Source organism: Brevundimonas sp. UBA2503 (genome assembly GCF_002341485.1).
GTDB lineage: Bacteria > Pseudomonadota > Alphaproteobacteria > Caulobacterales > Caulobacteraceae > Brevundimonas > Brevundimonas halotolerans.
On the sequence record NZ_DDOD01000025.1, the window covers coordinates 201,117 to 256,513 of the forward strand.

Sequence of the window (55,397 nt, forward strand, 5' to 3'; positions counted from 1 at the left end):
ACCGTCTGAACCGTCTGAAGGGTCTGGATTGCGCCTCCGTCGTTCGGGGGAGTGGCTAACCGGACAGCTTACGCCACCCGGCGACCCGGTCGGGCAGAAGGGTGCGGGAACGGGCGCGGGCCTTGAAAGGATTGCGAAAACGGCGGGTAGGTGTGCGGGGGAAAGGCAGGGGGTTCATCACGGAGAACACAGAGAAAGGCACGGAGGGCACGGCGGGGGGCGGTGCGGGTCTGAGGTCACTGTGTTTCTCTGTGTGCTCTCTGTGATCTCTGTGATGAACCCGCTTCGCGGATGACGGGCGACACGACCGGCCTTTTGCGCGCGCCGACAGCCCCCATCTAGGACCAAAGGAGCCCCCCATGACCGCATCGCCCAAACCTCTGCAGATCGAGTTTGTCTCGGACGTCGTCTGTCCCTGGTGCGTGGTGGGGCTGGGCGGGCTGGAGACGGCGCTGGGGGTGCTGGCGGCCGAGGGGATCACGGCCGAGATCCGCTTTCAGCCGTTCGAGCTGAACCCCGACATGGCGCCCGAGGGGGAGAACATCACCGAGCACATCGGCCGCAAATACGGCGCCACGCCGGAGCAGTCAGCGAAGAACCGCACGATGATCCGCGACCGGGCGGCGGAGGCCTGGCCGGATGACGGCAAGGGCTTTGAGATGCGGATGGGGCCGGACAGCCGCATCTGGAACACCTTTGACGCCCACCGGCTGCTGCAATGGGCGGGCACGATCGGGCTGGCCGAACAGAGGGCGCTGAAAGAGGCCCTGTTCCGCGCCCACTTTACCGACACCCTTCCCCTGAGCGACGCCGAGGTGCTGGCCGATGCCGCAGAGGCGGCCGGGCTGGACCGGGCGGAGGCCCAGGCGGTGCTGGCCGACGGCCTCTATGCCGCCGAGGTCCGCGACGCCGAGGCCCTGTGGCGCGCGCGCGGCATCACCGGCGTGCCCGCCGTGGTGGTGGAGGGGAAGTGGTTGATCTCCGGCGGCCAGCCGGCGGCGGTGTTCGAAGAGGCGCTGCGGAAGATCGCGGGGGAGGGGACCTGAAGCGGTTCATCACAGCGACCACAGAGGAAGGCACAGAGAGCACAGCGGGGGCGGTGCGGGGGGCACACCTCTGCTTTCGTCCTCATCCCGGCCGCGCAGCGGAAACGGGGAAGGGAGGGGCGCAGTCCTCTCTTTCGTCATCCTCCGGCGAGCGTAGCGAGACCGGGGGACCCAGCGGCGCCGAAGGCGAAATGCGTCCGCCGCGCCAGTTTCGACGCCCGAGTCCGTGACAGGGTCCTGCTCGCGCAGGCCGCTGGGTCCCCCGGGTCTGCGCCGCGCAGGCGCGGCTTGCCGGAGGATGACGAAAGAGAAGGGGATCACCGGCGTGCCCGCCGTGGTGGTGGAGGGCAAATATCTGATCAGCGGCGGCCAGCCGGCGGCGGTGTTCGAAGAGGCGCTGCGGAAGATCGCGGGGGAGGGGACTCATCGAGCTTAGCCTTGACGGCACTCTGGTTTGGCGACATCCTCATCTTCCACTTACGCTTTTAGCACCGTTAGTGCTTGGTCCAGCGTTTCGCTGCGATCTCATTCGATTGGTGATTTCTATGTGCCGCGGAAGAGCGCATCTCCTGTTCGCCTCTGCCGTGGACGCTACGCTCTCACAGGAGACGCGCTCTTCCGCGCCTCACGGGTAAGTGATCGCTGGCAATCTCGCCGATATCTTCGAGATCTGGGACAGGAGCTCTCTTAAAGTGGGAGCTCCTGTCAAAGCTGTATTCGTCTGTGGCGGGACGACCGCGGATGACCGGCCTGATGATCTAACCAGACGCGACGCGTTCTTTGAGATTATCGATGATGCCGTATCCGACAGGAAGCGACAAGCTGGGCTCGATAAGCACCAATATAAAAAGGCAGAATCAATCGATGGGTTCCTTTTTAGGGAGCACTATCAAGACTGGCTCACTCTTGAGCTGGATATCGCTAGAATATCAGAAGTGACGATGCTGTTCTGCGAGAGCCCTGGCGCATTCGCTGAGCTAGGGGCTTTTGTGGTGGATCCAGAAATTGTCCAGTCTCTGCTCGTGGTTATCGACCACGATAAGTATAACAGCCCAAGTTTTATCAGGCACGGTATTATAACGTTTCTGGAGAAATCTTTCCCAAAAGGTTCTGTGTTTGTCCTCCAAACAGCGGAGATGGGGCTAAGTTCAGTTGCAATGAAAGGAAAGGACATTGATCGCGACCGATTTGCATCGGCTATCGGCCGAGCGCTCGATCTTCGCCTGAACCAACCTCTAAAACATAGAACCTTTGACCCCAAGCTCTCAGGACACTTGATCAAACTGATCACGGGTCTTTTGGAGGACTATGGAGCTCTTACCGTTGAGGAAATTTGGTACATATTACAGTCTATGTCTATAGATATAGAAGATACAGAAATCAATCGTTACATATTCTGTGCCGAGAATATGGGTTGGGCTATAAGAGATAGACGAGATTATGGCGAGTATATAACGTCTACGACGTCTGGATTTTCGGTGACCTTTAAAATGAACCCAGATGGAAGGGTCAAAGACCGGCGACGTTGGAGATCTGATATCAGAGAGTACTGGAAGACATTTGAGCCGGACAGATTTGCTTCCATAACTTCAAGTTGGAGTAAGTGACCGTGGAAAGTGACCTCGTTCTCGGCCTTTCACGCATATCCGGGCTCTCTCCCTATGACGTGCGCTCCATATCTCTCCGTGCGCCCAGAATGTATAAGACATTCAAAGTCTTCAAGGCTGATGGCGTTAGCGTCCGCGAAATAGCCCAGCCTGCCCGCGAGGTGAAACTTCTGCAGAGAGCTTTCAACGAACTCGTCCTCTCTACTCTTCCCATCCATAAATGTGCGACAGCGTATCGAACGGGAATGTCGCTTCGGGATAACGTGACCCCTCACGCTGAGAACGGCCCCATCTTGAAGATGGATTTCCGAAATTTCTTCCCATCCATAAAGGGTCCGGATTGGACGTCCTATTGTAGGAACTCTGGCGTTCTAGTTTCTGAAGATGACATCAACCTCAGTGAGCAGTTGCTATTTCGTAGAGTGGCGAAGGGACGCCCTTTGTCACTAGCGATTGGAGCTCCATCGTCTCCGGCGCTTTCGAATATTTTATTGCATCAGTTTGATGAGCTCATTTTCGAGAGGGTCGGCGAAATGTATGTTACCTATACCCGATATGCTGATGATCTAACCTTTTCAGCACCGCGTACTGGTTTCTTGCAGGGTGTCCAGTCGGTTGTAGCGAAAACCATTCGAGATATTCGGTATCCATCTCTGGCTATTCATGGAGATAAAACTCGCTTCGTTACTACCAAGTTTGGGCGTCACGTTACAGGCCTGACGATATCGCTAGATGGCCGCGTCACTGCCGGGCAATACCGCAAGAGACAGGTTCGAGCGGGGGTGAACCGGTTCGCGAAGGGCGAGTTGGATGTTGATGCGGCCATTCGTCTCGCTGGCTTGATTGCCTTCGTCGATGGCGTCGAGAAAGGCTTTATCGAGAAGTTGAAGCAGCGCTACGGCGACGATCTAATTTCGCGTCTGTGCTCTAGCGCTATCCAACGCAAAGGGTTCGGGCGGATAAATCCTTTACCCGACGATGACCTATAATCTCGGCACGCCTAGCAGCAGATCATCTCTCACACCTTCACCTCGATTTCCCCGCCCCCCGCCCGGAATTTCGCGCTCATTTCCTGCATGCCCTTTTCGGCGGCTTCGGCCTGGGCATCCCGCCGGATGTCCTGGCTGATCTTCATGCTGCAGAATTTGGGGCCGCACATGGAGCAGAAGTGGGCGGTCTTGTGGGCCTCTTTCGGCAGGGTCTCGTCGTGGTATTTGCGGGCGGTTTCGGGGTCGAGGCCGAGGTTGAACTGGTCTTCCCAGCGGAACTCGAACCTCGCGCGGGACAGGGCGTCGTCGTGCAGGCGGGCGGCGGGGTGGCCCTTGGCCAGGTCGGCGGCGTGGGCGGCGATCTTGTAGGTGATGACGCCGTCCTTGACGTCCTGACGGTCGGGCAGGCCGAGGTGCTCCTTGGGCGTGACGTAGCAGAGCATGGCCGTGCCGAACCAGCCGATCATGGCAGCCCCGATGGCGCTGGTGATGTGGTCATAGCCCGGCGCGATGTCGGTGGTCAGCGGCCCGAGCGTATAGAAGGGCGCCTCGTGGCAGTGCTTCAGCTGCTCATCCATGTTGGCCTTGATCTTGTGCATGGGCACATGGCCGGGGCCCTCGATCATGACCTGACAGCCATTTTCCCAAGCAATTTTAGTGAGCTCCCCCAACGTGCGCAGCTCGGCGAACTGGGCCTCGTCGTTGGCGTCGGCAATGGAGCCGGGGCGGAGGCCGTCGCCGAGGCTGAAGCTGACGTCATAGGCGCGCATGATCTCGCAGATCTCGGCGAAATTCTCGTACAGGAAGGACTCGCGGTGATGGCTGAGGCACCACTTGGCCATGATCGAGCCGCCGCGGGAGACGATGCCGGTGACGCGGTTGGCGGTCATCGGCACGAAGGGCAGGCGGACGCCGGCGTGGATGGTGAAATAGTCCACGCCCTGTTCGGCCTGTTCGATCAGGGTGTCGCGATAGACCTCCCACGTCAGGTCCTCGGCAATGCCGTTCACCTTCTCCAGCGCCTGATAGATGGGGACGGTGCCGATCGGGACGCTGGAGTTGCGGATGATCCAGTCGCGAATGTTGTGGATGTTGCGGCCGGTCGACAGGTCCATGACATTGTCGGCGCCCCAGCGGGTGGCCCAGACCAGTTTGTCGACCTCGTCATCGACCGAGGACAGGACGGCGCTGTTGCCGATGTTGGCGTTGATCTTCACCAGGAAGTTGCGGCCGATGATCATCGGCTCGACCTCGGGGTGGTTGATGTTGTGCGGGATGATGGCCCGGCCGCGGGCGATCTCGCTTCTGACGAATTCCGGGGTGACGTAGTCCGGAATGCTGGCACCGAAGCTCTCGCCGTCCCGGGGTGGCGAGTGGCGAGTGGCGAGTGGCGAGGAGGATACAGGCAGGGTGGAGCCGTCGGCGAGGGTGATGGTCTGGCCCTCTTCACTCGCCACTCGCCACTCGTCTCTCGCCACTTCTCTCCGCAGGTTCTCGCGGATGGCGACATATTCCATCTCGGGCGTGATGATGCCGGCGCGGGCGTATTCCAGCTGGGTCACCGGACGGCCGGGGACGCCCTTGAACACCTTGTGGTGCGAGGTGTCGAAACGGGGGGCCAGGTGGCGGCCCGACGCATGGCCGTTGTCTTCCGGCTTGACCTCGCGCGGGTTCGCGACGGGGGCGATGTCGCCGCGGTCCAGCTGCCAGCTGGATTTGACGAGGGGCAGGCCCTTCTTGATGTCGATGGTGACCGCCGGGTCGGTGTAGGGGCCTGAGGAGTCATAGATGGTCACCGGCGGCTCATTGGCGCTGGGGTGCACCGCGACCTCGCGGAAGGGGACGCGGATGTCGGGGTAGAGCTCTCCCGCCACATAGACCTTGCGGCTGCCCGCCCGCTCGCCGGTGGGGATCGTCCCCGTTTCCTTCATCACCGCCTCGCGCGCGTCCTTTAGAGCGAGGCTATCGCTCGCGACGCGGTCGCTCGCTGCTTGAGCCTCAGGAGCGCTGGAATTGTCGGCGGGGACGTGGATGTTCATGGCAGCCTCTCGGTATGAGGGCGCCGACGTCAGGCAGATTGCGGGCGTGAAGACCGCCCGTTCCCATCCCTTCGCCGGCATGACCCGGATCAGGTTCGACGGGTCAGGACGCGGTCCTATCTCAGCCGCCTTGCGCGGCCCCCCGGAGAACGCGGGCACGATAGGCCGGATGGGACGGCCGCGAAAGGGGTCAGGCGAACTCGGCCTCGAGGTCGGCGAGGCGGGCGGCCTGGTCCTCGGCGATCAGGGCGTCCAGCAGGGGGTCGAGGTCGCCCTCGAGGATCTGCGGCAGGCTGTGCAGCGTCAGGTTGATGCGGTGATCGCTGACCCGGCCCTGCGGGAAGTTGTAGGTGCGGATGCGCTCGGACCGGTCGCCCGAGCCGACCTGGGATTTGCGGCTGTCGGAGCGGGCCAGATCCTTGGCCTGACGCTGCTGGTCATAAAGGCGGACGCGCAGGTTCTTCATGGCCTTGTCGCGGTTCACGTGCTGGGACTTTTCCGAGCTGGTCACGACAATGCCGGTCGGCAGGTGGGTGATGCGCACGGCGGAATCGGTCTTGTTGACGTGCTGGCCGCCCGAGCCGGAGGCGCGGAAGGTGTCGATGCGGATGTCCTTGTCGTGGATCTCGATCTCGACATCCTCGACCTCGGGCAGGACGGCGACGGTGGCAGCCGAGGTGTGGATGCGACCGCCGGCCTCGGTGACCGGCACGCGCTGCACCCGGTGGACGCCGGATTCGAACTTCAGCCGACCGAACACGCCTTCGCCGGAGACGGTGGCGATGATCTCCTTGTAGCCGCCGGCCTCGCCTTCGGTGGCCGAGTCCAGCTCGACCTTCCAGCCGCGGTTGGCGGCATAGCGCGAGTACATGCGGAACAGGTCGCCGGCGAACAGGGCGGCCTCGTCGCCGCCGGTGCCGGCGCGGACTTCCAGCACGGCCGAGGCCTGTTCATCGGCATCGCGGGGGGCCAGCAGCAGGGCCACGCCCCGCTCCATCTCGGGCAGGCTGTCCTTGAGGGTCTGCAACTCGTCGGCGGCCATCTCGGCCATTTCGGGATCGGAGGTCATAGTCTCGAGGTCGGCCATTTCCTCCCGGGTTTTCGCCAGTGCCATGACGGCGTCGGCGATGGGCTTCATCTCGGCATGTTCCTTGGACAGACGCACGATCTCCTGACCGTCGGTGGCCGCACCCATGCGCGCCTCGACCTGCTGGAAGCGGTCAATCACCTGATCAAGACGGGCCTGGGGAAGTCGCAAGGGAAGCTCCTGTTGGACGAAGCCGGTGCTTTAGCGCGACGGGGCGGTGGATACCAAGGCCGGACGCGCTGCGGCAAATAATGAGACGCTCAGGGTTCCCATGAGACGCCCGGCAAGTGCGAAGCTATAATCGAAGCCGACCGTTGTGTGGACGGTGGTGATGCGGCCGGTCGCGGAGCTCTCTTGGACACCTTCCTGATGTTCCTGCTGGTCGGGCTGCTGGCCCAGTCGGTGGATGGCGCGCTGGGCATGGCCTATGGCGTCATCGCGAATACCGTCCTTCTGGCCTTCGGCGTGCCGCCCGCGACCGCCTCGGCCAGCGTCCATGTCGCCAAGATCTTTACCGGTGGCGCCTCGGCCGCCTCGCACATCGCGCACCGGAACATCCTGTGGCCCCTGTTCTGGCCCCTCGCCATCGGGGGAGTGGTCGGGGGAGTGGTCGGCGCCTATGTGCTGACCGGGGTCCCCGGCGAGAGGATCAAGCCGTACATCCTGGTCTATCTGCTGCTGATTGGAGCCTGGGTGCTCTGGCGGGCGGGGCACAACATCCGGAATCGCATCTTCCCGCCCCGGCTCAGCGGGCCGCTGGGCGTGGTCGGCGGCTTTCTCGACGCCATCGGCGGCGGTGGCTGGGGGCCGACGGTGACCTCGACTCTGGTCGGGGCGGGGACCGAGCCGCGCCGTGCCATCGGCACGGTCAATTCCGCCGAACTCCTGGTCACCAGCGCCATTTCGGCCGCCTTCCTCGTGGCCCTGTTGACCGGGAGGTGGGATGGCGGCGCGCTGGAGAACCACGCCTGGGCCATCGGCGGGCTGATCGTCGGCGGGCTGATCGCCGCCCCGTTCGCGGGCTGGATCACCAAACGGGTGCCGGCAAAGATCCTGACCTACGGGGTCGGCGGGCTGATCATCCTGCTTGCCGGCTATCAGGCCCTGCAGCTGGCCGGGATCGCGCCCTGAACGAAAACCGACGGGACCGGCTCAGGCCGGGTGGGTCTGGATAAAGCTGTCGCGGGCCTCAAGCCGGTCAGTGAGCGCGACCAGGCGGGGGTGACCCGCGCGCCAGTCGATGTCCGGGTGGCGAAAGCCGGTCCAGGTGGTGGCGACGCCGGTGGCGATGACGCCGAGATCGAGCGCGTCACCGTCGGGCAGGGCCTGTTCCAGCGCGTCGAACGAGCGGTGCATGTTGCGGGTCCAACGCTCGATCCATGACGGCGATTGCTCGCTTTCTGGGCGGCGGCGCTCCAGCACGCGCTTGACGCCCATTTCCAGCGCGCCGTGGGCCAGGGTCTGCAGCCGGCGGACCCGCCAGCGCTCGGGCCCCTCGGGCGGCAGCAGGCGGGGGCCGGTGGTGCCGTGCGCATCCAGCCACTCGCAGATGACCGGACTGTCGGTCAGCGGCAGGCCGTCGCCCGCGATCAGGGCCGGGACCTGAACTAGCGGGTTGGAGCTCATCAGGCCCGGATCGTCAGAATAGGGATCGGCCACCACCTCCTCGATGCGGTCGGCGAGGCCGCGCTCGCGCGCCACGACCCGGCACAGGCGGGCATAGGGGGAGGGGGTGGAGATGTAGAGTTTCATGGCGATGGGTACCGTCGGGCTGAGTGCAGGACGTTGATGAGGCGTATCTGGTGCGCCTCCACACGGTAGACCAGAATATAGTTCGGATGAATGAGGGCTTCGCGCGTACCCGGGACGCGGCCCTCGCGACCTGATCGCGGATGCGCAGAGACTTGCGCGAGGGTTTGGTCGAGGAGGGCCCTCAGCGTGTTTGCCCCCTGCGGACTATGGTCGCTGACGTAGTCTATAATCGCATGCCAGTTTCGCCGAGCCGCAGGCCGCCAGACGATGGGCAGCATCAGCCGGTCCGCTTGGCCTTGGCGTCCAGCATGGCCTGAATCTCGGCCATGACCTGATCGTGCGGAATGTCAGGCCCGGGCTCCGCCAGCGACTGCTCGACCTTCGCACGGACCCAGGCATCATGGGCCTCGGCCTCTTCGGTCGTGGCGAATTCGCTGACGATGGGATCGAGTTTGGCCATGCAGGGAGAATGCGCCCTTGCCGCCAAGGCTGCAACGGGCTGCTACTCTGCAGCGACTTCCGACGCCGACTCAACCTTCCGTGCGGCATCGAGCTCGGCGGCCTTGGCTTCGACGCGGGCGACGATTTCGTCGATCATGCCTTCGTTGGCCTGTTTATGGGCGATCTTGCCGTTCAGATAGACCATGCCCGCGCCCTTGCCGCCGCCGGTGAAGCCGACGTCGGTGTAGAGGGCCTCGCCCGGGCCGTTGACCACACAGCCGATGATCGACAGCGACATGGGGGTGGTGATGTGGGCCAGCTTTTCCTCGAGGATGCCGACCGTCTCTATGACGTTGAAGCCCTGACGGGCGCACGACGGGCAGGCGATGATGTTGACGCCCCGGTGGCGCAGGCCCAGCGACTTGAGGATGTCGAAACCGACCTTGATCTCCTCGACCGGATCGGCGGCGAGGGAGACGCGGATGGTGTCGCCGATGCCCGACCACAGCATGTTGCCGAGGCCGATCGAGGATTTGATCGTGCCCGAGCGCAGGGGCCCGGCCTCGGTCACGCCCAGATGCAGGGGACAGTCGATGGCGTCGGCCAGCTGCTGATAGGCGGCGACCGTCAGGAAGGGGTCGGAGGCCTTCACCGATATCTTGAACTCGTGAAAGTCGTGGTCCTGCAGGATGCGGGCGTGGTTGAGGGCGCTCTCGACCATCGCTTCGGGGCAGGGCTCGCCGTATTTCTCCAGCAGGTCCCGTTCCAGCGAGCCGGCGTTGACGCCGATCCGCATGGAACAGCCGTGATCGCGGGCGGCCTGAACGACCTCACGCACCCGGTCGGGCGAGCCGATATTGCCGGGATTGATGCGCAGGCAGGCGGCGCCCGCCTGGGCGGCCTCGATGCCGCGCTTGTAGTGAAAGTGGATGTCGGCGACCAGCGGCACCCGGGCCTCGCGCGCGATCTGGCGGAAGGCGGCGGTCGAGTCCTCATCGGGGCAGGAGACGCGGACGATGTCGGCCCCGGCCTCTTCCAGCTGGCGGATCTGCTCGATCGTGGCGGCCGCGTCCGAGGTCGGCGTATTGGTCATCGACTGGACGGTGATCGGCGCACCGCCGCCCACGGGGACATTGCCGACCATGATCTGGCGGCTGGGGCGGCGCTCGATATGGCGCCAGGGGCGGACGTGGGAGAGCTCGGACATGGCGAGGTTCAGATAGTCCTTATCGACGCCGATTGCCACGGCGCACGATGTCGCCGACGCGTCCGGGTGGTCAGCCGTCCGTGGTCATGGCCTGGGCCGCGCGGACGGCGGCTTCGGTGCGGCGGGTCAGGGCCTCGGTGGCCTGACGGGCGAGGGTCTCGGCCCGGCGATTGAGCTGGGACAGAGGGGTCAGCGCCTGCTCCAGACGGCCGCCGTGTTCGCCGTTCAGATAGACATCAAAGGCCGACGGATCAGCGACGTCGATGACGGCCTGGACGCCGACCGGCGCGCGCCAGGCTTCGCCGGCGGCCAGCTGACGGGCGAACAGGACGCGGCCGTCGGACATGCGGACGACCAGAATGGTCGGCTTGCGCGCCTGGAGGACAACCTGGGAGGCGGTGGCGGCGGCGCCATAGACGGCCCCGCGCGGGTTGAAGGCCTTTTGCACCGGCGCGGTCCCGGCATCGGCGGCGGCGGCCGCTTCGGTGTCGGCGGCGGTCAGGCCGGTCAGCTCGGTCTCAAGCCCGCGGGTGACATAGAGGGGGGGCACGGTCTGATCGGGCGGTGCGGGTTGGGGAAGGTCGAGGGCGACGGTGCCGGGCGCCGAGCCGACCGACCAGCTTTCGGGCACGGCGACCAGATCGGAGGGCTGGGTCGGCGACATCAGGCTGACGCGCTGGAAAACGTTCCAGCCGAGGACCGCAAGGCCGATGATGGCCAGCACACCGATGATGCGCGGCGAATAGCGCCGGACTTCCTCAAAGGCGATGCCAACCGGGGCCTGAAGAGGAACGGAGGGATCGGGCACGTCGCGCTTGAACCGCTCGACCGCCAGTTGTTCGTCGACGCCCAGCGCCCCGGCATAGGCACGGACATAGCCGATCGAGAAGACCCGCGAGGGCAGGATGGAGGTGTCGTTTTGCTCAAGCGCCCGCAGATAGCGGACGTGGACGCGGGTGATGGCCGACATGTCCTCGAGCGAGCGGTTGGAGGCCTTGCGGGCTGCACGAAGCCCGTCACCCAGAGTCGCGGCATCCGTGATGGGAGGCACAGGGTCCTTCCAGTCGGGATGTGCCCTAAACTCGTCGGGGATGCTCCCCGTATCCAGTGCCATGAGGCCCGACCCAACTATCGGCATCGGTGATGCCGCACTCAACCAAGACGCAGTGCCTAACAAACCCGGGTGACGGTTCTCGCCTCCCCCCGGAGGACTTTTGCGATCCTCTTGTGGATAACCCATCGCGGCCCCTCGATCAACGTCCCGTTAAGCATCCGGGCCGTTTCAGGACGGGACGCTCAGAGTACGACGTTCAACTTCCGGGCCAGGGACTCTATCTCGTTGCGGATCGAACCGGCGGACAGGCCGAGCAGGCTGGTCATGGCGCGCTGGGCCTGGCCCAGATCGGTCGACAGGCACATGCGCTTGACCGGCCCGACGCCGGCGGCGGGGGCGGACAGGCGGGTATAGCCGAGGGTCAGAAGGGCAAAGGCCTCGAGCGGACGGCCGGCCAGTTCTCCGCATACGGAGACGGGTGTTCCGGTCTCGGCGCATTTCCGCTGGATTTCGGCCAGCGCCCGGAGCGCCGGGGGCGACAGGGGGTCGTAGCGGTCCGAGACCAGCGGATTGGTGCGGTCTGCGGCGAACATATATTGCAGCAGGTCATTGGTGCCGACCGAGACGAAGTCGGTCAGGGGCAGAAGCGCATCCAGATGCCACAGCAGGGACGGGCATTCGATCATGGCCCCGACCCGCAGCAGGCTGGGCAGGCTGCGGCCGCGCCGACGGGCCCAGGCGCACTCGACATCGACCAGTTCGCGGGCGGCGCGGAATTCGTCGACCGTGGCGATCATCGGGAACATGACGCGCAGCTCGCGGCCCTCGGCAGCCGACAGCAGGGCGCGCAGCTGCAGCCGCAACAGGCCCGGCCGGTCCAGACCCAGACGGATGGCGCGACGGCCGAGGGCGGGGTTCTCCTCGCGCTCAGCCTCGAGATAGGGCAGCACCTTGTCGCCGCCGATGTCGAGGGTGCGGAAGGTGACGGGCCGGTCGCCGGCGGTGTCCAGCACCTTGCGATAGAGGTTGGTCTGGGCGTCCAGCCGGGGCAGTTCCTCGGACACCATGAACTGGAATTCGGTGCGGAACAGGCCGATGCCTTCGGCGCCGGTCTGGTCCAGATTGTCGAGATCGACGGCGAGTCCGGCATTGGTCAGCAGCTGGATGCGCTTGCCGTCGAGGGTGATGGCCGGGGTGTCGCGCAATCGGGCGAACTCGGCCTGACGCTTGCTGCGCAGGTCGAGGCGGGCCTGGACGGCCTCCAGCACATCGGGGCGGGGGCGCAGATAGGCCTCTCCGGTTTCGCCGTCGGCGATGACCAGATCGCCCTCGCTGAGGCGGTCGCGGATGCCGGCCATCCGTCCCACACACGGAATCTGCAGGGCGCGGGCGACGATGGCCGCGTGGCTGGCGGCCGAGCCCTCTTCCAGCAGCAGGCCCTTCAGCCGCTCGCGCGGATACTCCAGCAGGTCGGCGGGGCCAAGGTTGCGCGCGACCAGAATGGTGTCCTCGGGCAGGTCGCGCTCGCCCGGGCGGTCGCCGGCCAGCACGCGCAGCAGGCGGTTGGCCAGATCCTCGAGGTCGTGCAGTCGCTCGCGGATATAGGGGTCGCGGGCCTTGGCAAAGCGGGCGCGGTGCTCGTTGCGGACCCGGTCGACGGCGGCCTCGGCGGTCAGGCCCGAGCGGACGGCCTCTTCCAGCGAGCGGTTCCAGCCCCGGTCGACGGCGAACATGCGGTAGGTTTCCAGCACCTCGAACGAGGGGCCGGACAGGCCCTGACTGCCGTCCAGCATGGCGTCGATATTGGCCTTGAGCGCCTCCAGCCCGGCCTTCAGCCGCTCTTCCTCAAGCGGGGTGTCGTCGGCCAGCAGCTTTTCGGGCGGGAGCGGCGGCTCGTGCAAGACGACGTGGCCATAGGCGAGGCCGTCCGAGAATTTCTGACCCTTGAAGCGCTCAGGCCGGTGCGGCGCCACCTCGACGTCGCGCAGTTCGTCGAGGCCCATCAGCTCGCCGGATGCGACCGTTTCGGCCAGCACCATGGCGATGGTCTGGATGTCCTCGATCTCGTCCTCGTCATAGCGACGCGCGGACTGGTTCTGGACGACCAGAACGCCGATGGCGCGTCCGCCCCGCAGCAGGGGCGCGCCGAGGAAGGCGTGATAGGGGTCCTCGCCCGTTTCCGGCCGGTAGGAGAAGTTCGGGTGCGAGGGGGCGTGCGACAGGCTGATCGGCTCGGCCACGCGGGCCACCTCGCCCACCAGACCCTCGCCGGGGCTGAGGCGGGTGTTATGCACGGCCTCGCGGTTCAGGCCCTGGGTGGCGAACAGTTCCAGCTCGCCCGAGGCGCGCCGCAGATAGATGGAGCAGACCTCGGCCACCATGGTCTGGGCAATGATCCGCACGACCAGATCCAGCCGCTCCTGCGCGGGACCGCCCCCGGCCATAGCCTCACGGATCTGGCGCAGGAGGTTCCTGGGTCCTCGTGTCGTCAATCCGCTTGCAGTCGGCATGGCCCCTCCGTCAGACCCGATAGATAGGGGGCCCGGGCGATATTCCCATGCTTATACGGCTTCGAGGCCGTAGGCGGAATGCAGCGCGCGCACGGCCAGTTCGGCATAGGCGGCATCAATCAGGACGCTGATCTTGATTTCCGAGGTCGAGATGGCCTGGAATTTGATGCCCTTGTCGGCCAGGGCCCGGAACATGGTCTGGGCGACGCCGGCGTGACTGCGCATGCCGACCCCGACCACCGAGACCTTGGCCACATCCTCGTCGAGGCGGATTTCCTGAAAGCCGATGTCGGTCTGGGCCGCGCGCATCAGCTCGGCGGCGCGGGTGGCATCCCGGCGGCCCGTGGTGAAGGTCAGATTGACCGCGCCTTCGGTGCGCGACTGACTCTGGACGATCATGTCGACATTGACCCCGGCCTCGGCCAGGCGGGTGAAGACGTCGGCCGGGGCGTCGGTGCGGTCATCCAACCCCAGAAGGGTGATGCGGGCCTCGTCGCGGCTCATGGTGACGCCGGACACGATACGTTTTTCCACGATCTCTTCCTCGTCGCAGATCAGGGTGCCGCCCTTGTCGGGAAGCACGCCATGATCGTCGGGTTCAATGAAGCTGGACAGCACCCTAAGGGGCACTTTTTTCGCCATGGCCAGTTCGACCGAGCGGGTCTGGAGCACCTTGGCCCCCAGCGAGGCCATTTCCAGCATTTCCTCGTACGAAATCCGCTCCAGCCGACGGGCGCGGCTCTCGATGCGGGGGTCGGTCGTATAGACGCCGTCCACGTCGGTGTAGATGTCGCAGGGACAGTTGAGCGCCGCCGCCACCGCCACCGCCGAGGTGTCGGATCCGCCCCGGCCCAGCGTGGTGATGCGCCCGCCGGCCGTCACCCCCTGAAAGCCCGGCACCACGGCAATCTCGCCGCCGTCGACGGCCAGACCCAGGGCCTCGCCCGGAATGTCGATGATGCGGGCCTTGCCGTGCTGGTCGTCGGTCAGGATGGGGATCTGCCAGCCCATCCAGCTGCGGGCGCGCAGGCCCATATTGCGCAGCGTCAGGGCCAGCAGGCCGGCTGTCACCTGTTCGCCCGAGGCGACCACGGCGTCATATTCGTCATCGGTGGGGTCGATTCCCTGGGCGGGCCGGCCCGCGCCGTCGGTCCAGGCGACCAGCTCATTGGTCTTGCCGGCCATGGCCGAGACAACCACGGCCACACGCCGTCCGGCATTGTATTCGGCGGCCACGATCCGCGCCGCGCGCCGGATCCGGTCAAGGTCGCCCATGGAGGTCCCGCCGAACTTCAGCACAAGGCGCGTCATTCTGACCGGGATCCTCTCTTGAAACTGATGTCGGGGGCGTTCATGCCATGCCCATGGGCGCTTCTAACGACACGGCCGGGCCGCGCAAACCGAAAACCGATCCGGGCCAGGCCTCGGGTCCGACGTACAGCGTCGATCCGACGGATGTGGCGCGCTTTTCGGCGCTGGCCGAGACCTGGTGGGACCCCAAGGGGCCATTTGCGCCCCTGCACCGTTTCAATCCCGTGCGGCTGGGCTTTATCCGGCGCGAGGCGCTGGCGCGGTTCGGGCGCGACGGCACGGCACGGCGCCCGTTCGAGGGGCTGCGGCTGCTGGACATCGGTTGTGGCGGCGGCCTGCTGTCCGAGCCCATGGCGCGGCTGGGCTTTGAAGTGACGGCCGTCGATGCGTCAGAGAAGAATATCGGCACGGCGCGCCTGCATGCCGAGGCGCAGGGGCTGACGATCGACTTTCGCCACGGCACGGCCGAGGGCCTGATGGCGGCGGGTGAGCCGCCGTTCGACCTGATCCTGAACATGGAGGTGGTCGAGCACGTCGCCGATCCGGCCGCCTATCTGCACGATACGGCCGCCATGATCGCGCCGGGCGGGATGATGATTGTGGCGACGCTGAACAAGACGCTGAAGTCGCTGGCGCTTGGCAAGGTGGCGGCAGAATACATCCTGCGCTGGGTGCCGCCGGGCACCCATGACTGGAACCAGTTCATCAAGCCCGAGACGTTGAAGGACTGGCTGGAGGCGGCGCCCGGCGTGGCCGCGCGCGGACCGTTCGGTGTGACCTATGACCCACTGTCGGGCCGGTTCTCGGAGAGCGGCGACGTCGGCATCAACTATATGATGATCGCCCAGCGCGACTGAACCTTACAGAGATTTCATCAAGATTTCAGACTTGTAACGGGAAGGGGCGCGGTCCGGGGCGTAAGGGTGAGGCTCAAGCTTTACCGGAGATGATCCCCATGAAACGCACCCTTCTGACCGCTGCCCTGATCGCTGCGGGCCTCGCCACCTCGGCCTGTGTGACCATCATCGACGCGAGCCATGACGAGGGCTGGCGCGCCAAGGCCGCCACCCCGTTCGACGAGGCGCGCGACCAGTGCCGTCAGACCGCCGATGTAAACAGCCGGGCTTTCGAGACCTGCATGGCCGGGCACGGCTGGACCCGTGACTAGTCTGTCGGGCAGCGCGTATTGAGCGCGGCCGCCTCAAAGCGCCATTCGACGCTGCGAGGCGTGCCGGCGATCTCGCCGTCGATGCGCGCCTTGAGCCCGTCACTATCGCGCTCGTAGCGAATATGGGTGGGGAAGTCGTTGTCCGGATTCGAGAAGACGACGAAATCCTCGCCCTGTGCAGTCAGGGTGAACCGCACCTCGTCCTGACCTGAGGGTTTGACGACATAGACCGCCCCGCCGTCCGGCAGGGTGGTGATGAAGGCCAGTTCAAAGCCGACGCGCCCCTGCGGCGACACGGTGACGGCATGGCCGGCCATCAGGCCGACGCGGGGATCGCTCCAGGTCTCGGACGCCTCGCGCCCGTCCGAACAGTCGAGCCAGTAGCCGCTCATCCAGCCTAGGCCAGCGATCGGATCCTGCACGGGCGTAGCCGTGGAGAGAAATGCGGCGGCGAGGGCGGGCAGCAGGGACATGGCGAGGCTCCGGTTTCGATGTCCCGGTTCTAGACCGGTTCCGGCCCGCCGGGCTTGTAGGTTTGCGACGCGATGGCGCGCGCCAGCTCGACCTGTTCCCGTGCCCATTCGGTGGCGGTACAGCCCAGGAAGCGGCGAAAGTCGCGGGCCAGCTGCGGCTGGTCGAAATAGCCGGCGCCCAGACCGGCATCCAGCCAGCCCTCGGCGTCCTCGGCCATGGCATGATCAAAGACGCGCCGGAAGCGGATGACCGAGCGCAGGGTGCGCGGCGCGATGCCGACCCGGTCGAGAAAGCGGCGTTGCAGGGCGCGGCGGGCAGCGGCATCACGGGCCGGCAGGGGCTGGTCGGCATGAAGGGCCTCGACCTCGGCCCGAACCCGCGGGTCGAGGGTCCAGGCCCCGGTCCGGCGTTCACCCTCCAGCCAGTCCAGCATCACATGCGCCTGCGCCTCGGGATCGCCGGACGGAGGCGAGAGGCCCCCAAGCCGTGCGGTCATGTCCAGCCGCTGGTCGGTGGCGGTGCGGAGGGACTGGCCCAGCCAGTCGCGCGCGCCGTCGGGGTGAAAACGCAGGGCCACCATCTCGACGGGTCCGGTCGGGCGGATGGCGATGGGCCGGGTCATCTGCCCCGCGAACAGGGCGTGAGGCTGCAGGCGAAAGGTGCCGTCGGTGTCGGCCTCTTCATAGGGATCGCCGAGGTCGAGGATCAGTTCGGGACAGCCGTCGGGGGCGATCCGCTGGATCGTCCGGCTGGGCCGGGGACAGGCGTAGGTCCAGACCTTGCGCACCCAGGGGCGGAGCGCCTCGGGCGGGTCGACCTCGTGATAGCGCTCCCCCGTATCCACCCTCAGTGTGCCTTCGACGGGTCCGGCGGCGGAGCCGGAAGGAGCGCGCAGGGGATGCCGTCTTCCTTGAGCGCCCTGACCTCCTCGGCGGTGGCTTCGCCATAGATTTCACGCTGTTCGGAGATGCCTTCGTGGATGGCGCGCGCCTCGCGGGCGAAGGTGTCGCCGACATAGTCGAAATTGGCCTCGACATGGGCCCGGACCTTCTTCGCCATGTCGCTCATCAGGGTCTGGAGGGGCGCGTCGGGGACGGCGCGCTTCTTCGTCCCGGCGACGGCCGGAGCCATGATCTGTTTCGCCACCTCGCGTGAGCCGCAGAAGGGGCATTCCACTAGGCCCCGGGCGGCCTGATCGTCATAGTCGGACGAGCTGGAGAACCAGGCCTCGAACGGGTGGTCAGCCGCACAGGAAAGGGCGTAGCGGATCATGCGTCGCTCGCGGAGCGGAAGGGGCGGTCGTGGGTCAGGGCCGGGATGGCGCGGCGGGCGCGGTCCACGGCATCAAGGTCCAGCGAGGCGTGCAGGATGCCGGGCCGGTCGTGATCGAGGGCGGCGATCACCTTGCCCCAGGGGTCGACCACAGTAGACCGGCCCCAGGTGGCGCGACCGTCTTCGTGGGTTCCGCCCTGGGCCGCCGCCAGCACGAAGGCACCGGTCTCGATGGCGCGGGCGCGCAACAGGACCTGCCAGTGGGCCTCGCCGGTGGGCACGGTGAAGGCGGCGGGGACCGTGATCATACGGACATCGGGGCGGGCTTTGGCCAGGTCGCGATAGAGCTGGGGGAAGCGCACATCATAGCAGATGGAAAGCCCCAGACCGCCCCACGGGGTGTCGGCCACCACGGCACGCTCTCCCGGGCGAACGACCTTGCTCTCGCGCCAGCTCTCGCCCGTGTCGAGATCGACGTCAAAGACGTGCAGCTTGTCGTAGCGGGCGGTGATGCGGCCGTCGGGGTCGATCAGCAGGGCGCGGTTGGCGGCGCGACCGGCCGGATCGTCCTCGGCCTTCACCATGACCGAGCCGACCTGCAGCCAGATGCCGAGGTCACGGGCGAGGGCCGCGAGGCCCTGCACGGCAGGATCGTCCGCCTCGGGCAGAAGGGTGGCGCGGCCTTCGCTGCGCCGCTCGAGGCGGTTGGTCGCCTCGGGCGTCAGGACCAGTCTGGCGCCTTCGCCTGCCGCCTGACGGATCAGGGGCGCGACGTGATCCAGACCGGTCGCACTGGTGGCCGGCGTGCGGGTCTGGATCAGGGCGATGTCGAGCGGCTCGGCCATGGCGGGGTGTCAGGCCTCCAGCAGGGGGTCCAGTCCGCCGCGGGCGTCGAGGGCGTGCAGGTCGTCGGAGCCACCGATATGGCGGTCACCGATGAAGATCTGCGGGAAGGTGGCCCGGCCGCCCGACTTTGCGGTCATCTCGGCCTTGAGTTGGGGGTCGTTGGAGGCGACGACCTCCTGATAGTCCACGCCCTTCTTCTTGAGCAGCATCATGGCCGAGATGCAGTAGGGGCAGCCCGGTTTGGTATAGAGGACGACGTCGGACACTGGCGGTTACTCCGTTGGTTGCAGATGGGGGATGAGCCCCCGGACGGGCGGATTGTTCCCCTATCTAGGCATTGTGCGGGCGGTCTGCACCCGGGCAACGACGGCGAGGTCCACGGCGCGGGCCCCGGCGTCCAGCAGGGCGCGGGCGCAGGCCTCGGCCGTGGCGCCGGTGGTCAGCACATCATCGACCAGCAGGATGCGCCGGCCGCGCAGACGGCCCCGGCGCTCTTCGGGCACGGAGAAGACCCCCTTCACATTCAGCTTGCGGCCCCGGGCGCCAAGGCCCCCCTGAGAGGCCGTGGCGGCCCGGCGCACCAGACTGTCGGGCAGATAGTCGAGACGTTCGGCGCGGGCGAGGGGTCGGGCGATCTCGGCGGCCTGGTTGAAGCGGCGGGACAGCAGGCGCGAGGGGTGGAGCGGCACCGGCACCACGGCGTCGGCCTGCTCCAGCAGGGGGCGGGCCGAGCGCGACAGCCAGCGCGCGAACAGCGGGGCCAGAGGCTGATCGTCGGCGTGCTTGAACCGCAGGATCAGCGGGCGTGATCCGTCGTCATAGAGACAGGCCGCGCGGGCGCGCCCGAAGGCCAGCGGATGGGCGAGGCAGGGCGCGCAACGACCTTCGGCAAAATCGCCGGAGTCGACGGTGAAGGGCGCGCCGCAGCCGTCGCAAACCGGGTCCTCCAGAAAGGTGATGCGCGACCATTCCGCCGAGGTCAGGGCCGCCCCGATGCGGCCGGCGGGGCCCGGAGCTTCGGGCGGCGGCAGGATCAGATCGGCCAGTCCACGCCCGAAGGCGCGTGCGAAAGACTGGACACGCGCGCCCGGACCGGCTTTCCAGAAGTCGCCCTCAGCCCCCATATCGATCCGCATGACCCCCACGTCCGCTCCGCCTCGTCTGTTCGACCCTGCCCGCAGGAAGGCGCGGGTGCAACGGGCCGAGCGTGCCGGGACGCCGGTCGACTTTCTGCACCGGCGCGCGGCCGAGGGGCTGGCGGACAGTCTGGATGCCATTCCGCGCGACTTCTCCGTCGTCGTCGATCTGTCGCCGCGCGCCGGGATCTTCGCCGAGGTGCTGGCCGACCATGATGCGGCGGCGCGGCTGGGGCCGGTGACCACGCCGGTGCCGCTGGCCGACCGGGTCGTGCCGGGCGAGGGGGCGCTGGGGCTGGAGGACGGGTCGGTCGATCTGATCGTCTCGGTGCTGGGCCTGCACTGGGCCAATGACCTGCCGGGGGCGCTCAGCCAGATCCGGCGGGCGCTGAAGCCGGATGGTCTGTTTCTGGGGGCGATGTTCGGGGCGGGGACGCTGATCGAGCTGCGCGATGTGCTGACCCGGGCCGAGCTGGAGGAAACGGGAGGGGCGGCGCCGCGGGTCTCGCCCTTTGCCGACGCCCTTGATGCGGCCGGTCTGATGCAGCGGGCCGGGTTCGCCCTGCCCGTGGTCGACGGGGATACGGTGGCGGTGCGCTACCGCGACATGAGTGTTCTGGTCCGGGACCTGCGGGGGATGGGCGAGGCGGGTGCGCCAGAGGGGCCGAAGCCATCCCTGTCGCGCCGGACGGTGGCCCAGGCGGCGGGGCTCTATGAGGAGCGATATTCGGTGACGAGCGACGATGCGCGGCCGAGGGTGCAGGCGACGTTCGAGACCCTGTTCCTGACCGGCTGGGCGCCTTCGCCCGATCAGCCGAAGCCGTTGAAGCCGGGGTCGGTGGCGCCCGGGTTTCGGGTGGCGCCGCGAAACGGCTAGCCGCCGATCGCGGTCTTCAGCGTGTTCATGGCGGTGTTGAAAATGCCCGACCCGGAACCGCCAAAAGCGGTCAGGGCCGACAGAATGACCAGAAAGATCAGCGAGATGATCAGGCCGTACTCCAGCGAGGTGGCCCCGGAGTCGTCCTTGAGGAAGCGGCGTAGCAACAGCATGGCCCCCTCCCGTGGTGGCTGAGCGCTTTCCCGAAAAGTGTAAGCGGTTTTCGGTTAAGAAAGCGCGTTGATCGTCAGAGCAGGTCGCGCAGCCAGGCGACCAGGGGTTCATCGGCCGGCGGCATGGGCCAGTCCGACAGCTGGTTCGGCCTCACCCACTTCAGCGCGGCATGTTCATGCGCCACGACCGTGCCCGACCAGCGTCGGCACAGATACAGTGGCATCAACAGGTGAAAGCTTTCGTAAGCGTGGCTGGCGAAGACAAAGGGGGCCAGGCAGCTCTGGCTGACCTCTATGCCCAGCTCTTCGCGCAGTTCGCGGATCAGGGCCGCCTCGGGCCGCTCGCCCGGCTCGACCTTGCCGCCGGGAAACTCCCACAGACCGGCCATCTGCTTGCCCTCGGGCCGCTGGGCGATCAGCACCCTTCCATCGCCATCGATCAGGGCCACGGCGACGACGAGAACGGTGGGGAGGGTCATGAGAGGCTGTCTCGTACGGCATCAAGGTCCTGGCGTGCGTAGAGGACGCGAAGGACGATCAGGCGATGGCTGTCGAAGGTGTAGAGCACAGCTGCTATGCGGCGGATGGTCAGGATACGCAGTGTGGGTCGATCAATGTCGAACAGGGGTGCGCTTTCCGGGAAGACGGATACGCGGTCTATCGACCGGTCCATGGCAGCCTCGACAGCACGAGCTCCCTGCGGGCTTTCCAGGGCAATGCCCGTCAACAGGGCAATGCGTTCCGAGAGCGCTCTGCGACGATAGACGATCTCACGCGCCACGTTTGGCGGCGGCCCCGTTGATCGCTTCATCTGAAAGGGTGCGGACGGTCGGGAGGTCCACGAGGTCACCCATGTCGGCGAGGGCTTCGTCGGCAATGGCGTTCAGATACGAAACGGCGCGATGGCGCGTGTCCAGCGCGCGAACGGCATGACCGAGCGCCTCTTCGGTCGAAGTGAAACGGCCGGAGGCGACGGCGTTGTCCAGAATGGAGGCGGTCTCGGGGTCGACCGCCACGGTGCGAGGCTTTGCGCTCATGGCCTGATCCTACTCCAATCAGCTCCGATAGTCGCCGTTGATCTCGATGTAGCGTTTGGTCAGGTCGCAGGTCCAGACGGTGGCGGAGGCCCGGCCGGCGCCGACGTCGACGGTGATGTCGATCTCGGCATTCTTCATATAGGCGCTCATCTTCGCCTCGTCGTAGGTGGACGACGGGGCGCCGTCGACGGCTGCGACATGGGGGCCGAAGCGGATCGCGAGCCGGTCGCGGTCGACGGGCTCCTCAGTCTTGCCGACGGCCATGACCACCCGTCCCCAGTTGGCGTCCTCACCGGCAAGCGCAGTCTTGACCAGCGGGCTGTCAGCGATCGACTTGGCCAGCTTGCGGGCCGAGGCAGGCGAGGCTGCACCGTCCACCGTGACCTTGACGAATTTGGTCGCGCCCTCGCCGTCGCGGACCAGCTGATGGGCGAGGTCGAGCATGACGCCGTCGAGGGCGCGGGAAAAGTCCTTGAGCCGACGATCACCGACCCGGCCTATGCGCGGCGCGCCCGAAGCCCCGGTCGCAAACAGCAGGCAGGTGTCATTGGTCGAGGTGTCGCCGTCGACCGTCACCGAATTGAAGGTGGTCCGCACATGCAGGCCCAGCATAGCGCGAAGCACGTTCGGGTGGATGTCGGCGTCGGTGACGATGAAGGCCAGCATGGTCGCCATGTCGGGCGCGATCATACCCGAGCCCTTGGCGATCCCGGCCATGCGGACGGTGTGGCCCTCGATCCTGCATTCCGCGTACGACCCCTTGGGGAAGGTGTCGGTGGTCATGATGCCGCGCGCGGCGGCGGTCCACTGGTCGGACGCAGGGGTGTCGGCGTCGAGCCGGGTCTCGACCTCGCCGAGGCGGGTGGCGATCTTGCGGTCGTCGAGGGTGACGCCGATCACCCCGGTCGAGGCCAGCATGACATCGCGCTGGCGACAGCCGAAGCGCTTGGCGACCTCGGAGGCGGTGCGCCGGGCGGCATCCGCGCCGGGCTTGCCGGTAAAGGCATTGGCACAACCGGCATTGACGACCAGGGCGCGGACGTCCTTGCCGCCCTCGTCGCCGTCCAGATGGCGGCGGCACCAGTCGACCGGGGCCGAGCCGATCTTGTGTCGGGTGAAGACCCCCGCGCAGCTGGTGCCCCGGGCAAAGCGGAACACCACCAGATCGTCACGCTGGTGTTTGTAGAATCCGGCCCGGGCGGTGGCGATCTCGACCCCGCCAACGGTGCCGATGACCGGGAAGGGGACGGCCAGCGGCGAGATTTCCAGCCCCGGCTTGCCCGGTGCTGCGGGCGCAGGGGTCGGGTCGGCCGGTTTGGCGCCGCGCTTCAAGGCGGCGGTGAAGGGATCAAAGGCCTTTTCCAGCGAGGAGCGGCCGGTGGATTTCGGCTTGGGCGGCTTCATTCGCCGGTCCCTGCGGACGGAGGGGCCGAGGCCGGCTCCTCGACGGTAGATTCGGGCTCGGCGCCGAGCAGGAATTCGACATCGGCCCGGCCGCGCAGCCCCTCCAGCAGCTGGCGCACGCCCTCATAGGTCAGATAGCGGACGATCTGGGGGCGGGCCTGTTCAAGCGTGGGCGGGGTCTCTCGCCGGCGATCCTCGACCCGGACGACAGCCCAGCCGCCTTCGGTCTGGAACGGGCCAACGGTCGAGCCCGCGGGCTTGTCACGCAAGGCGTTGGCGAAGGCTTCGGGCAGAACATCAAGGGTGCGATAGCCCAGGTCGCCGCCCGAGAAGCGGGTGGCCTCATCGATCGAGCTTTCGGCGGCCACGGCCTCGAAGGCGGCGCCGGTGCCCAAAACGCCCATGACGGTCTCGGCCTCCTCGCGGGTGCGCGACAGGATCAGGCGGATGCGGACCTCTTCCGAGGACCGGGCCAGCCGCAGTTGCTCCTGATAGAGCGCCTCGACGGCCTGATCGGTGATGGTGCCGTTGACCACCGCCTCGACCAGCACATCGCCGAGGATACGGTCGCGGGTGACCTCAAGACGGCGCTGGACCAGCGGGCTCTCGTCCAGACCCCGGCGTTCGGCCTCGCGGGCCAGCAGCTTCTGGTCGATGACCTCGTCCAGAACGCGGCGGAACAGGCTGGACGTGACGTCCAGGGGCTCGCCCTCGCCGATCAGGCCCTGGGCCACCGCCTCGCGCTTGACGTCCGAGGCCCAGATGGTTTCGCCCGCGACCCGGGCCACGGCCTGGTCACCCGGTTCCGGCGGGCGGTCGCTGCCCCGATCCCCGCTACAGGCCGCAAGGGTGAGAGCCAGCATCAGGGCGGTCAAAAGAAACACAAACGGATTGGACGACAGTCGCATGCGGCGCTCCTCGGTCCGGGCGAAGGGAATACGGCCTTTGGGGCGTGTCCGGGAAAGTCCGGCTGAATGCCCCTCGCGTTGACAGGGATAAGGCCGGTGCTTAAGTCCCGCCTGCGCCCAAGTCGAGGGGTTTCCACCGTTCGCGTGGCCGGGTTTCGGGGTTTTTGCCCCTCCGGCGCCGGATGATGCGAAGGCCTCCGCCGGGATGGCGTGTATCGCTGCTCGCCCAAGCCCCCATAGACAGGGCCCCACAGACTGAGCCTGTCCGCTCACCGTAGTTTTCCGGATCCTCCATGCTCGGCTTTGCCAAGAAATTTATCGGTTCCTCGAACGACCGCAAGGTCAAGGGCTTCATGGCCCAGGTCCAGAAGATCAACGCCCTGGAGGACAAGTTCGCCGCCCTGTCCGATGGCGAGCTTCGGATGATGACCGACGCCTTCCGGGACCGGCTGGCCAAGGGCGAGTCGCTGGACAAGCTGCTCAATGAAGCCTTTGCCGTCGTGCGCGAAGCATCCAAGCGGGTGCTGGGCCAACGCCAGTATGATGTCCAGCTGACCGGTGGCATGATCCTGCACGAAGGCGGGATCGCCGAGATGCGCACCGGCGAGGGCAAGACGCTGGTGGCCGTGGCGCCGGTGTATCTGAATGCGCTGGCGGGTAAGGGCGTGCACGTCATCACCGTCAACGACTATCTGGCCAAGCGTGACGCCGAATGGATGGGCCGGGTCTATCGCTTCCTCGGCATGGAAGTGGGTGTGATCGTCAACGGCCTGTCTGGCGGACAGCGCCAGGCCGCCTATGCCGCCGACATCACCTATGGCACCAACAATGAGTTCGGCTTCGACTATCTGCGCGACAACCTGGTCTACGACCGGCGCGAGATGGTCCAGCGCGGCCACCACTTCGTCATCGTCGATGAGGTCGACTCCATCCTGATCGATGAGGCGCGCACGCCGCTGATCATCTCGGGCCCGACCGAGGACCGGTCCGACCTGTATGTGACGCTGGACGGCATCATCAAGGAGCTGATCCAGGACCCCGCCAATTTCGAGGTCGACGAGAAGCAGCGCCAGGTGCTGCTGACCGAAGAGGGCTCGGAGGCCATCGAGGCCATTCTGGAAGAGCGCGGCCTGTTTGCCGAGGACACGACCGGCCTGTATGACGCCGCCAACATCAGCCTGGTGCACCACGCCAACCAGGCCCTGCGCGCCAATACGCTGTACCTGCGCGACAAGGACTACATCATCCGGTCTGACGAGGTGATGCTGATCGACGAGTTCACCGGCCGGATGATGCAGGGCCGCCGCCTGTCCGAGGGCCTGCACCAGGCGCTGGAAGCCAAGGAAGGCGTCAAGATCCAGCCCGAGAACCAGACCCTGGCCTCGGTGACCATCCAGAACTATTTCCGCCTGTATTCCAAGCTGTCCGGCATGACCGGCACGGCTGCGACCGAGGCCCAGGAATTCCTCGACATCTACAAGATGGATGTCATGGAGATCCCGACCAACCGGCCGATCAAGCGCATCGACTATGACGACGAGGTCTATCGCACCTCGCGCGAGAAGAATGAGGCCATCGCCAAACTGATCGCCGAACGCCATCTGGCGGGGCAGCCCATTCTGGTGGGCACGGTGTCGATCGAGAAGTCAGAGACCCTGTCGAAGCTGCTGCAGACCTATGAGTACAAGGTCGAGGTGGATCGCACCCTGAAGTCCGAGTTCAAGGGCCGCGAGAAGGAGGCCCAGAAGGCCGGCGATGCGGCCTATGACATCCGCTATGAGACCCGGCTGAAAGGCATTCCTCACAGCGTGCTGAACGCGCGTCAGCACGAGCAGGAAGCCTTTATCGTCGCCGAGGCGGGCCTGCCGGGCGCAGTGACCATCGCCACTAACATGGCCGGCCGCGGGACCGACATCCAGCTGGGCGGTAACCTGGAGATGCGCCTGCAGCGCTGGCGTCAGGACCAGCGCAATATGGGCGTCGAGGTCACGCCCGAGAGCGAGGCCGCCCAGGAGGCGCAGTTCAAGACCGAGATTGCCGAGCAGCGCGCCATCGCGCTGGAGGCCGGGGGTCTGTTCGTGCTGGGCACGGAACGCCACGAAAGCCGCCGGATCGACAACCAGCTGCGCGGCCGGACCGGTCGTCAGGGCGACCCGGGCACGTCGAAATTCTACCTGTCGTGCGAAGACGACCTGCTGCGGATCTTTGCCGGAGACCGGCTGGATTCGATCATGAAGACCTTCGGCGTGGCCGAAGGCGAGGCCATCACCCACCCGTGGCTGAACAAGGCCATCGAACAGGCCCAGAAGAAGGTCGAGCAGCGCAACTACGACATCCGCAAGAACCTTCTGAAGTACGACGACGTCGTCAACGACCAGCGCAAGGCGGTGTTCGAACAGCGTCAGGAATTCATGGACGCAACCGACATGTCGGAGCTGGTCGGTGAGTTCCGGCACGATGTGATCAACGATCTGGTCGAACGCTATATGCCGCCCAAGGCCTATGCCGAGCAGTGGGACATCGACGGGCTGGACGAAAAGGTCCGCTCGACCCTGGGTCTGGAGCTGCCGCTCAAGGACTGGGCCGCCGAGGAAGGCGTGTCGAACGAGGAGTTCGAGGAGCGTCTGCTGGCCGCGTCGGATGCGCGCGCCGAGGAGCGGCTGAAGCTGATCGGCGACGACCGTATGCGGGGACTGGAGAAGCAGTTCCTGATGCAGATGATCGACATGCAGTGGCGCGAGCATCTGGTGCATCTGGACCATCTGCGCGGCGTCATCGGCCTGCGCGGCTATGGCCAGCGCGACCCTCTGAACGAGTACAAGACTGAGGCCTTCGCCCTGTTCGAAAGCCTGCTGTACGACCTGCGGCACAATGTGACCCGCTGGCTGATGACGGTCGAGTTCCGCTTCGAGCCGCCGCCCCAGATGCCCGAGTTCGAGGAAATCCACCTCAATCCCGGCACCGGCGAGAACGAGATGGCCAACCCCAATGCCCAGCTGCCGGAAGGCCGTCTGGACGGGGACGACCGGTCGCGCATGCCGGTCGAGATGCTGCCGGAAGGCTGGCAACGCACGGGCCGCAACTCGCTGTGCCCCTGCGGCTCGGGCCGCAAGTTCAAGCACTGCCACGGAAGTTTGATCTAGGGCGCATTGCGCCGCGCTAACGCTCGCGACGCGGTCGCTCGCTGCTTGAGCGCGAGGCCGGGTAGACGGATGGCGTCGAGGGCGACACCGATCCTCGGATCAAGTCCGAGGATGACGGCTCAGGAGGAACGGCATGACGACGGCGCGCAAGGATCTGTTCACGCGGGCGCTGGCAGCGGCGCCGGGGCGGCTGCATTTCGCGGCGCACAGCCATCACCTGTGGCCGGATGCCAGTTTCGACGGTCAGGTCGAGGCCTGGAATGACGGCGTGCGGCTGGCCGACAAGAAGTGGGACCGGGTGTTCGGCGAGGTCGTGCCCGAGTCGCAGGGCCATGTGGCCAGCGAGCTGTCGCTGCCCGACCCCGAGACGGTGGTTTTCGCCCTCAACACCCACGACTTCCTGATCCGGATCGTCTCGGGCATGCAGGGGCGGCCCGTCCGCATCCTGACAACCGGGGGCGAGTTTCATGCGTTCCGGCGGCAGGCCGAGCGCTGGGAGGAGTCCGGCCAGGCGGTGGTGACCCGGGTCTCGCCCGATCCGGTCGAAACGCTGGGCGAGCGCTATCTGGAGGCGGCCCGGTCGGACGACTTTGATCTGTTCGTCATCAGCCAGGTCTTCTTCCGCACCGGCCAGGTGTTCGACGGGCTGGAGGCGCTGGCCGACCTGTGCCGTCCGGAAGGCCCGTGGGGCATTGTCGACGGCTATCACGGCTTCATGGCCACCCCCACCGATCTGTCGGCGGTCGCGGACCGGCTGTTCTATGTCACCGGCGGCTATAAATACGTCATGGCGGGCGAGGGGGCAGGGATCCTGCACGCGCCGCCGGGCTATTGCGAGCGGCCGGAGATCACCGGCTGGTTCGCCGAGTTCGGCAATCTGATGGGCCCGCCCGAGGGCGTGCGCTATCGCGGCGATGCCGGGCGGTTCTGGGGCGCGACCTTCGATCCGACGCCGCTCTACCGCTTCAATGCAGTGCGCCGGATGCTGGCGGCCGAGGGACTGACCACGCCGGTCATGACCCGGCATGCGCTGGCCCGGCTGGCCCAGTTCCAGACCGCCATCGGCGAGGGACGTTGCGGCCTGCTGGGCTCGGCCGAACTGGTCAATCCCATCGCGGGGGCGCCCGGCAACGACCTGCCGACGCGGGCGCGGTTCCTGGCGATCCGCCACCCCGAGGCCCAGGCCTGGCGCGCGCGCCTGCTGGAAGCCGATATCGTCACGGACGTGCGCGACGACATCATCCGCTTCGGCTTTGGCCTGTACCAGGACGAGGACGACGTCGAGCAGCTGATCGCCGGCTGTGCCCGGGTTCTGGCCCGCTAATTTGGCCGCCTGACCCTAGTAGAAGGTGGTGTCGTCCTGACGCTGGGCCTTGGGGGCCGGCGGCGGCGTCGTGGGCCGTTTGGGCGCTGGCGGATTGGCGGACGGAGGCGGGGCGTCGTTGCCCGCCTCTGGTGTGGTCTCGCCCTCGGGGATCGCCGGCAGGTCGGGATAGTCGAGCGGCGGCATGCCTTCAGGCTGCGCCTCGGGATCGAGACCCAGTTCGACGGGGACGTCGGCATCGATACGGTCCGGCGCGCCCAGATCGTCGCGGATGAACACCCAGGAGCGCGGATCGGTACAGGCACAGGCCTTGAGGAAGCCCTGCTGGTCGCGCCACAGGATCAACGGATAGCGCGGCTGCAGGCCCGAGTTCCGCAGATAGCCGGTCAGGTCGGTGACGAATTTCTGCCCGGCGTCGACCACAGCGCTGCGAGCCAGATTGTCGTCGGCGGCGGGGATACCGGCGGCGGTCCAGCTGGCGGTCGGGGTGGCCGTCCAGCGCTCATAGAGAGACCAGTCGCGCGTCAGCCACAGCTCGGCGACCGTGGCGCGCTCGGCTGCGGTCGACTGCTGCATGCCCTCGCGGTCGGGGCGGGCGAACAGGATGATGCGCACTTCGGCCCCGGCGGCCTTGAGCTTGGGCACTTCCTCGCGCTCGTAGCGCTGCATGGCGGCACTGTCGCGATAGCCGACGATATAGACGGGCGAGCCGCCGCCCCCGGCCGATATCCAGCCGGCCTCGTCCAGCAGGGTCTGGATCGACTCCTGGTCGCGCGAGACGGTGACCGGCTGGAAACGGGCGTAATAGGTCCAGTAGGCCCAGTAGCCGCCACCGGCGATCAACAGGCCCACAAGGGCGGCCAGGGCGGACCAGACGAAGAAACGACGCATGCGGGGGAGCGCTCCGTGGACGTTAAGGCGAGTACCCTAGCACCGTTCTGTCGGCATTTCGAAGACGGTCAAGCGGTTTCGCCCGGCGTGAGGCACCGAGTCCACGCCCCGTCCGTCACCCCATCGTCGGGATGACGAAGGAGCTGTCGGCATGTTCGAGGTCCGAGTCGGGCCAGCGGGCGGTGACGGTCTTGACCTTGGTCCAGAACTTCACGCCTTCCATGCCGTGCTGGTTGGTGTCGCCGAAGGCCGAGCGCTTCCAGCCGCCGAAGGTGTGATAGGCGACCGGCACCGGAATGGGGACGTTGATGCCGACCATGCCGACATTGACCCGTGCGGCAAAGTCGCGGGCGGCGCGGCCGTTCTGGGTGAAGATGGCGACGCCGTTGCCGTACTGGTGCTTCGACGGCAGGGCGAGAGCCTCCTCGAAATTGGCGGCCCGGACGATCTGCAGCACCGGGCCAAAGATTTCTTCCTTGTAGGACTCCATCTCCGGCTTGACGTGGTCGAACAGCGACGGGCCGACGAAATAGCCATCCTCGTGCCCCTGCAGGGAGAAGCCGCGACCGTCGACGACCAGTTCGGCGCCATCCTTGACGCCCTGATCGATCCAGCCCTCGACGCGGGCCTTGTGGGCGCCGGTGACGACGGGGCCGTAGTGGGCACCGGCGTCGGTCGAGATGCCGACGCGCAGGCTTTCGATCTCGGCGACCATCCGCTCGCGCAGGATGTCGGCGGTCTTGTCGCCGACCGGCACGACGACCGGCAGGGCCATGCAGCGCTCGCCGGCCGAGCCGAAGGCCGCGCCGGACAGGTCCTTGACCACCTGGTCCATGTCGGCGTCCGGCAGGACAATGCCGTGGTTCTTGGCGCCGCCCATGGCCTGGACGCGCTTGCCATGGCGGGCGCCGGTTTCATAGACATAGTTGGCGATGTCGGAGGAGCCGACGAAGCTGATAGCGTGGACCTGGGGGTGGGTCAGGATAGCGTCGACGGCGGTCTTGTCGCCGTGCACCACGTTCAGCACCCCGGCCGGGGCGCCGGCTTCCATCATCAGTTCGGCCAGACGGACCGGCACGGACGGATCGCGCTCCGACGGCTTGAGGATGAAGGTGTTGCCGACCGCGATGGCGACGCCGAACATCCACATCGGGATCATGGCCGGGAAGTTGAACGGGGTGATGCCCGCGACCACGCCCAGCGGCTGGCGCATGGAATAGACGTCGATGCCGGGGCCGGCGCCCCAGGTGTATTCGCCCTTGACCGCATGGGGGATGCCGCAGGCGAATTCGATGACCTCGAGGCCGCGCTGAACGTCGCCCTTGGAGTCGGCGATGACCTTGCCGTGCTCGGCGCTGAGCATTTCGGCCAGCGAGTCCATATTGGCCTCGACCAGGCGCTTGAACTCGAACATCACCCGGGCGCGGCGCTGCGGATTGACGCTGGACCAGCCCTCGAAGGCGGCCTGGGCGGCCTGAACGGCGCGGTCCATTTCCGATTCGGTGGCCAGCTGCACCCGGGCCTGAACCTCGCCGGTGTTGGGATTGAAGACGTCGCCGAACCGACCGGAGGTTCCGGTGACGCTCTGGCCGTTGATGAAGTGGTGGATGTCGCGCATGGCGTCTCTCTCCTGGGGCGGGCGTTCTTGTGATTGCGGGCGGTTTACCGTGCGGAACCGGGTGAGGCCACCCCGTCCGCATCAAGCTGGTTCAACAGGGCGGCCCGCACGACATCGGGGTTCAGCATGGGCAGGAAATGGGTGGCGCCGGCCACGCGCTCACTGCGGACATGGGACAGACCGGGCGGCCGGTCCGGCACGTGACAGGTCGAGCGGGTCTGGGCCCTGAGGATGTGCACCGGTCCCCGGAACCGGGTCAGCGCCCCCCAGGGATTGTGCCCCTGGGCGGCATAGTTGGAGGCCTCCCACTCCGGACGACAGGACAGGGTCAGCCCCTCGCCGGAGGGCTTGAGGCCGGTTTCCAGCCAGCCGTCGAGCACCGCGTCCGGCCATCCGGCAAAGGCGCCCCGCCCCCGATAGGCCTTTCGCGCCGTCTCGCGATCCGGAAAATCGGCGCGCCGTTTCAGGGCGTTGCGGACCAGTGGGATGCGTTCTGCCATGCGGCCCACGCCGGGCAGATTGAAAGCAAGCGTGGTCAGCGGCAGCCAGATGACGGGATCAAGCAGCAGCAGGCTGCGGACCCGATCAGTCCGGTGGGCGGCGGCCAGCAGGCTGACGGTACCGCCCATGGAGTGGCCGGCCAGAACCGGACGTCCCTCGGCCTGGTCGAGCAGGGCGATCAGGTCACCGCGCAAATCCTGCCAGCCCCGTCGTCCGGCCGGATCGGCGGGCAGGTCGGTCAGACCGTGTCCGCGCTGGTCGACCAGCCATATCCTTCGGCCCCCGGCCAGGGGCGCCAGCAGGGGGCGGTAGGTCGAGGCGTTGAAGCCGTTGGCGTGCAGGAAGATCAGATCGACCGGTCCCTCGGCCCGTCCCAGCTCCAGCACGGACAGGGTCCCCTCCGTCCCGACGGGCAGGGAGAGGCGGCGTGCCGCCGGCGTCACGCGCGGCAGGCCGGGCAGCGGCCGTGGGCCTCAATGGTGGTGTGGTCGATGACATAGCCGGCCGCGGCGGCGGCGCGGTTAAGACTGACCGCCTGTTCGCCGGTCACCTCCTGGGTGGCCCCGCAACAGTCGCAGATGAGGAAGGCGGCGGCGTGCACTGGGTCGCCATCCGCCTCGGGCTCGGCACAGGCGACATAGGCACTGATGGAGGCGATACGGTGGGCGAGGCCCCGCCGCTCCAAGAACTCCAGCGCCCGATAGACAGTGGGCGGCTTGGCGGCCTGCCCGTCCTCGCCGAAACGGGCGATCAGATCATAGGCCTTCATCGGCTCGCCGGATTCGACCAGCAGTTCCAGTACGCGCCGCCTGGGGGCGGTCAGGCGCTCGCCGTCGGCCTGACAGCGGGCATCGGCCACGGCGATCCGCTGCTGCACCGAGGCCGCGTCGGGTGGGGCCGTGTCGTGATCGTGGTCGCAGGCGTGTCCCATGGTCTCCCACAGCTAGCGATGCGAGGGCCCGGTCGCAACCGGGCTTGACTGTTTGTGATGTTATCTCATAACACTTTGGCGTCCGAGTATCTGACGTCTTCCCCGAGGTATCCATGTCCATCCGTTCGTCCCGCCTGGCGGGCGCCGCCCGCGCGGCCCTGCTGACCGCCCTCATCCTGCCAGTGGCGACCCCGGTCCTCGCCCAGTCGGCTGGTCCGGACCCGGAGACCCCGGAGCGCGCAACCCGGCTGGACGACATCATCGTTACGGGCGCCCCGTTCGGGATCAGCGCCGAGGCCAGCCTGATCGCCGTCGATGTGCTGGACGAGGAGGCGTTGGTCACGGCGCCCTCGGGCACGCTGGGCGACGTGCTGAGCGGCCTGCCGGGAGTCCGATCGACAGCCTTCTCCCCGGGCGCCAGCCGGCCCGTAATCCGGGGTCTCGCCGGACCGCGGGTGCAGGTGCTGACCAATGGCATGGGCCTGATCGATGCCAGTTCGCTGTCGCCGGACCACCAGGTCGCCGCCGATCCCGGCGAAGCCGTGCGGATCGAGGTCCTCCGGGGACCCCAGACCCTGGCCTTCGGCGGGTCAGCCATCGGGGGTGTGGTCAATGTGATCGACGGCCGCATTCCGGAGGAGGCGCCTCTGGATGGCTTCGACGGGCGCGTGACGGCCCAGGCCTCCAGCGTCGACGACGGCCGCTCCATCGGGGCCGGCGTGACCATCGGGCAGGGCCCCTGGGTCGTGACGTTCGACGGCATGGATCACCGCAGCAGCGACTATGACATTCCGGTGCCCGCCGAGTCGCGTCGTCAGGTCGAGGACGAGGGCGAGGTCTATGAAGACACCGGCAGCACCACGGTCGAGAACAGTGCCTCGCACGTGCGCGCCTTCGGCACGGGCCTGAGCTACATCGGTGATCAGGGCTTTCTCGGGGTGTCCGTCAAGCGCACCGAGAGCGACTACGGCGTGCCCGGCCATGCACACGAGGATCATGGTGGCGGCGCGCCCCCTCCGGACGAGGAGGAAGAGGTCACCATCGGGCTGGAACAGACCCGCTATGACCTGCGCGGCGAATGGCGGTTTGCGGATGCCCCGGTCGACCGCGTGCGACTGTCGGTCGGCTATGCCGACTATACTCACACCGAGTTCGAGGGAGACGAAATCGGTACCGTATTCTCCTCCGAGGGCCTCGAGGGGCGGCTGGAAGTCGTCATGCCGCGTCGGGGAGGCTGGAACTCGGCCTATGGCCTGCAGGGGCTGAGCCGCGACTTTGATGCAGCCGGCGACGAGGCCTATGTGCCGCCGGTCGAGATCACCGAGCTGGGCGTCTACACCCTGCACCGCTACGACCGCGACAATTGGGGTCTGGACGGCGGTCTGCGGTTCGACACCCGTGACCTGGACAGTCCGATCGGCGGGCAACGGGACTTCTCCAATGTCTCAGCGTCGGCGGGCGCCTATTTCAAGCCGGTCGACTCGCTGTTCCTGGGCCTGTCGGTGGCGCGCAACGGCCGGGCGCCGACCGAATCCGAACTGTTCGCCAACGGCCCGCACGTCGCCACGCGCGGCTTCGAGGTCGGCGATGCTGATCTGGACTCCGAAACGGTGACCTCGATCGAGGCCACCGTGCATTGGGAACAGGGGCCCTGGACCGCCGACGTCCACCTGTTCCGCGCCGACTATGACGGCTTCATCGACCTTCGACCCACGGGCGCGGAAGAGGATGGCCTGCCGGTCTTCGCCTATGTCCAGACGGACGCCGAATTCCACGGGCTGGAGAGCAAGCTGGACTATCGGGCCTGGGAGTCGGGTGAGGACAGCCTGACCCTGGGGCTGGGTTATGACTATGTGCGGGGTGACACGGACCTCGGCCCGCCCGCCCGAATCCCGCCGTGGGCGCTGAACGCCCGCGCCGAACTGGACCTCGGCCCGTGGACCACACGCCTGACCGTGCGCAAGGTCGGCGATCAGGACCGCGTGACGGACTTCGAACTGCCCACCGACGGCTATACGACGGCCGATCTCTATCTCGGCTGGAGCCCGGACCGCGAGCAGGGCCTGACCCTCTATGTCGAGGGGCAGAATCTGACGGACGAGGAGGTGCGCGAGCACACCTCCTTCCTGAAGGATCTGACGCCGCTGCCGGGCCGCAACCTGCGCGCGGGCATGGCCTGGCGGTTCTGAATTCCCGTCCGGGGCGGGCCGGTTTGCCGCCCGCCCCGGCATGGGCTAGAAGGCGCGACCTTCCTTCACTTCATCAGTCCCCGAGCCTTCATGACCGACACGACCTCCATGCAAACCGGCGACATGTCCGGCCAACTCGCCGGCACCGTCCTGTTCTACGGCAAGCCCGAACCCCTTTCGGCCGAGGCCCACGGCAATCTGGGGATCAATCCGTCGGACAAGCCCTATGCGTTTGTCGCCCAGTCGAACATCGTGCCGCTGACGGTTACGGAGTTCGCTCCGGCGGCCCTGTCGTTCCCGGTGATCTTTGTCGGTGACAACCGCCAGCCGGTCGCGGTGCTGGGCCTGCGCCAGGGCGACAATCTGTTTGTCGAAGACGGCGTGTTCCGCTCGGACGCCTACATCCCGGCCTATGTGCGCCGCTATCCGTTCGTTTTCGCCAATGACGAGGCGCAAAAGCGCCTGATCATGTGCGTGGATCGTCAGGCGCCCTTCCTGGTCGAAGGCGGCAAGCAGCCGCTGTTCAAGGACGGCCAGCCCAGCGAGTTCACCCAGCAGGCCATGGAGTTCTGCAACAATTTCGAGCAGGAGCGCCTGCGCACCGAATCGTTCATCAAGCTGATCCAGGACCTGGACCTGCTGGACGTGCGCGAGGCCGTCTTCACCCCGCGCGGACCGCAGGGTGAGCCGGGCGAGCCGCAAAAGATCGCCGAATACTATGCCGTGTCGGAAGACAAGCTGAAGGCCCTGCCGGCCGACAAGCTGGTCGAACTGCGCGACAACGGTGCCCTGGGCCAGATCTACAGCCACCTGACGTCGCTGCTGGGCTGGGATCGTCTGATCGCCCTGACCTTCCAGCGCGCCGCCACCCAGCCGGCCGCTGCCAACGCCTGATTTTCAGGTCTGTTCTGATCGACGCCCGTCCCGCAGCGCGCGGGGCGGGCGTTTGTCTGTCCTGCGACGAAAATCCTGCCCGGGCTGACGCAGCGTCATCTCCGGAAGCCTGCTAGCTTTCGGCCAAATCAAACGAAGCGGGGAGCGCATGCGCGATCTGGAAGATTTTCGGGCCGAGGTCCGGGCCTGGCTTGAGACCCATTGTCCGCCCGAGGTCCGGGGACCGGCGGACAGCGAGGACGCCTCCATCTGGGGCGGTCGCAAGGCCGTCTTTGCCACGCCGGCGCACAAGGCGTGGATGGAGGCCATGGGGGCGAAGGGCTGGACCGCGCCCGAATGGCCGAGCGAATACGGCGGCGGTGGCCTGTCGCGCGAGGAAGCCAAGGTGCTGGCCTCCGAGCTGCGCCGCATCAACGCCCAGCCTGCGCTGCTGAGCTTCGGCATCTGGATGCTGGGCCCGGCCCTGCTGAAATTCGGCACCGAGGAACAGAAGAAGCGCTTCCTGCCCGAGATCGTCCGCGGGGAGATCCGCTGGTGTCAGGGCTATTCCGAGCCGGGCGCGGGTTCGGATCTGGCCGGGCTGCAGACGCGGGCCGTCGATCAGGGCGACCACTGGATCGTCAATGGCCAGAAGGTCTGGACCTCCTATGCCGACAAGGCCGACTGGATCTTCTGTCTGGTGCGCACGGATGCCGAGGCGCCCAAGCATCTGGGCATTTCCTTTGTGCTGTTCGACATGGAGACGCCCGGCGTCTCGACCCGGCCGATCACGCTGATTTCCGGCAAGTCACCCTTCTGCGAGACCTTCTTCGACGATGTGCGGGTCGAGAAGGCCAATCTGGTCGGCACGCTGAACCGCGGCTGGGATGTGGCCAAATATCTGCTGGCGCATGAGCGGACCATGATCGGCGCCATGGGCGAGATCGGCGGAGGCCGGCCGCTGGGCCAGGTCGCGACCGGATCGATCGGCACGGACGACGAGGGGCGGCTGGACGACACTGCGCTGCGCGCCCGTATCGCCGAGCTGGAGGTCGACGCCGCAGCGTTCCGCCTCGCGCTGGAGCGGACCGGCGACCAGATGAAGGCCGGACAGGCCCACCCGGCCATCGCCTCCATGCTGAAATACTATGGGTCGGAGCTGAACAAGCGCCGCCACGAATTGCTGATGGCGGCCGGCGGTATCGATGCCCTGGAGTGGGAGGGCGAGCGGTCGCATGAGGGCGCTGCAGCCCGCGACTGGCTGCGGACCAAGGCCAATTCCATTGAGGGCGGGACCAGCGAGATCCAGCTGAACATCATCGCCAAACACCTGCTCCAGCTGCCGGGAGCCTGAGCCATGCCCCTGATCCTGACCGAAGAACAGACCATGCTGAAGGAGGCCGCTGACGGGTTCCTGAATGAAAATGCCCCGCTGGCGCACCTGCGCAAGCTGCGCGACAGTCGCGATGCCGACGGTGTGTCGCGCGACCTGTGGCGGGCCTTCGGCGAAATGGGGCTGGCCGGAGTGATCATTCCGGAAGCGCATGGTGGTGCCGGACTTGGCGCCGTCGAGGCTGGGGTGGTGGCCGAGAGTCTGGGCCGCACCCTGACCCCTTCGCCCTTCATGGGATCGGCCGTGCTGTCGGCGCGGGTTCTGGTCGAGGGCGGGTCAGAGGCGCAACAGGCCGCCTGGCTGCCGAAGATTGCGGCGGGCGAGGCGATCGTCTCACTGGCCGTCGACGAAGGCGCCAAACATGCGCCGGGAAAGATCACGACGACGGCCGAGCGGTCGGGCAATGGCTTCCGGCTGAACGGATCCAAGGCCATGGTGCTGGACGGCCATGTGGCCGATGCCGTGATCGTCGTGGCCCTGACCGAGAACGGGCTGACCCTGTTCCTGGTCGATCCGAAGACGGCGGGGATGGAGGTCGAGCGGACGATGATGGTCGACGCCCACAATGCCGCGCGCATCACCCTGAGCGATGTCCAGGTCGATGCGGATGCGGTGATCGGCACGGTGGACGGCGGTGAAACCCTGCTGGACGGCGCGCTCAATCTGGGCCGGGCCTGTGCGGCCGCCAGCCTGACCGGGGCGGGGGATCAGGCCTTCCTGATCACGATGGAGTATCTGAAGACCCGCAAACAGTTCGGCCGGGCCATCGGCGAGTTCCAGGCCCTGCAGCACCGCGCGGCCCATCTGTTCAGCGAGATCGAGATCGCCCGGGCGGCGACGCTGGGCGCCCTGGAGAAACTGGACGCCGGCGATCCGGCCGCGACGCTGGCCGTAGCTGTCGCCAAGGCCAAGGCCGGGCGGGTCGCCGAGCTGGCGGTGCAGGAGTCGGTGCAGATGCACGGCGGCGTCGGCATGACCGATGAGTATGACGTCGGCCTGTTCATGAAGCGGGTGCGGGTGCTGAACGAACTGCTCGGCGATGCCGGTTTCCACCAGGATGCGGTGGCGCGCACGCAGGGGTTCTGATCCGATTGCCGCACGGGGTAGCGGGGTCGTCCCAGCGGGGCTAAATCTCCTGCACAGGGAGACACGCACCATGACGCGATCCAACGCGCCCGCCTACATGCCCGGCTTTGGCAACCACTTCTCGACCGAGGCGGTGGCCGGTGCCCTGCCGGTCGGTCGGAATTCGCCGCAGAAGACGCCGCTGGGCCTGTATGCCGAGCAGCTGTCGGGTACGGCCTTTACCGCCCCGCGCACCGAGAACCGCCGCAGCTGGCTGTATCGCCTGCGGCCGTCGGCCCAGCATCCGGCCTATCAACCGATGGATGGGGGACTGGTCCGGTCCGGACCGTTCGACGAGGTGCCGCCCAACCCCAATCGCATGCGCTGGAACCCCCTGCCGGTGCCGGAGGCGCCGACCGACTGGGTCGAGGGGCTGGTCACATTCGCCGGCAACGGCGACGCCGATGCCGACGCCGGTGTGGGCATACACCTGTATGCCGCCAACCGGTCGATGACCGACCGGGTCTTCTACTCCGCTGATGGCGAGCTGCTGATCGTGCCGCAGCAGGGCGCACACCGGTTTGTGACCGAGTTCGGGGTGCTAGAAGCCCAGCCGGGTCACATCGTGCTGATCCCGCGTGGGGTGCGGTTCCGGGTCGAGGTGGACGGTCCGTCACGGGGCTATGTCTGCGAGAACTATGGCGCGGCCTTCCGCATTCCGGATCTGGGCCCGATCGGCGCCAATGGTCTGGCCAATCCGCGCGACTTCGAGGCGCCGGTGGCGGCCTTCGAGGACGTCGACCGGCCGACTGAGTGCATCCAGAAATATGGCGGCGAGCTGTGGACCACGACCTTCGGCCATAGCCCGCTGGATGTGGTGGCCTGGCACGGCAACTATGCGCCCTGCCGCTATGACACCGCCCGGTTCAACACGATCAATACCGTCAGCTATGACCATCCGGACCCGTCGATCTTTACGGTGCTCACCAGTCCGTCGGACACGGCGGGTGTGGCCAACTGCGACTTTGTCATCTTCCCGCCGCGCTGGATGGTGGCTGAGGACACCTTCCGGCCGCCGTGGTTCCATCGGAATGTGATGAGCGAGTTCATGGGGCTGGTGACGGGAGCCTATGACGCCAAGGCCGACGGCTTTGCGCCGGGCGGGGCGTCGCTGCACAACCGGATGAGTGGCCACGGCCCGGACCAGGCCACCTACGACGCCGCGATCAGGGCCGAGCTGAAGCCCCACAAGATCGAGGGCACCCTGGCCTTCATGTTCGAGACCCGCGCCCCCATCAGGGTCACGAAATGGGCTCAAACCACGCCTTTGATGCAGCTCGACTATGATGACTGCTGGTCCGGCTTCGCCAAGGGCCGGGTCTGACACCAAGGGAGAGTGAGCATGATCCGCGTGGCTTCGATGATGGGAGCGCTGGTGCTGGGAATGGGGCTGTCGTCCTGTTTCGGAGGCGGGGTCACCCCTGAACAGCGGGCGGAGGCCGACTGTTCAGCGCAGGGCGGCAAGATGCAGCGGGTCGGGCGGATGCAGAGCCTGCAATGCGTGATCCAGTATTCCGACGCGGGCCAGACCTGCACCGATGCCGCCCAGTGTCAGGGCGAGTGCCGCGTGCCTGGCAGCGTGATCGTCGAGGACGGTCGCGCCGTCGAGGGCCAGTGCACGGCCGATTCCAACCGCTTTGGCTGCTATACCCGGGTCGAGAACGGGCGAGCGACGGCGGCCATCTGCGTCGACTGATCACGCCGCACTTTCGCACATAAGAAAACCGGCCGGAGATCGCTCTCCGGCCGGTTCCTTATTGGGATCCACGAGGGACCGTCGGGGGCCTCCGAAGAGGCCCCGTCAGATCAATAGCGGACGCGCAGGGTCAGACCATAGGTACGCGGCGCACCCAGGAAGGCATCGATCGTCTGGGTGTCCAGGGCGGGGTTGTAGAAAGTCCCGTTGGGCTGGACGGTCGACTGGAACGCAGAGCCTTGCAGCGGAGCGTTATAGGCCACCTGGATGTATTCCTCGTCGGTCAGGTTCTGGGCCCAGATGTCCAGCATCCAGCGCTCGTCTTCCGTGCCGATCGAGATACGGCCGTTCACCATGGTGAAGGCGTCCTGGCTCTTGGTCGGCAGCAGATCCGAACCGGTGTTGTACTCGCTCATATATTTGGCCGACAGGGCGAAGCCGCCGCGCAGACCGTTGCCGAGGCTGCGGTCAAAGTTCAGCGAGGCCGAACCGGACCATTCCGGAGCGAACGAGGCCGTGGCACCCGGCAGCAGGGACAGCTGCGGGAAGTTCGCCGGGTTGGCCAGGTCTGCGGCGACGAAGTTGCCATATTCGGCCTCGGTGTAGGTCACGCCGCCCGACAGGCTGAGGCCGTCAATCGGGGTGAACCACAGGAAGTCGGCATCGACGCCGCGCGAGGTCAGCTCGGGGATCGACTCCACCACGAAGGCGGTGCCGAGGAAGGTGTTGAGCTGGAAGTCCTCGAACGTCTGGTCGAAGTAGGTGGCGTTCAGCAGCAGCGAGCGGTTCAGCAGGGTCATCTTGACGCCGGCTTCATAGCTGTCGACCACTTCCGATGGGAACAGCAGGCTGGCCGTCGGGGTGATGCCCGACTGCACGCGGTCCAGGTTGTAGCCGAAGCTCTTGTAGCCGCGGGCGTACGACACATAGGTCATGACCGAGTCGTTCAGGCGGTAGGAGGCCTTGATCGTGCCGCTCAGCTCGCTGTCGTCGAAGGATTCCGACACCGACCGGTTGTTGAACGCCGAGTTCGACCAGGGCAGGCAGAAGTTGCCAAGGATGGCCGGCGCGCTGGCGCCGAGCAAGCCGCCGATGGCCGCGGCGTTGGCGAGCGCTGCGTTACAGGTGTTGCCGTTGCCGTTGACGTTCATCTGCTGACCGACGACGGACTTTTCGTCCATCGTGTAGCGCAGGCCCAAGGTGATATCGAACTGGTCGGTGACGCGGAAGGTGTTGTTGGTGAACAGGGCGATCGAGGTCGATTCCTGCTCGTAGGTGTCTGCATAACCCGCGCCAAGCGTAAAGCCGATGCCGCCGCCGTTAGCCGCGCCGCCGGTGGTCAGGCAGTTGTTCAGGCCGGGGACCGTCTGGCCGACACGAGTGAAGCAGCCAATGCTTCCGGGGCTGATAGCCCAGGCGGGGTTGGCGCCGTTCAGGCGGGCGGTGAGCAGGAAGGACAGGAAGGGCGTGTAGTCGGCGCCATAGTTCCAGGCGTCGTTCCGCGAAATGTCTTCCTGGGTGGCGAAGAAGCCAACCAGCCAGTCGAGCCGGTCGGTCGCGCCGGCGAGGCGGAATTCCTGGGTCAGGTTCTCGACGCCATAGCCGTATTCGCCGTTGTCGAAGCGATAGGCGATGTCGGCGCCAGTGTAGTCGATGTCCTGGCCCTGGTCGCCGGTCCAGTTCCGCCACGACGTCAGCGACGTCAGGGTGGCGTTCATCGACGGCATGTCGAAATTGGCTTCCAGCGATACGCCGCGATCCTCGATGCGCTGGCCGGTGCCACGGTTGGAATAGGCGAGGCGCGAGAACGGCACGGGACCAAAGCCGGTCGCCGGCGGGGCCTGCCCCGTGCCGGTCGAGAGGCCGTCCACGAACGGGAAGGTCGGGCCGACGCGGGTCTGCACGCCGACACAGCAGTATTCATCCCGCTTGGTGTAGTCGGCGATGAAGCGGAACGAGGCCGTGTCGCTGGGCAGCCACAGCAGCTGGCCCCGGACGGTCCAGTAGTTCTTGTTGGCGTCGTCGGTCTGGGTGCGCGGGCCGTCGCCGGTGTCGACGTCATAGAGGCCGTCGCGCTCGCTGATGCCGGCGTACAGACGCATGGCCAGGGTTTCGCTGAGCGGGCCGGTGACCGAACCGTTGAGCGCGCGGGCGCCGTAGTTGCCGACGGTCACTTCGGCATTGTAGCCTGGGGTGAACGAGGGCTGCTCGGTGATGATGTTGATGACGCCGGCCGAGGTGTTCTTGCCGAACAGCGTGCCTTGCGGGCCCTTCAGCACTTCGATCCGCTGCAGTTCGCCCAGATCGCCGAAGCCGACCGAGTTCCGCGAGCGATAGACGCCGTCGATCACGACGCCGACCGAGCTCTCGAGGCCGGGGTTGTCACCGACCGTGCCGACGCCGCGGATACGGGCGGTGGTCGAGGTTTCCGACGACGTCGAGGTGACCGTCATGCCGGGGGTCAGGATCTGCAGATCCTTGATGTCGCTGACGCCCGCGTCCTGCAGGGTTTCCTGCGAGAGGGTCGTGACCACGATCGGCACGTCCTGCAGGTTCTGCTCGCGCTTCTGGGCCGTTACGATGATGTCGTCGACCGAGGTTTCCTGGGCCGAGGCGATTCCGGCAAAGCCGAAGGTCACGGCACCGACAACAGCGGCGGACGCGGTGGTACGAAGAAGGGTAGTGAGACGCATGATGGCTCCCGGCTTGATGCCCGACAGCGCTGTTTGGCCGCCGAGCCGTTTCCTGATCCCGTGGACCTGCCCTTCTGTCGGGGCGTGGATCCTCCAGCACTTGGCGTAATCCAAGCACGGGCCAGTCACAAGCAGCGGGCCCCGTCAGGGCCTGAATTCAGGCCTGTGGTGGACTGAACTGTGACGCAAAAGCGACAGAAAGGGATGACGTTGCGTCAATATTCGTCCAATCGTTGACAGTATCCGGTGCGGCGCGGGGCAAAATCCTGCGCCCCGGCCCGGATCGCCCCTCAGTGGCGGGCACCCCGAGTGCGGCGCAGATGCGTCCCGAGTGCGACATTTTTTTGCAGCGGGGGAGAAATTCGGACGGGCAGCCTCTACAAGGACGGCCCGCGCCCCGCCTGACCCCCGCTTCCGAGGCCGATCCTTGCTGTTTCTGCTCGCCCTTCTGCCCCTGTTGGGGGCCCTGGCACCCGCCCTGGCCATCCGGTTCGGCCGGAATGCCTGCGCCCTTGCCGCCGGGGCGGTCACCCTGTCCGCCCTGATCGTATTGGGCAGCATGGTTCCCGGCGTCATGAGGAGTGAGGTGTTCACGGCGAGCGTTCCGTGGATTCCCGCCCTCGGCCTGAACGCCAGCCTGTTCCTCGATCCGCTGGGGCTGATGTTCGCGGGCATGATCCTCGGCATCGGCCTGCTGATCATCATCTATGCGCGCTTCTACCTGGCGGCGGCCGACCCCATGGGCCGGTTCTTCACCTATCTGCTGCTGTTCCAGGGGGCGATGCTGGGCATTGTCCTGTCGGACAATGTGCTGCTGCTGCTGATCTTCTGGGAACTGACCAGCCTGTCGTCCTTCCTGTTGATCGGCTTCTGGCGGCACTCGCCCGAGGCTCGTCAGGGCGCGCGGATGGCCCTGTTCGTCACCGGGGGTGGCGGTCTGGCCCTGATCGGCGGCCTGCTGATCCTTGGCAGTATTGCCGGTTCCTACGACCTGACCGTGATCCTGCAGCAAAAGGATGTGATCCAGGCCTCGCCGCTGTATCTGCCGGCCCTGCTGCTGATCCTCGGGGGTTGTTTCACCAAGTCGGCGCAATTCCCGTTCCATTTCTGGCTGCCGCACGCCATGGCAGCACCGACGCCGGTCAGCGCCTATCTGCATTCGGCGACCATGGTGAAGGCCGGGGTCTTCATGCTGGCGCGGCTGTGGCCGGTGCTGGCCGGGACCGACGCCTGGTTCCTGATCGTGGCGACCACGGGTCTGGTGACCATGGTGTTTGCCGCCTGCGTGGCCCTGTTCAAGGACGATCTGAAGGGGCTGCTGGCCTATTCGACCATCAGCCACCTGGGCTTTCTGACCATGCTGTTCGGGATCGGCACGCCCATGGCGGCGCTGGTCGGGGTGTTCCACATCATCAATCACGCGACCTTCAAGGCTGCGCTGTTCCTGAACGCCGGCATCGTCGACCACGAGGCCGGGACGCGCGACATCAAGCGGCTGGGCGGGCTGTTTGGCCTGATGCCGATCGCCGGGACGCTGGCGTTGGTTGCTGGCCTGTCGATGGCGGGGGTGCCGCCGCTGAACGGCTTCATCTCCAAGGAAATGATGCTGTACGAGGCCGCCGATACCGTCTGGCTGGGTCAGGCCTGGGTGTTTCCGGTGCTGGCGACGCTGGGGGCGACCCTCTCGGTGGCCTATTCGCTGCGCTACATCGTGCATGTCTATTTTGGAAAGCGGCGCGACGATTATCCGAAGTCGCCGCATGACCCGGGCATCGGCCTGTGGGGTCCGCCCGCCGTGCTGGTGGCGCTGGTCGTCGCCATCGGTCTGGCCCCGGCCCTCGTTGCCGGGCCGCTGGTCAATCTGGTGGCGGGTGCGGTGACCAATGGTGCGGCCGAGCCGGAGCATCTGGCCCTGTGGCATGGCGTGACCCCGGCGCTGTTCATGAGCGCCATCGCGATCGCGCTCGGGGCCGCCCTGCTGATGGGGCACCGGCGGCTGGACCGCCTGTGGCAGGGCGCGGGGCTGCCCGAGGCCAAGGCCATGTTTGACGCCGGAGTCCTCGGTGCCGTGAAACTGGCCCGAAAGGGCACGGACCTGCTCCAGAACGGATCGCTGCAGCGGGGCACGGTCGCCCTGATCGGCACCGCCGTGGTGGTGGGTTTCGCCGGGTTCCTTTCGGCCGGCTACATCGGGGGCGATCGGCCCGGGGTCGAGGCTTCGCCCGCTGCTGTTGTCGGATGGATCGCCTTGATCGCAGCCACGGCCATGGTCGTCCTGACCCACAAGGCGCGCTACATCTCGCTGATCTACATCGGCATCGTCGGGCTGATCATTTCGCTGGCCTTTGTCCATCTGTCGGCGCCGGATCTGGCCCTGACGCAGATCTCGGTCGAGGTGGTGACCATCCTGCTGATGCTACTGGCGCTGAACCTGTTGCCGAAACAGACGCCGGTCGAAAGCCGACCGTGGCGCAAGATCCGCGACGGCGGGGTCGCGGTGGCCGCGGGTCTCGGCGTCGGCGGGGCCGCCTGGGCCATCATGACCCGGCCGCTGGACAGCATCTCGGGCTATTTCTGGGAGAATGCCAAATCAGAAGGCGGGGGGACCAATGTGGTCAACGTCATTCTGGTCGACTTCCGCGGGTTTGACACCTTCGGCGAGATCATCGTGCTGGGCATCGCCGCGCTGGGCATCTTCGCCCTGCTGGAGCGGGTCGAGACCGGGGCCAGTGGCAGGCGCCTGGCGGCATGGAAGCCCGACACCGTGCGCTCGCCCGAACACCACCCGATGATGCTGGTGGTGGCCACCCGGCTGGTGTTGCCGCTGGCGGTGATGGTGGCGCTCTACATCTTCCTGCGCGGGCACAATCAGCCCGGCGGGGGCTTCATCGCCGGCCTGGTCGTCGCGGTGGCCATACTGATGCAGTACATGGCTTCGGGCTTTGCCTTTGCCGACCAGAGGCTGCATGCCGACCACCACTCGATGATCGGGGCAGGGGTGCTGGTCGCAGCCCTGACCGGTCTGGGGTCGCTGGCGTTCGGCGCGCCCTTCCTGACCAGCGCCTTTGACTATTTCAGCCTGCCCCTGATCGGCGAGTTTGAACTGGCCACCGCCATATTGTTCGACATCGGGGTGGCGCTGACGGTGATCGGCGCGGTCATGCTGGCGCTGGCCCAGCTGTCGCAGGTCGCCGAGCGCGCCGAGAAGGAGCCGCAGCCCGAGACCGAGACCGCCATGGACATCAACCCCGGCCGCGATGATGCGGCCGCTGCGACGGAGGTTGACCAATGACGATGGAACTGCTCGTCGCCTCGGCCATCGCCGTGCTGACTGCCGCCGGGGTCTATCTGGTGCTGCGGGGCCGGACCTTCCCGGTCGTGCTGGGACTGGCCTTCCTGTCCTATGCGATCAACCTGTTCCTGTTCGCCATGGGGCGTCTGGTGATCGACCAGCCCCCCATCTACGACAAGGCGGCCGAGGCCTATACCGACCCGCTGCCCCAGGCCCTGGTGCTGACGGCCATCGTCATCGCCTTTGGCATGACGGCCTTTGTCGTCATCCTCGCGCTCCGGACCTATCTCGAGACCGGCACCGATCAGGTCGATGGCCACAAAGACGGGGAGGCGCAGCCGTGAGCGCCCACGTCCCCAATCTGATCGTCGCTGCCCTGATCCTGCCCGCCGTGCTGGGGTCGCTGACTCTGCTGTTGCTCCGGCATCGGCTGGACGCTTCGCGGCTGGTGTCGTTGGGCTCGTGTCTGGCGCTGGTCGGCATTGCTGCCAGCCTGACGATGCACGCTTCGAGCGGCGCGGTGGAAAGCTATGCCTTGGGCAATTGGCGCGCGCCGTTCGGCATTGTGCTGGTGCTGGATCGGTTGTCGGCGATGATGTTGCTGCTGACGTCCGTTCTGGCGCTGGCGGTGATGAGCTATGCCGTGGTGACCGGCGCGGACCGCAAGGGCTGGCATTTCCACCCGCTGTTCCAATTCCAGCTGCTGGGTCTGAACGGGGCCTTCCTGACGGGCGACCTGTTCAACCTGTTCGTCTTCTTCGAAGTGCTGCTGATCGCCTCCTATGGTCTGCTGCTGCACGGACAGGGGGCCGCACGGCTGAAGGCCGGGGTGCAGTATGTGGTCATCAACCTGGTCGGCTCGACGCTGTTTCTGGTGGGCGTCGGCCTGCTGTACGGCGTCACCGGCACGCTCAACATGGCCGATATGGCGGTACGGGTGTCTGAGGCCTCGCCCGGTGATCAGGGACTGATCGCGGCCGCAGCGCTTGTGCTGACGGTGGTGTTCGCCCTGAAGGCTGCGCTGGTGCCGCTGCATTTCTGGCTGCCTGGAGCCTATGCAGCGACAACCGCCACCGTGGCCGCCCTGTTCGCCATCATGACCAAGGTCGGCGCCTATGCCCTGATCCGCACGGGCACACTGATCTTTGGCGAGGACGCCGGCACGCTGGCCTGGCTGACCGGAGACTGGATGCTGCCTGCGGCCATCATCACCACCGTCATTGGTTTCGTCGGCTTGTTCGCCGCCCGTACGCTTCGCGAGATGGCTGCCTGGTCGGTGGTCGGCTCGATGGGGGTGCTGCTGAGCGCGGTCTCGGTCTTCCGGGTCGAGGCCATGGGGCCGGCCCTCTATTATGCGGTGCATTCGACGCTCGCGGGGGCGGCCCTGTTCCTGGTGGTCGACATGATCGCCAAACGGCGCGGCGCGCACGGCGACGCCCTGACCGTCGCCCCGCGCTTCTGCCAGTCAGAGCTGCTGTCCGGCCTGTTCTTCCTGTCGGCCATCGGCATCGTCGGCCTGCCGCCGCTCTCGGGCTTCATCGGCAAGCTGCTGATCCTCGACGGGGTGCGGGCGGCGCCGGAAGCGGCCTGGATCTGGGCGACAATCCTGATCACCACCCTGATCGGCGTGCTGGCCTTTGCCCGCGCGGGCAGCCGCATCTTCTGGAAGAGCGCCTCGGTCGAGGGGACCATCCCCGTGCGCGCCCTCCGGGGCCGGTGGGGCGGCGCAGGCGTGGCCGGCGGCCTGCTGGCTTTGCTGGCAGCGCTGACTGTGCTCGGCGGCCCGGTGACGGCCTATACCGGGGCGACCGCCGCCCAGCTGTTCGACCCGCAGCAATATATTGATGCCGTGCTTGGCCCGACGGCGGGAGGTCGCCGATGATCCGCCGCCTGTTGCCTCACCCGGCGCTCAGCGTCCTGCTGATCGTCGTCTGGATGTTGCTGGTGAACGAGCTTGGGTTTGGCGCCCTGTTCCTCGCGCTGGTGTTCGGTGTCGTGGTGCCGCTGGTCACCAGCCGCTTCTGGCCGGAACGGCCGAAGGTTCGCTTTGGCCGCGACGCCCTGGCCTATCTGCTGATCGTGATCTTCGATGTCATCGTGGCCAATTTCGAGATCGCTTGGATCATCCTGACGCGCCGCAATCGCGACCTGCGGTCGTGCTGGCTGGTGATTCCGACCGATCTACGCTCGGCCGAGGCCATCACCGTGCTGGCTGGCACCATCAGCCTGACGCCGGGGACGGTCAGCAGCGATATCTCGTCCGATGGCCGGGCCCTGCTGGTTCATGCGCTGGACGTGGCCGATCCGGCTGCCGAGGTCGCCCGCATCAAGCAACGCTATGAGACCCGTCTGATGAAGGTGTTCCGATGACCGGTTCGATCCTGCCCTGGGCCCTGGGGTTCGCCCTCGCCTGCGTCAGCCTGGCCATGCTGCTCAGCCTGTTCCGGCTGCTGCGCGGGCCGACGCTGGGCGACCGCATCCTGTCGGTCGACACCCTGACCATCAATGTCATCGCCCTGATCGTGGTGTTCGGCGTGGCCGAGGCGACCCAGACCTATTTCGAGGCCGCGCTGCTGCTGGCCATGGTCGCCTTCGTCGGCACGGTTGCCTACTGCAAATTCCTGCTGCGGGGAGACATCGTCGAATGAACCCGATCGCGGAAATCGCCATCTCCGTCCTTCTGGTCATGGGCGGCATCTTCATTCTGGTGGGGTCGTGGGGACTGGCTCGGCTGCCATCGCTGATGACCCGGCTGCACGGACCGACCAAGGCCAGTACGCTGGGGGTCGGGGCCTGCCTGATCGCCTCGATGATCTATTTCCCGGCGTCGGGGCAGCCCTGGTCCGCGCATGAGCTGCTGATCACCATCTTCCTTCTGCTGACCGCACCGATCTCGGCCAATATGATCGCCAAGGCCCATCTGCATCGTCAGGGGCATTCCATCGACCCCAACCCTGCGGACGGCATTCCCGAGGGTCTGCCGCCGCCGCCCACGGGTGACGACTGGGCGACGTTCCGCGGTGCCGAGTCCTCACGCGACGACTAGACATTCACCATTGCAGGCGCGCCCCCGAGTGCGCATCTGTCGCCGATGCCGACGTCCCCCACCTACCGCCCCGAACCCCGCTTCTTCGATCTCGGGGGGGACTATGGCGATGCCGTTCGTGCGGCCGATTTTCCGGAAACCCGGCTGAGGGTCCGCAATGACAGGGCCGCCGCGACGGTCGGGCTGGACACACTGACCGACGCCGAATGGATCGCCCATTTCGGCCGGTTCGAGCCGCTGCCGGGACAGCCCGGTCCGGTGGCGATGCGCTATCACGGGCACCAGTTCCGCACCTACAATCCGGACCTCGGCGACGGTCGGGGGTTTCTGGCGGCGCAGCTTCGCGACGACCAGGGACGGCTGCTTGATCTTGGCACGAAAGGTTCCGGCCAGACGCCTTGGTCTCGGGGGGCGGACGGACGGTTGACGCTGAAGGGCGGGGTGCGCGAGGTGCTGGCGGCGGCCATGCTGGAGGCCCAGGGCGTGCCGACCAGCCGTGCCCTGTCGCTGATCGAGACCGGCGAGGCGCTGGAGCGGGGCGATGAGCCGTCGCCGACCCGTTCAGCGGTGCTGGTACGGCTGTCGCACAGCCACGTCCGGTTCGGCACCTTCCAGCGGACGGCGTATCTTGAGCGGCCTGACCTCACGGCGGCCCTGGCCGAGCATGCGCGGGCGCTCTACCACCCGTCGGTCGCAGTGGGAGATGTGCCCGGGCTGATGGCGGCGATTGTCGCGGCCTCGGCCCGGCTGACGGCCCGCTGGGTGGCGGCGGGCTTTGTCCACGGGGTGCTGAACACCGACAACCTGAATGTGACGGGCGAGAGCTTCGACTATGGCCCCTGGCGCTTCCTGCCCCACTATGAGCCCGGCTTTACCGCCGCCTATTTCGACCAGTTCGGCCTCTATGCCTTTGCCCGCCAGCCCGAGGCCGTGTTCTGGGCCCTGACGCAGCTGGGCGGAGCGTTGAAGCCGATCGCCGACGTCGGCGCCCTCACCGAAGCCCTGAACGGCTTCGGGCCCCGCTATATCACCGAACTGCGCGCGGCGTTTCTGGAGCGGCTGGGGGTGAGATCGCTGGGTGAGGCGGCGGATCAGAGGCTGGTCGACACCACCCTGGCCCTTCTGCGGGAAAGCGGCGAGGCGCTGCGTTGGGAGCCCCTGTTCCACGACTGGTTCGGCGGGTTCTCCTCGTCCGAGCGGGCGCTTCGGGGGCCACGCGCGCGGCTCTATCAGGGCGAGGCCTTCGACGCCTTCCGCTTTGCCCTGTTCGAGCACGAGCCGGACCGTCCCGAGCGGCTGGAGCATCCCGTCTTTGCGGGGGTGGAGCCCGAAGAAATGCGGATCGACGAGGTCGAGACTATCTGGGGTGCCATTGATGGCGAGGACGACTGGGCCCCCTTCCACGCCAAGCTGGAACGGCTAGCGGCCATGCGCGCGGCCCGCCAACAGGCTTAACCGGCCATAAAGCCTGTCGGGGTTACACATCCGTATGGATACGGCCACGCTTTGGCCGTGGACCTGGCGCAGAAGGCGATCACGGATGGTTACGCTCACGCTTCGCACCCTTGCGGGACAGGCTCGCCGTTCCGACATCGCCACTGTTACCAATAAAGCGAAGCCCCTCCCCGGGTTCAAGACCATGCACAGCCACACCTTCCCCACTGCGCGCGCGCGCCTTAACGCCAGCTATCTGAACCTGACCCTGTGGACGCTGCAGGGCTGGGTGGCGATGTTCTTCATCGCTGCGGGCTATGCAAAGCTGACCGAGCCACCCTCGACCCTGACCGCTCTGATGGGCTGGCCGCAATATGTGCCGGTCAATCTGGTCCGCGGACTGGGTCTGGCCGAGATCGTTCTGGCCGTCCTGCTGCTGACCCCCCTGATCAGCTGGAAGCTCGGCCGTCCGCTGCTGATCGTGGCGGCGGCCGGCCTGCTGGTGCTGCAGACCATCATGCTGGGCGTCCATGCGCTGAGCGGCGACATCGGCCACTCGGTCGTCAATCTGGCGCTGCTGGCGGTGACCGCCCCGGTGCTGTGGTTCCGGCTGCGCGAAGCCTGCCTGCGCCGCTAACCACCCTTCGCCCGGCAATTGTCCGAGCAGTATTTCACCTGATCCCAGTCGCGCGCCCACTTGCGGCGCCAACTGAAGGGCCGTGCACAGGCGGGGCAGATCTTTTGCGGAAGGTCGCCTTTCGCCGTGCCCCGGTCGTTGACATGACGTCGCGTCATCAAAAAAGCTTCCCTTTACGTGCGCGTCAAGTTATGACGGACGCATGGCCAGTGCTGACGATCATCGCACCTATTCCATCCGCCAGCTGTGCCGCGAATTCGGGGCGACGGCGCGGGCCCTGCGCTTCTATGAAGACAAGGGCCTGCTGACCCCCGCGCGCAAGGGCCAGACCCGCGTCTATTCGGCGCGCGACCGGGCGCGGTTGAAGCTGATCCTGCGGGGACGCCGCATCGGCTTCTCGCTGCAGGAGATCCAGGAGATGCTGGATCTGTACGACCACAATGATCACAACGTCCACCAGATGGCCGTGGCCCTGCGCCGCCATCGGGCCCAGATCGAGGCGCTGAAGCTTCAGCGACAGGATCTGGACGACGCCATCGCCACGGCGGAAGAAGCCTGTCGCGTCATGGAGCAGCGGCTGGGTCAGCACCGGCCGGACCTGCTGCCCGGTGCCGAAGAGTATGCCGACCTGCTGAAGGCGCGGCTCAATCCGGATCATGGGCATGCGCCGCCGGTGCACGTCCTGCATTCCCCCCTGTCCCATTCCCAGAAGTCGAGAGTCTGACCCATGGCCTACAAGGCACCTGTCCGCGACCTGACCTTTATTCTGAACGAAGTGCTGGAGATCGACCGCTATTCCAACCAGCCCGGCTTTGCCGAGGTCAGCTCGGATCTGGTGCAGCAGATTCTGGAAGAGGGCGCCAAATTCGCCGAGGAAGTCATCGCTCCGCTGAACAAGGTGGGCGATCAGGAAGGCTGCAAATGGGATAACGGCAAGGTCACCGGCCCGACCGGCTGGAAAGAGGCCTATCAGCAGATGGTCGAGGCCGGCTGGCCCGGTCTCAGCTCCGACCCCGCGCACGGCGGTCAGGGCATGCCGGCCATCGTTGGCATGGCGTTCGGCCAGTTCACGGCAGCGGCCTCGCCGGCCTTTTCCATGTATCCGGGCCTGACCCACGGCTGTTACGAGGCGCTGCACGCCAATGCCTCGGACGAGCTGAAGGACATCTATTGTCCCAAGCTGGCGACCGGCGAATGGGGCGGCACCATGAACCTGACCGAGCCCCAGTGTGGCACGGATCTGGGCCTGATCCGCACCAAGGCGGTGCCGAACGGCGACGGCAGCTACAACATCACCGGCCAGAAGATCTGGATCTCGTCGGGCGAGCACGACTTCACCGACAACATCATCCATCTGGTGCTGGCCCGCATCGAGGGCGCCCCGGCGGGCATCAAGGGCATCAGCCTGTTCGTCGTGCCCAAGGTGTTCGTCAACGAAGACGGCTCGCTGGGTGACCGCAACGAGGGCGTCCAGTGCGCGGGCCTTGAGCACAAGATGGGCATTCACGGCAATGCCACCTGCGTCATGTCGTATGAGAATGCGAAGGGCTGGCTGGTCGGGACCGAGAACAAGGGCATGGCGGCCATGTTCGTCATGATGAACGAGGCGCGCCTCGGCACCGGCCTGCAGGGCCATTCGATCGGCACCGCCGCCTATCAGGCCGCCGTCGAGTTCGCCAGGGACCGCCTGCAGGGCCGCTCCTTGACTGGGCCCAAGAACGCCGACGGCCCGGCCGATCCGATCATCGTCCACCCCGATGTGCGGCGCATGCTGCTGGAGTCCAAGGCCTATGTCGAAGGCGGCCAGGCCTTCATCCTGTGGACCGCGCTGCAGGCCGACCTGCAGAAGTCGGATGATGAGGCGACGGCGCAAAAAGCCCGCGACTACATGGGCCTGATCACCCCGGTGGTGAAGGCCTTCCTGACCGACCGCGGCTTCCACGTGGCCTCGCTGGCCATGCAGGTCCACGGCGGCTCGGGCTATACGGAACACTTCCCCGCCAGCCAGTATCTGCGCGATGCGCGCATTACCCTGATCTATGAGGGCACCAACGGCGTCCAGGCGCTGGACCTCGTGGGCCGCAAGCTGCCGGCCAACGGCGGCCGGGCCATCATGAGCTGGTTCGCCGACATCGACGCCTTCGTCTCGGACAATAGCGGCAATGAGGCCATCAAGCCCTTCATCGACGGCCTGTCGGATTCCAAGAAGAAGCTGCAGGAGGCCACCATGTGGCTGATGCAGAACGGTATGCAGAACCCGGACAATGCCGGTGCGGCCTCGACCGACTATCTGCACATCTTCGGCCTGACGGCCATGGCCTATGTCTGGGCCCAGATGGCGATCGCGGCGCAAAAGGCCATCGACGGCGGCTCGGACGATCCCTTCTATGCCACCAAGCTGCAGACCGGCCGCTATTTCGTCGAGCGGATCCTGCCCGACGCCGGTTCGCACCTGGCCAAGCTGAAGACGGGCGCCGACGTGCTGATGGCCATGCCGGCGGAGGCGTTCTGATCCATAGTCTCCCTCCCCTTCATGGGGAGGGATGCCCGGCATTGATGCCGGGCAGGGTGGGGCTGAGCGCCACACCCCCATTCCCCACCCGGTCGCTTCGCGACCACCCTCCCCATCAAGGGGAGGGAGACAGGTAAGTGGCCCATGACATCCCCCCTCAACGCCCCCGACCCCGATTTCATGCAGGAAGAGGAGATCACCCTCTTCTCCGACTCCGTCGGCAAGTGGATTGACGAGCATGCGCCGCCGGAGAAGGTGCAGGAGTGGATCGCCAACTCCTCCGTCCCGCGTGAGCTGTGGACCCAGGCCGGTGAGGCGGGCCTGCTGGGCCTGTCGATGCCGGAAGAAGACGGTGGCATGGGTGGCGACTATCGCCACGAGGTCGTGCTGATGCGTCAGCTGGGCTGGAAGGGCGCGGACCATTTCGGCATCTCGCTGCACAACGCCATCGTCGCCCCCTACATCTGGCACTATGGCACCGACGAGCAAAAGGCCCGCTGGCTGCCCAAGTTGCAGTCCGGTGAGTTGGTCGGCGCCATCGCCATGACCGAGCCGGGCGCAGGCTCTGACCTGCAGGGGATCAAGACCACCGCCATCAAGCAGGGCAACCAGTATGTGGTGAACGGCTCCAAGACCTTCATCACCAACGGCCAGCTGGCGAACTTCATCATCGTGGTGGCCAAGACCGATCCGGCCGAGGGTGCCAAGGGCACCAGCCTGATCATCGTCGAGACCGACGGGGCCGAGGGCTTTGAGCGCGGCCGGAACCTCCACAAGATCGGCATGGAGGGCAATGACACCTCCGAGCTGTTCTTCAATGACGTCAAGGTTCCCGGCGAGAACATCATCGGCGGTGTCGAAGGGCAGGGCTTTGTCCAGCTGATGCAGCAGCTGCCGCAGGAGCGTCTGAACATCGCCGTCCAGGGCGTGGCCGCAGCCGAGCGCGGGTTGTCGGAGACCATCGCCTACGTCAAGGAGCGCAAGGCCTTCGGCAAGCGGGTCATCGACTTCCAGAACACCCAGTTCAAACTGGCCGAGGTCAAGACCAAGTTGACGGTCGCCAAGGTGTTCGTCGACCACTGCATGGGCCTGCACCTGAAGGGCAAGCTGGATGCCGCGACCGCCTCCATGGCCAAATACTGGGTGACCGACATCCAGGGCGAGACCATCGACGAGATGCTGCAGCTGCACGGCGGCTATGGCTATATGAACGAATATCCGATCGCCCAGCTGTACAAGGACGCCCGCGTCCAGCGCATCTATGGCGGCACCAACGAGATCATGAAGCTGCTGATCGCCCGGACGCTGTAGGGGGCGCCCCTACCGCGTCGTCAGAGCCCGTGGTAGATTGTTCCCATGATCGACTGGCGCGACCGCATCACGATTGAGCCTGGCAAGCGGGGCGGGCGTCCCTGCGTGCGGGGCATGCGTATCGCGGCTGAAGATGTTCTGGGCTGGCTGGCCGAGGGCATGACCCATGCTCAGATCATCGCCGACTTCCCCGAGTTGACCGAAGAAGACATCCGGGCCGTGCTCGCCTATGCCGCCGACCGCCAGCGTCGGACCGCCATAGCTGCAGCGTGAAGCTGCTGTTCGATCAGAACCTGAGCCATCGGCTGCCTTCAGCGCTTTTGGACATCTTCCCCGGTTCCAGCCAGGTCCGACTGGTGGGTCTTGATCAGTCTGACGACACCATGATCTGGGACTATGCCGGCAAAGAAGGGTTCTGCATCGTCACTCTGGACGCCGACTTTGCGGAAC

General features: G+C 66.5%; 56 protein-coding genes and 1 riboswitch (1 of these 57 only partly in view). Of the genes, 29 read left to right on the plus strand and 27 right to left on the minus strand.

Translation table 11 applies throughout. The annotated features are described in order from the left end of the window. Nucleotides 1-359: 359 nt before the first annotated feature. From B4K74_RS12455 to B4K74_RS12470, 4 genes are all read left to right on the plus strand, one after another. Nucleotides 360-1,046: a DsbA family oxidoreductase gene (locus B4K74_RS12455; protein ID WP_286693206.1), complete on the plus strand. Its 687-nt coding sequence runs from the start codon at nt 360-362 to the stop codon at nt 1,044-1,046. Nucleotides 1,047-1,344: 298 nt separating this feature from the next. Beyond that, the gene (locus B4K74_RS12460) at nt 1,345-1,482 is read left to right on the plus strand and encodes a DsbA family oxidoreductase (protein ID WP_286693207.1); all 138 of its coding nucleotides are present in this window, start codon (nt 1,345-1,347) and stop codon (nt 1,480-1,482) included. A gap of 199 nt (nt 1,483-1,681) precedes the next feature. Continuing rightward, complete coding sequence (locus B4K74_RS12465; RefSeq protein ID WP_286693208.1) at nt 1,682-2,653, plus strand: retron St85 family effector protein; 972 nt, start codon at nt 1,682-1,684, stop codon at nt 2,651-2,653. A gap of 2 nt (nt 2,654-2,655) precedes the next feature. Then, complete coding sequence (locus B4K74_RS12470; protein WP_286693209.1) at nt 2,656-3,642, plus strand: retron St85 family RNA-directed DNA polymerase; 987 nt, start codon at nt 2,656-2,658, stop codon at nt 3,640-3,642. Nucleotides 3,643-3,671: 29 nt separating this feature from the next. Here B4K74_RS12470 and thiC read toward each other — a convergent pair whose 3' ends face one another. Then, entirely contained in the window at nt 3,672-5,573 is a 1,902-nt protein-coding gene (gene thiC / locus B4K74_RS12475; protein WP_286693365.1) for a phosphomethylpyrimidine synthase ThiC, read from the minus strand. A 156-nt stretch (nt 5,574-5,729) separates the two neighbouring features. Then, nucleotides 5,730-5,836: riboswitch (TPP riboswitch) on the minus strand. 35 nt (nt 5,837-5,871) lie between these two features. Next, a complete protein-coding gene (gene prfA / locus B4K74_RS12480; protein WP_286693210.1) occupies nt 5,872-6,939 on the minus strand; it encodes a peptide chain release factor 1 in 1,068 nt (355 codons plus the stop codon). A gap of 183 nt (nt 6,940-7,122) precedes the next feature. Between prfA and B4K74_RS12485 the strand changes: the two genes are divergently transcribed. Further along, nucleotides 7,123-7,899 carry a sulfite exporter TauE/SafE family protein gene (locus B4K74_RS12485; protein WP_123285964.1) on the plus strand — a complete coding sequence of 259 codons (777 nt, stop codon included), beginning with the start codon at nt 7,123-7,125 and terminating at the stop codon, nt 7,897-7,899. A gap of 21 nt (nt 7,900-7,920) precedes the next feature. Here the strand turns inward: B4K74_RS12485 and B4K74_RS12490 are convergent, their stop codons facing one another. From B4K74_RS12490 to B4K74_RS12515, 7 genes are all read right to left on the minus strand, one after another. Then, a complete protein-coding gene (locus tag B4K74_RS12490) occupies nt 7,921-8,520 on the minus strand; it encodes a glutathione S-transferase N-terminal domain-containing protein (protein ID WP_286693211.1) in 600 nt (199 codons plus the stop codon). Continuing rightward, complete coding sequence (locus B4K74_RS13510) at nt 8,517-8,798, minus strand: type II toxin-antitoxin system RelE/ParE family toxin (RefSeq protein ID WP_353743796.1); 282 nt, start codon at nt 8,796-8,798, stop codon at nt 8,517-8,519. Before B4K74_RS13510 ends, B4K74_RS12490 begins: the two co-directional genes overlap by 4 nt. After that, nucleotides 8,798-8,980 (minus strand): hypothetical protein, encoded by a 183-nt coding sequence (locus B4K74_RS12495; protein ID WP_286693212.1) that lies wholly within the window; start codon nt 8,978-8,980, stop codon nt 8,798-8,800. The genes B4K74_RS13510 and B4K74_RS12495 overlap by 1 nt, the downstream gene beginning before the upstream one ends. 42 nt (nt 8,981-9,022) lie before the next feature. Then, nucleotides 9,023-10,168, minus strand: coding sequence for a flavodoxin-dependent (E)-4-hydroxy-3-methylbut-2-enyl-diphosphate synthase (gene ispG, locus B4K74_RS12500; RefSeq protein ID WP_286693213.1), 1,146 nt, complete (start codon nt 10,166-10,168; stop codon nt 9,023-9,025). Between the two features lie 70 nt (nt 10,169-10,238). Further along, the gene (locus tag B4K74_RS12505) at nt 10,239-11,219 is read right to left on the minus strand and encodes a helix-turn-helix domain-containing protein (RefSeq protein ID WP_286693214.1); all 981 of its coding nucleotides are present in this window, start codon (nt 11,217-11,219) and stop codon (nt 10,239-10,241) included. Between the two features lie 245 nt (nt 11,220-11,464). Further along, entirely contained in the window at nt 11,465-13,666 is a 2,202-nt protein-coding gene (gene ptsP / locus B4K74_RS12510; RefSeq protein WP_286693215.1) for a phosphoenolpyruvate--protein phosphotransferase, read from the minus strand. 117 nt (nt 13,667-13,783) lie between these two features. After that, a complete protein-coding gene (locus B4K74_RS12515) occupies nt 13,784-15,043 on the minus strand; it encodes an aspartate kinase (RefSeq protein WP_286693216.1) in 1,260 nt (419 codons plus the stop codon). 53 nt (nt 15,044-15,096) lie between these two features. Between B4K74_RS12515 and ubiG the strand changes: the two genes are divergently transcribed. Continuing rightward, on the plus strand, nt 15,097-15,900 hold the full coding sequence (gene ubiG / locus B4K74_RS12520; protein WP_286693217.1) for a bifunctional 2-polyprenyl-6-hydroxyphenol methylase/3-demethylubiquinol 3-O-methyltransferase UbiG: 804 nt from the start codon (nt 15,097-15,099) through the stop codon (nt 15,898-15,900). A 98-nt stretch (nt 15,901-15,998) separates the two neighbouring features. Continuing rightward, on the plus strand, nt 15,999-16,211 hold the full coding sequence (locus B4K74_RS12525) for a hypothetical protein (protein WP_286693218.1): 213 nt from the start codon (nt 15,999-16,001) through the stop codon (nt 16,209-16,211). Here B4K74_RS12525 and B4K74_RS12530 read toward each other — a convergent pair. From B4K74_RS12530 to B4K74_RS12555, 6 genes are read right to left on the minus strand one after another with little or no spacing between them, the layout of a single operon-like run. Continuing rightward, entirely contained in the window at nt 16,208-16,684 is a 477-nt protein-coding gene (locus B4K74_RS12530; RefSeq protein ID WP_286693219.1) for a DUF6265 family protein, read from the minus strand. The genes B4K74_RS12525 and B4K74_RS12530 overlap by 4 nt on opposite strands. 29 nt (nt 16,685-16,713) lie before the next feature. Continuing rightward, complete coding sequence (locus B4K74_RS12535; protein ID WP_286693220.1) at nt 16,714-17,529, minus strand: DUF6597 domain-containing transcriptional factor; 816 nt, start codon at nt 17,527-17,529, stop codon at nt 16,714-16,716. A gap of 2 nt (nt 17,530-17,531) precedes the next feature. Then, nucleotides 17,532-17,957: a DUF1178 family protein gene (locus tag B4K74_RS12540; protein ID WP_286693221.1), complete on the minus strand. Its 426-nt coding sequence runs from the start codon at nt 17,955-17,957 to the stop codon at nt 17,532-17,534. After that, on the minus strand, nt 17,954-18,802 hold the full coding sequence (locus tag B4K74_RS12545) for a carbon-nitrogen hydrolase family protein (protein WP_286693222.1): 849 nt from the start codon (nt 18,800-18,802) through the stop codon (nt 17,954-17,956). Before B4K74_RS12545 ends, B4K74_RS12540 begins: the two co-directional genes overlap by 4 nt. A gap of 9 nt (nt 18,803-18,811) precedes the next feature. Beyond that, nucleotides 18,812-19,069 (minus strand): glutaredoxin 3, encoded by a 258-nt coding sequence (gene grxC / locus B4K74_RS12550; protein WP_286693223.1) that lies wholly within the window; start codon nt 19,067-19,069, stop codon nt 18,812-18,814. A gap of 60 nt (nt 19,070-19,129) precedes the next feature. Then, a complete protein-coding gene (locus B4K74_RS12555; protein WP_286693224.1) occupies nt 19,130-19,939 on the minus strand; it encodes a ComF family protein in 810 nt (269 codons plus the stop codon). Between B4K74_RS12555 and B4K74_RS12560 the strand changes: the two genes are divergently transcribed. Next, entirely contained in the window at nt 19,938-20,816 is an 879-nt protein-coding gene (locus tag B4K74_RS12560) for a methyltransferase domain-containing protein (RefSeq protein WP_286693225.1), read from the plus strand. The genes B4K74_RS12555 and B4K74_RS12560 overlap by 2 nt on opposite strands. Here B4K74_RS12560 and B4K74_RS12565 read toward each other — a convergent pair. The 6 genes from B4K74_RS12565 to B4K74_RS12590 form a co-directional block, all read right to left on the minus strand. Beyond that, a complete protein-coding gene (locus B4K74_RS12565; protein WP_286693226.1) occupies nt 20,813-20,989 on the minus strand; it encodes a Flp family type IVb pilin in 177 nt (58 codons plus the stop codon). The genes B4K74_RS12560 and B4K74_RS12565 overlap by 4 nt on opposite strands. A 74-nt stretch (nt 20,990-21,063) precedes the next feature. Further along, complete coding sequence (locus tag B4K74_RS12570) at nt 21,064-21,468, minus strand: (deoxy)nucleoside triphosphate pyrophosphohydrolase (protein WP_286693227.1); 405 nt, start codon at nt 21,466-21,468, stop codon at nt 21,064-21,066. Continuing rightward, nucleotides 21,465-21,770 carry a type II toxin-antitoxin system RelE/ParE family toxin gene (locus B4K74_RS12575; RefSeq protein WP_286693228.1) on the minus strand — a complete coding sequence of 102 codons (306 nt, stop codon included), beginning with the start codon at nt 21,768-21,770 and terminating at the stop codon, nt 21,465-21,467. Before B4K74_RS12575 ends, B4K74_RS12570 begins: the two co-directional genes overlap by 4 nt. Beyond that, the gene (locus B4K74_RS12580; RefSeq protein ID WP_123286233.1) at nt 21,760-22,026 is read right to left on the minus strand and encodes a ribbon-helix-helix domain-containing protein; all 267 of its coding nucleotides are present in this window, start codon (nt 22,024-22,026) and stop codon (nt 21,760-21,762) included. Before B4K74_RS12580 ends, B4K74_RS12575 begins: the two co-directional genes overlap by 11 nt. 18 nt (nt 22,027-22,044) lie before the next feature. Then, nucleotides 22,045-23,430, minus strand: a complete 1,386-nt coding sequence (gene argJ / locus B4K74_RS12585; protein WP_286693229.1) for a bifunctional glutamate N-acetyltransferase/amino-acid acetyltransferase ArgJ — start codon at nt 23,428-23,430, stop codon at nt 22,045-22,047. Continuing rightward, the gene (locus tag B4K74_RS12590) at nt 23,427-24,338 is read right to left on the minus strand and encodes a peptidylprolyl isomerase (protein WP_123286235.1); all 912 of its coding nucleotides are present in this window, start codon (nt 24,336-24,338) and stop codon (nt 23,427-23,429) included. Before B4K74_RS12590 ends, argJ begins: the two co-directional genes overlap by 4 nt. Before the next feature lie 293 nt (nt 24,339-24,631). On the opposite strand from B4K74_RS12590, the gene secA reads away from it, so the two are divergent. Further along, entirely contained in the window at nt 24,632-27,481 is a 2,850-nt protein-coding gene (secA, locus tag B4K74_RS12595; protein ID WP_286693230.1) for a preprotein translocase subunit SecA, read from the plus strand. Between the two features lie 133 nt (nt 27,482-27,614). Continuing rightward, the gene (locus tag B4K74_RS12600) at nt 27,615-28,805 is read left to right on the plus strand and encodes an aminotransferase class V-fold PLP-dependent enzyme (protein ID WP_286693231.1); all 1,191 of its coding nucleotides are present in this window, start codon (nt 27,615-27,617) and stop codon (nt 28,803-28,805) included. A gap of 15 nt (nt 28,806-28,820) precedes the next feature. Here B4K74_RS12600 and B4K74_RS12605 read toward each other — a convergent pair whose 3' ends face one another. The 4 genes from B4K74_RS12605 to B4K74_RS12620 form a co-directional block, all read right to left on the minus strand. Further along, nucleotides 28,821-29,696 carry a hypothetical protein gene (locus B4K74_RS12605; protein WP_286693232.1) on the minus strand — a complete coding sequence of 292 codons (876 nt, stop codon included), beginning with the start codon at nt 29,694-29,696 and terminating at the stop codon, nt 28,821-28,823. Between the two features lie 115 nt (nt 29,697-29,811). After that, nucleotides 29,812-31,314 (minus strand): CoA-acylating methylmalonate-semialdehyde dehydrogenase, encoded by a 1,503-nt coding sequence (locus B4K74_RS12610; RefSeq protein ID WP_286693233.1) that lies wholly within the window; start codon nt 31,312-31,314, stop codon nt 29,812-29,814. A gap of 44 nt (nt 31,315-31,358) precedes the next feature. Beyond that, nucleotides 31,359-32,201, minus strand: coding sequence for an alpha/beta fold hydrolase (locus B4K74_RS12615; protein ID WP_286693234.1), 843 nt, complete (start codon nt 32,199-32,201; stop codon nt 31,359-31,361). A gap of 53 nt (nt 32,202-32,254) precedes the next feature. Then, nucleotides 32,255-32,746, minus strand: coding sequence for a Fur family transcriptional regulator (locus tag B4K74_RS12620; RefSeq protein WP_286693235.1), 492 nt, complete (start codon nt 32,744-32,746; stop codon nt 32,255-32,257). A gap of 113 nt (nt 32,747-32,859) precedes the next feature. Here B4K74_RS12620 and B4K74_RS12625 point away from each other — a divergent pair, with 113 nt between their 5' ends. The 6 genes from B4K74_RS12625 to B4K74_RS12650 all read left to right on the plus strand — a co-directional run bounded on the left by B4K74_RS12625 (nt 32,860) and on the right by B4K74_RS12650 (nt 40,022). Then, entirely contained in the window at nt 32,860-34,935 is a 2,076-nt protein-coding gene (locus tag B4K74_RS12625) for a TonB-dependent receptor (protein WP_286693236.1), read from the plus strand. A gap of 90 nt (nt 34,936-35,025) precedes the next feature. Further along, on the plus strand, nt 35,026-35,829 hold the full coding sequence (locus tag B4K74_RS12630) for a SapC family protein (protein WP_286693237.1): 804 nt from the start codon (nt 35,026-35,028) through the stop codon (nt 35,827-35,829). Between the two features lie 148 nt (nt 35,830-35,977). Further along, nucleotides 35,978-37,162: an acyl-CoA dehydrogenase family protein gene (locus B4K74_RS12635; protein ID WP_286693238.1), complete on the plus strand. Its 1,185-nt coding sequence runs from the start codon at nt 35,978-35,980 to the stop codon at nt 37,160-37,162. Between the two features lie 3 nt (nt 37,163-37,165). After that, a complete protein-coding gene (locus tag B4K74_RS12640) occupies nt 37,166-38,287 on the plus strand; it encodes an acyl-CoA dehydrogenase family protein (protein WP_286693239.1) in 1,122 nt (373 codons plus the stop codon). A gap of 70 nt (nt 38,288-38,357) precedes the next feature. Further along, a complete protein-coding gene (gene hmgA, locus B4K74_RS12645) occupies nt 38,358-39,650 on the plus strand; it encodes a homogentisate 1,2-dioxygenase (RefSeq protein ID WP_286693240.1) in 1,293 nt (430 codons plus the stop codon). A gap of 18 nt (nt 39,651-39,668) precedes the next feature. Continuing rightward, on the plus strand, nt 39,669-40,022 hold the full coding sequence (locus tag B4K74_RS12650) for a hypothetical protein (RefSeq protein ID WP_286693241.1): 354 nt from the start codon (nt 39,669-39,671) through the stop codon (nt 40,020-40,022). Nucleotides 40,023-40,132: 110 nt separating this feature from the next. Here the strand turns inward: B4K74_RS12650 and B4K74_RS12655 are convergent, their stop codons facing one another. Further along, entirely contained in the window at nt 40,133-42,715 is a 2,583-nt protein-coding gene (locus B4K74_RS12655) for a TonB-dependent receptor (RefSeq protein ID WP_286693242.1), read from the minus strand. 427 nt (nt 42,716-43,142) lie between these two features. Between B4K74_RS12655 and B4K74_RS12660 the strand changes: the two genes are divergently transcribed. The 8 genes from B4K74_RS12660 to B4K74_RS12695 all read left to right on the plus strand — a co-directional run bounded on the left by B4K74_RS12660 (nt 43,143) and on the right by B4K74_RS12695 (nt 51,124). Further along, nucleotides 43,143-46,007: a monovalent cation/H+ antiporter subunit A gene (locus B4K74_RS12660; protein WP_286693243.1), complete on the plus strand. Its 2,865-nt coding sequence runs from the start codon at nt 43,143-43,145 to the stop codon at nt 46,005-46,007. Between the two features lie 2 nt (nt 46,008-46,009). After that, the gene (locus B4K74_RS12665; RefSeq protein ID WP_123286248.1) at nt 46,010-46,351 is read left to right on the plus strand and encodes a Na+/H+ antiporter subunit C; all 342 of its coding nucleotides are present in this window, start codon (nt 46,010-46,012) and stop codon (nt 46,349-46,351) included. Then, nucleotides 46,348-47,889: a monovalent cation/H+ antiporter subunit D gene (locus tag B4K74_RS12670; protein WP_286693244.1), complete on the plus strand. Its 1,542-nt coding sequence runs from the start codon at nt 46,348-46,350 to the stop codon at nt 47,887-47,889. Before B4K74_RS12665 ends, B4K74_RS12670 begins: the two co-directional genes overlap by 4 nt. Beyond that, a complete protein-coding gene (locus B4K74_RS12675) occupies nt 47,886-48,377 on the plus strand; it encodes a Na+/H+ antiporter subunit E (RefSeq protein WP_286693245.1) in 492 nt (163 codons plus the stop codon). Before B4K74_RS12670 ends, B4K74_RS12675 begins: the two co-directional genes overlap by 4 nt. After that, nucleotides 48,374-48,655 carry a K+/H+ antiporter subunit F gene (locus B4K74_RS12680; RefSeq protein ID WP_123286251.1) on the plus strand — a complete coding sequence of 94 codons (282 nt, stop codon included), beginning with the start codon at nt 48,374-48,376 and terminating at the stop codon, nt 48,653-48,655. Before B4K74_RS12675 ends, B4K74_RS12680 begins: the two co-directional genes overlap by 4 nt. Next, a complete protein-coding gene (locus B4K74_RS12685) occupies nt 48,652-49,053 on the plus strand; it encodes a Na+/H+ antiporter subunit G (protein ID WP_286693246.1) in 402 nt (133 codons plus the stop codon). Before B4K74_RS12680 ends, B4K74_RS12685 begins: the two co-directional genes overlap by 4 nt. Before the next feature lie 45 nt (nt 49,054-49,098). Further along, nucleotides 49,099-50,508, plus strand: a complete 1,410-nt coding sequence (locus tag B4K74_RS12690) for a protein adenylyltransferase SelO (protein WP_286693247.1) — start codon at nt 49,099-49,101, stop codon at nt 50,506-50,508. Nucleotides 50,509-50,692: 184 nt separating this feature from the next. Further along, nucleotides 50,693-51,124, plus strand: a complete 432-nt coding sequence (locus B4K74_RS12695) for a DoxX family protein (protein ID WP_286693248.1) — start codon at nt 50,693-50,695, stop codon at nt 51,122-51,124. Here B4K74_RS12695 and B4K74_RS12700 read toward each other — a convergent pair. Further along, complete coding sequence (locus B4K74_RS12700) at nt 51,121-51,282, minus strand: DUF2256 domain-containing protein (RefSeq protein ID WP_286693249.1); 162 nt, start codon at nt 51,280-51,282, stop codon at nt 51,121-51,123. The genes B4K74_RS12695 and B4K74_RS12700 overlap by 4 nt on opposite strands. 44 nt (nt 51,283-51,326) lie before the next feature. Between B4K74_RS12700 and B4K74_RS12705 the strand changes: the two genes are divergently transcribed. From B4K74_RS12705 to B4K74_RS12725, 5 genes are all read left to right on the plus strand, one after another. After that, nucleotides 51,327-51,848: a MerR family transcriptional regulator gene (locus B4K74_RS12705; protein WP_123286256.1), complete on the plus strand. Its 522-nt coding sequence runs from the start codon at nt 51,327-51,329 to the stop codon at nt 51,846-51,848. 3 nt (nt 51,849-51,851) lie between these two features. After that, nucleotides 51,852-53,636: an acyl-CoA dehydrogenase C-terminal domain-containing protein gene (locus tag B4K74_RS12710; RefSeq protein WP_286693250.1), complete on the plus strand. Its 1,785-nt coding sequence runs from the start codon at nt 51,852-51,854 to the stop codon at nt 53,634-53,636. A gap of 144 nt (nt 53,637-53,780) precedes the next feature. Continuing rightward, entirely contained in the window at nt 53,781-54,947 is a 1,167-nt protein-coding gene (locus B4K74_RS12715; RefSeq protein WP_286693251.1) for an acyl-CoA dehydrogenase family protein, read from the plus strand. Nucleotides 54,948-54,992: 45 nt separating this feature from the next. Further along, a complete protein-coding gene (locus B4K74_RS12720) occupies nt 54,993-55,220 on the plus strand; it encodes a DUF433 domain-containing protein (RefSeq protein WP_206423371.1) in 228 nt (75 codons plus the stop codon). Continuing rightward, nucleotides 55,217-55,397, plus strand: partial view of a DUF5615 family PIN-like protein gene (locus B4K74_RS12725; protein ID WP_286693252.1) — the 5' portion only. Its footprint extends 152 nt past the window's final position; 181 of the gene's 333 nt are visible here — the first part of the coding sequence; it begins with the start codon at nt 55,217-55,219; its stop codon lies beyond the right edge, outside the window. Before B4K74_RS12720 ends, B4K74_RS12725 begins: the two co-directional genes overlap by 4 nt.

Coding starts and splice junctions, on each gene's coding strand:
- B4K74_RS12455 (WP_286693206.1), top strand. CDS start 360: ATGACCGCATCGCCCAAACCTCTGCAGATCGAGTTTGTCTCGGACGTC.
- B4K74_RS12460 (WP_286693207.1), top strand. CDS start 1,345: ATGACGAAAGAGAAGGGGATCACCGGCGTGCCCGCCGTGGTGGTGGAG.
- thiC (WP_286693365.1), bottom strand. CDS start 5,573: ATGAAGGAAACGGGGACGATCCCCACCGGCGAGCGGGCGGGCAGCCGC.
- B4K74_RS12490 (WP_286693211.1), bottom strand. CDS start 8,520: ATGAAACTCTACATCTCCACCCCCTCCCCCTATGCCCGCCTGTGCCGG.
- B4K74_RS13510 (WP_353743796.1), bottom strand. CDS start 8,798: ATGCTGCCCATCGTCTGGCGGCCTGCGGCTCGGCGAAACTGGCATGCG.
- B4K74_RS12495 (WP_286693212.1), bottom strand. CDS start 8,980: ATGGCCAAACTCGATCCCATCGTCAGCGAATTCGCCACGACCGAAGAG.
- ispG (WP_286693213.1), bottom strand. CDS start 10,168: ATGTCCGAGCTCTCCCACGTCCGCCCCTGGCGCCATATCGAGCGCCGC.
- ptsP (WP_286693215.1), bottom strand. CDS start 13,666: ATGGCCGGGGGCGGTCCCGCGCAGGAGCGGCTGGATCTGGTCGTGCGG.
- B4K74_RS12515 (WP_286693216.1), bottom strand. CDS start 15,043: ATGACGCGCCTTGTGCTGAAGTTCGGCGGGACCTCCATGGGCGACCTT.
- ubiG (WP_286693217.1), top strand. CDS start 15,097: ATGGGCGCTTCTAACGACACGGCCGGGCCGCGCAAACCGAAAACCGAT.
- B4K74_RS12525 (WP_286693218.1), top strand. CDS start 15,999: ATGAAACGCACCCTTCTGACCGCTGCCCTGATCGCTGCGGGCCTCGCC.
- B4K74_RS12530 (WP_286693219.1), bottom strand. CDS start 16,684: ATGTCCCTGCTGCCCGCCCTCGCCGCCGCATTTCTCTCCACGGCTACG.
- B4K74_RS12540 (WP_286693221.1), bottom strand. CDS start 17,957: ATGATCCGCTACGCCCTTTCCTGTGCGGCTGACCACCCGTTCGAGGCC.
- B4K74_RS12545 (WP_286693222.1), bottom strand. CDS start 18,802: ATGGCCGAGCCGCTCGACATCGCCCTGATCCAGACCCGCACGCCGGCC.
- B4K74_RS12560 (WP_286693225.1), top strand. CDS start 19,938: ATGACCCCCACGTCCGCTCCGCCTCGTCTGTTCGACCCTGCCCGCAGG.
- B4K74_RS12555 (WP_286693224.1), bottom strand. CDS start 19,939: ATGCGGATCGATATGGGGGCTGAGGGCGACTTCTGGAAAGCCGGTCCG.
- B4K74_RS12565 (WP_286693226.1), bottom strand. CDS start 20,989: ATGCTGTTGCTACGCCGCTTCCTCAAGGACGACTCCGGGGCCACCTCG.
- B4K74_RS12570 (WP_286693227.1), bottom strand. CDS start 21,468: ATGACCCTCCCCACCGTTCTCGTCGTCGCCGTGGCCCTGATCGATGGC.
- B4K74_RS12580 (WP_123286233.1), bottom strand. CDS start 22,026: ATGAGCGCAAAGCCTCGCACCGTGGCGGTCGACCCCGAGACCGCCTCC.
- argJ (WP_286693229.1), bottom strand. CDS start 23,430: ATGAAGCCGCCCAAGCCGAAATCCACCGGCCGCTCCTCGCTGGAAAAG.
- B4K74_RS12590 (WP_123286235.1), bottom strand. CDS start 24,338: ATGCGACTGTCGTCCAATCCGTTTGTGTTTCTTTTGACCGCCCTGATG.
- secA (WP_286693230.1), top strand. CDS start 24,632: ATGCTCGGCTTTGCCAAGAAATTTATCGGTTCCTCGAACGACCGCAAG.
- B4K74_RS12600 (WP_286693231.1), top strand. CDS start 27,615: ATGACGACGGCGCGCAAGGATCTGTTCACGCGGGCGCTGGCAGCGGCG.
- B4K74_RS12605 (WP_286693232.1), bottom strand. CDS start 29,696: ATGCGTCGTTTCTTCGTCTGGTCCGCCCTGGCCGCCCTTGTGGGCCTG.
- B4K74_RS12610 (WP_286693233.1), bottom strand. CDS start 31,314: ATGCGCGACATCCACCACTTCATCAACGGCCAGAGCGTCACCGGAACC.
- B4K74_RS12620 (WP_286693235.1), bottom strand. CDS start 32,746: ATGGGACACGCCTGCGACCACGATCACGACACGGCCCCACCCGACGCG.
- B4K74_RS12625 (WP_286693236.1), top strand. CDS start 32,860: ATGTCCATCCGTTCGTCCCGCCTGGCGGGCGCCGCCCGCGCGGCCCTG.
- B4K74_RS12630 (WP_286693237.1), top strand. CDS start 35,026: ATGACCGACACGACCTCCATGCAAACCGGCGACATGTCCGGCCAACTC.
- B4K74_RS12635 (WP_286693238.1), top strand. CDS start 35,978: ATGCGCGATCTGGAAGATTTTCGGGCCGAGGTCCGGGCCTGGCTTGAG.
- B4K74_RS12640 (WP_286693239.1), top strand. CDS start 37,166: ATGCCCCTGATCCTGACCGAAGAACAGACCATGCTGAAGGAGGCCGCT.
- hmgA (WP_286693240.1), top strand. CDS start 38,358: ATGACGCGATCCAACGCGCCCGCCTACATGCCCGGCTTTGGCAACCAC.
- B4K74_RS12650 (WP_286693241.1), top strand. CDS start 39,669: ATGATCCGCGTGGCTTCGATGATGGGAGCGCTGGTGCTGGGAATGGGG.
- B4K74_RS12655 (WP_286693242.1), bottom strand. CDS start 42,715: ATGCGTCTCACTACCCTTCTTCGTACCACCGCGTCCGCCGCTGTTGTC.
- B4K74_RS12665 (WP_123286248.1), top strand. CDS start 46,010: ATGGAACTGCTCGTCGCCTCGGCCATCGCCGTGCTGACTGCCGCCGGG.
- B4K74_RS12675 (WP_286693245.1), top strand. CDS start 47,886: ATGATCCGCCGCCTGTTGCCTCACCCGGCGCTCAGCGTCCTGCTGATC.
- B4K74_RS12680 (WP_123286251.1), top strand. CDS start 48,374: ATGACCGGTTCGATCCTGCCCTGGGCCCTGGGGTTCGCCCTCGCCTGC.
- B4K74_RS12685 (WP_286693246.1), top strand. CDS start 48,652: ATGAACCCGATCGCGGAAATCGCCATCTCCGTCCTTCTGGTCATGGGC.
- B4K74_RS12690 (WP_286693247.1), top strand. CDS start 49,099: ATGCCGACGTCCCCCACCTACCGCCCCGAACCCCGCTTCTTCGATCTC.
- B4K74_RS12695 (WP_286693248.1), top strand. CDS start 50,693: ATGCACAGCCACACCTTCCCCACTGCGCGCGCGCGCCTTAACGCCAGC.
- B4K74_RS12700 (WP_286693249.1), bottom strand. CDS start 51,282: ATGACGCGACGTCATGTCAACGACCGGGGCACGGCGAAAGGCGACCTT.
- B4K74_RS12705 (WP_123286256.1), top strand. CDS start 51,327: ATGGCCAGTGCTGACGATCATCGCACCTATTCCATCCGCCAGCTGTGC.
- B4K74_RS12710 (WP_286693250.1), top strand. CDS start 51,852: ATGGCCTACAAGGCACCTGTCCGCGACCTGACCTTTATTCTGAACGAA.
- B4K74_RS12715 (WP_286693251.1), top strand. CDS start 53,781: ATGACATCCCCCCTCAACGCCCCCGACCCCGATTTCATGCAGGAAGAG.
- B4K74_RS12720 (WP_206423371.1), top strand. CDS start 54,993: ATGATCGACTGGCGCGACCGCATCACGATTGAGCCTGGCAAGCGGGGC.